A 55740-nucleotide genomic window follows, 5' to 3' on the forward strand; every position below is an offset into this window, starting at 1 on the left:
CCGTTATGTGGTCGAACAGAGCTTCGGGACGCTGCACCGTAAATTCCGCTACGCCCGGGCAGCCTATTTCGGTCTGCTTAAAGTGAGTGCGCAAAGCCATCTGAAGGCGATGTGTTTGAACCTGTTGAAAGCGGCTAACAGGCTAAGTGTGCCTGCTACCGCCTAAAAGGCGGTCCGGATGCCTGATAATCAGGTATCCAAGGGGGATTAAGGGGGGTATTTGAGTAGAATCAGTGGATATTTGAAACAAAAACAGCCGAAAATCTTTAATTAGATTTTGGCTGTCGGGGAAAAAGGAATTTTGCAAAGGTCTCGGCCTGTCCGATTTTAAAACTTCACGTTCACGCCGCCGGTAAAGCTGCGGCCCATTTGCGGCGTATCAGAGAGGAAGCTGCTATGGGCGTAAACGGATTGGTTGAGCAGATTGTCGGCTTTGACATACCAATTCCACTCGCCATAGCGCGTATTGCGGCGGTAGTTTGCGCCGAGGTTGAGCATATGGTGTCCGGGCGTGCGTGTTTCGTAGCGGGCGAGTTTGTTTTGGGCGAACACGCGGTAGTAGTCCAAATTGGCATCGATACGGTCGGTCAGCGAGGCTTTCAGGTGGAAGCCGAGGCGCGCAGCCGGAACGCGAGGCGCGTTTTGGTCGTCCTGTGCGATGAAAGGACGGTTACCGTAAGCATCTTCCCTGCCGGGTAGGGAAGGCAGGTTTTTCAGACGGCCTCGTACATAGTCGCCGGAAACGCCGATGCGGTAGCGCGGTGTCGGTTTGAAGTAGATTTCGCCTTCCGCGCCGTAGAAGTCGGCGCCGGATTGGTTGTAGCGCACGAGCTTCATTTCGCTGTCGTCTTCGATGGATTTGGGGCCACGTCCGTCGTTTAAGGTTTGGGCGTAAATGTAGTTGCCGAAACGGTTGCGGTAGAGTGCCAGATTGTATTGCCAGCGGTCACCTTCGTAGCCCAGCGCGAGTTCGATATTGTTGGAACGCTCTTTGTTGAGGTGTTTGTTGCCGACTTCAAAGGTGTTGGTGGCAACGTGTTTGCCGTGTGCGTACAGTTCTTGCGTTGACGGCAGGCGTTCCTGATGGGAGGCGGTCAGGCTGAGTTTGTGGTGTGGCGTGAAATACCAGTTGCCCGAAAATGCGAACGAGCGGGCGGTTTGGCGGTGCGCACCGAGGTCGGGCAGGGGTTGGTTGTAGTAGTTTTCCCGATCAATCAATGCTTTGTCGTACCGGATAGAGGCTTTTTGTTTTTCCACGCGTACGCCGCCTTCAAGCGTGAAGTTGTCCCAGTTTGCCTGTTCTACACCGAAAAAGCTGTAATGGCGCACATTGTTGTCAATCAACATCGGTTGTTGGACGGTTTCGGGAATGGCGGAAAGCGCGCTGGATTTTTGTCCCAAATATTGCACGCCCCAGCTGCCTTTCAGACGGCCTATGGGCAGGTGGCGCAATTCGATGCGGGCGTTTTGCGTTTTGTTTTTGAAGAAGTTTTCCACTGAATCGCCCGCTTTTTCGTCGTGGCGGTAGTCGTTGCGGTTCAGATGCACGCGCAGGGCTTCGAAACCGGGGAGCGGCTGCTTCCATTCGGCGCGGATTTCGTAGCGTTTGTTGCGCAGGTCTATCCACGGTCTGCCGTTGTGGACATGGGTGTGTGCATTATCATCGTCGTGGAAACCGCAGCTCAAACCCGGATTGTCGTAATCGACGTCTTCTTCGGTCAAGAGGTGCGGATAAAGCTGCAAATAGCGTTTGTTAATCAAACTTTTCTGCCAGATGATGTCGGCGTGGCAGTCGTCGTAGAGATGGCTGTGGGCAGGCAGGCCGTAGCGGTCGCGACGGTCGCTGTACGCCACGCCGAGGAAACCTTTATCCCCAACCCAAGACAGGCCGATGCTGCCTGTTTTTGAATCGGCATGGCTGTCGGGCAGTCGTTTCAGACGGCCTTCTTCTTTTTGATAGCGCGGTACGGCGTAATCGCCTGATTTGCGGTACAAGCCTTCAGTATGCAGCACGAAGTTGTTGCCCAAGCCGATATTGATGCCTGCGGATGTCAGTTTTTCCAAATTGCCGCTGCTCAAACGTAATCCGGCTTCGCCCGATACGCCGTTTTCAGGCATTTTTTCGGGGATTTTTCCATCGGCAACATCGACCAAACCGGCTACATTGCCCGAGCTGTACAAGAGTGTAACCGGACCGCGCAGGATTTCGACTTGTTGCGACAAGGCGCTGTCCACCATCAAGGCATGGTCGGGCGAGAAGTCCGCCATGTCGCCGGTTTCGCCGTGATGGTTCAATACTTTAATCCGTCTGCCTGTTTGACCGCGAATAACGGGAGCGGATGCGCCGCCGCCGTATTGCGAGGCATGAATGCCCGGTACGCCGTCTAAAGCATCACCCAAGTTGACGGCTTTTTGGCGCAAGGTATCGCCGGAGATGATTTTGTCGGAGGCGGTCGAAGTGTGCAACAGACCCGAAGTGGCGCGCGGACGGCTTTTACCGACGACGGTAACCTCTTCCAAGTCAACCGACTGCTCGGTTTCATGCGCTTGGGAGAGGATGGGGGTGCTGATTAAAAGAATAGATAAAACAATGGGTTTGAGTGTGGTTTGTGTCATTTTAGTTTCTCATCATATTTCGAAAGACTGTTATTATGTTATTATATAGCATTTTATTGTTTATATGATAAGATTTTTGAGAAAAAAAGGCCGAGACCTTTGCAAAATTCCTTTTTCTCCGACAGCCGAAATCTAAATAAAGATTTTCGGCTGTTTTTGTTTCAAATATCCACTGATTCTACCCAAATACCCCCCCTTAATCCCCCTTGGATACCTGATTATCAGGCATCCAAGGGGGATTAAGGGGGGGTATTTGGGTAGAATTAGGAGTGATTGGGGGCAGAAACAGCCGAAAACCTGTGTTTGGGTTTCTGCTGTCAGCGAAAAGGTGAAGAGAGGTATTTTGCAAAGGTCTCAGGCTGCTTTTAACTGTTTACAGAACGCGGTTTGGGTTGCCAAAACCAACATAAGCAAGGTGTTATGCCGTATTGCCGGGTTCCGACCCAGCCTACAACCAAAGGCTGCCTTTGGTTCAGGCGGCGGATAAAGAACCGGACTGCCGGAGCAACCTCCGGCAGTCCGTTAACGGGTTTATTCGCTTTCAGCGGGCGGCTGTTTTTTGCTGCGGCTGCGTTTGGGTTTGGCCGGTTTGTCTTCGTCGGCGTCGTTTTCAGGCTGCTTGGTTTCGACTTGAACCAGAGTTTCAGCAGTTTCAGGCTGCTTTTCTGCCGCTTGGGCGCTTTCCGTTTGGGCGGTGCTTTCAGGCTGCTTGTCCGCGGCGGCGGGCAGCTGGGGCTGTTGGTCTTTCGCGGCGGCGGAGGTTTCGCTTTCAGGCTGCGTGGCGGCGGGGGCGGTGAGCGGCAGGCGGGCAAGGATGGTTTCGCTGGCGCGCACTTTGTCGCCGATGGCGACGTTGGCCACGGCATCAACCGGCAGATAGACATCGACGCGCGAGCCGAAGCGGATAAAGCCGTAGCGCTCGCCGCGCACCATGCTTTCGCCGGCGTTCACATAGCAGAGCACGCGGCGGGCGACGAGTCCGGCCACCTGCACGAAGGTGATGTCGCGGCCGCTGCGGGTGGTGAGCAGCACGGCGTTGCGCTCGTTTTCGGTGCTGGCTTTATCGAGCGCGGCGTTCAGGAATTTGCCGGCATTGTATTCGACGCGGCTGATGATGCCGTCCACCGGCGCGCGCTGGGAGTGGACGTTAAACACGTTCATAAACACGCTGATTTTCAGCGCTTCGGTTTGGCGGTAGGGGTCGGTGGCTTTTTCTACCACCACGATGCGGCCGTCGGCGGGGCAGAGCACGGCATCGGCATCGGCGGGAATGTCGCGCGCGGGGTCGCGGAAAAACTGGACGGAAAACAGGGTGAACAGCCAAAACGGCAGCGACCACCAGCCGCAGCAGCAGCTGAAGATGATGCTCAGCGCCAGGCCGGCGGCGATAAACGGCCAGCCTTCGGTGGCGATAATGGGGTGCGGGTAAAAGCGGTTCATCGGTTTTCCTTTCGGGAATAAAAATCGTGCGCGGATTATAGTGAAACTGCCTGCAAATTGCCATGCCGGCGGCTTTCAGGCTGCCTGAAAGCGCAGGCAGCCTGAAAGTTTGCCCGCACGCTTAAACCGGTGCCCTGTGCCGAACGGCGGATAAGGCGGCAGATAAAAGGTTTCAGGCTGCCTTGATTGGTGCCAAAGGCAGCCTGAAAGCCGGACGGGCGGCGAAAAACAGGCAAAAGCACCTGCCCGCCGCTGTAAAAACAGCCCGCCGTTTCCGGCGGGCTGGCGGCTACGGGCAGCAGACGCTTAGTAGCCTTCTTTTTTGGTTTGGGCATCGACTGCGGCAACCGCGGCCATATTGATGATGCGGCGCACTGTGGACTGCGGGGTAACGATGTGGACGGGACGCTTCATGCCCATCAGGATCGGGCCGACGGTTACGCCGTTGGTGGCATTAACGCGCAGCAGGTTGTAGCTGATGTTGGCGGCTTCGACATTGGGCATCACCAGCAGATTGGCGGCGCCTTCGAGCGTGCTTTCGGGGAAGATGTGGCGGCGCAGCTCGGGATCGAGCGCCAAATCGGCCTGCATTTCGCCGTCGATTTCCAAATCAGGCGCTTCGCGGCGGACGATTTCCAGCGCATGGCGCATTTTGACGGCGTCTTCGTTCACCACCGAGCCGAAGTTGGAATTGGAGACCAGCGCCACTTTGGGCTGGATGCCGAAGCGTTTGATTTCTTCGGCGGCCATCAGCGTGCCGCGGGCGATTTTTTCGGCGTCGGGGTTGTGGTTGACATAGGTGTCGGCAATGAAGAAGGTGCCTTTGTTCGACAGCAGCGCGTTCATGGCGAAGGCGTTGCGCTCGCTGTTGTCGTAGCCGATCACGTCTTCAAGCACTTTGAAATGGTCGCGGAAGCGGCCGACGGTGCCGCACACCAAGCCGTCGGCATGGCCCAGATGCACCATGGCGGCGGCAATCAGGGTGGGGTTGGCCATCAGGCGGCGGCGCGCCATTTCGGCAGTTACGCCGCGGCGCTGGGTAAGGCTGTAATAGAGTTTCCAGCTCTCTTCGTAGTGCGGGTTTTCTTCCAGATCCACCAGCTCGAAATCTTTGCCCGGCTGGATGGTCAGCCCCTGCGCCTGAATGCGCTCGAGGATGACTTCTTTGCGGCCGACCAGCACCGGCTGCACGAGTTTGTGCGTGACCAGATGCTGCGCGGCGTGCAGCACGCGCTCTTCTTCGCCTTCGGCAAAGGCGATGCGTTTGACGTCTTTTTTCGCCTGCACGAACACCGGCCGCATAATCAGGCTGGTTTTGTAAATCTGCTGGTTCAGTTTTTCGACATAGGCTTCCATGTCGGCAATCGGGCGGGTGGCGACGCCGGAATCCATCGCGGCTTTGGCCACGGCCGGGGCAACGCAGGCGATCAGGCGCGGATCGAAAGGCTTGGGAATCAGGTATTCGGGGCCGAATTTGAGTTCTTCGGAACCGTAGGCGCCGGCCACCACGTCGTTGGCTTCGGCCAGCGCCAGATCGGCGATGGCGTGCACGCAGGCGAGCTTCATTTCTTCGTTAATCGTGGTGGCGCCCACATCCAATGCGCCGCGGAAGATAAAGGGGAAGCACAATACGTTATTGACCTGGTTGGGGAAGTCGGAGCGGCCGGTGCCGATAATCACGTCGGGGCGGGCGGCTTTGGCTTCCGGCGGCCAGATTTCAGGCTGCGGGTTGGCCATGGCGAACACAATCGGTTTTTCCGCCATGGTTTTGAGCATTTCGGGCTTGAGCACGTTGGGGCCGGACACGCCCAGGAAGATGTCTTTGCCGGCCACGGCGTCGCCGAGTACGCGCTGGCCGTTGTCGGCGATGGCGTAGCGCACTTTGCTCTCGTCCATGCGCTCGCGGTCTTCGCGGGTTTGGTAGATCACGCCTTTGGAGTCGCACACGGTGATGTTGTCGCGTTTCATGCCCAGCGCCACCAGCAGATCGAGAATGGCGATGGCGGCGGCGCCGGCGCCGGAGCACACCAGTTTGACGTCGGCGATGTCTTTATTCACCACGCGCAGGCCGTTGAGCACCGCGGCGGCGGTGATGATGGCGGTGCCGTGCTGGTCGTCGTGGAAAACCGGAATATTGCAGCGCTCGCGCAGTTTTTTCTCGATATAGAAGCACTCGGGCGCTTTGATGTCTTCAAGATTGATGCCGCCGAAAGTGGGTTCCAGCGACGCGATGATGTCGACCAGCTTGTCGGGGTCGGTTTCGTTGATTTCGATGTCAAATACATCAATATTGGCGAACTTTTTAAACAGCACGCCCTTGCCTTCCATCACCGGCTTGCCGGCCAGCGCGCCGATATTGCCCAAGCCCAAAACGGCGGTGCCGTTGGAAATCACCGCCACCAGATTGCCGCGGGCGGTGTATTTGTAGGAAGCCAGCGGGTCGGCGTGGATTTCCATGCACGGCGCGGCCACGCCGGGCGAGTAGGCCAGCGACAAATCATACTGGGTGGCCAAAGGCTTGGTGGGGGCGACTTGGATTTTGCCGGGATTGGGGTATTCGTGAAAATGCAGGGCGGCTTCTTTTAAATGTTCGTCCATGATTCGGTCTTTCTTTGCAGTCGTTTGTCTGGATAAATTGTTCTGATACAGCGCTTGCGCTGTCGCGGCGAGATTGTATAGCAAAAGCCGCCGTCTGTCCGCCGCTGCCGCTTTCAGGCTGCCGGCAAAAGGCAGGCAGCCTGAAAGCGAAAACGGGGCAGAAGGCAGCCTGAAAAAGCGGCGGTGCCTATTTCCACAAGGCGCGTTTGAGCATAATCATGCGGTCTTTCCAATCAAGCACCGGCCGCTGGCGGAAGACGTCGTAATGGGTTTTGTCGAGCTTCTGCACGATAAACTGGCCGCCGAGCACAATCATTTTCAACTCGATGCCGATGCGGCCTTTAAGCGTTTTGGCCAGCGGCGCGCCCGCGCGCAGCATTTTGAACGCGCGCTCGCACTGGTAGGCCATCAGCCGCTGGAAATTGAAAGTATTGCGGCCGGCGGCGATGTCGGCTTCTGTAACACCAAAGCGCGCCATATCGTCCTGCGGTAGGTACACCCGCCCCTTTTGCCAGTCCAGCGCCACGTCCTGCCAAAAATTGATCAGCTGCAGCGCGGTGCAGATGCCGTCGCTCTGCGCCAGGCTGCGGGCATCGTTTTCGCCGTAAAGGTGCAGCATGATACGGCCGACGGGGTTGGCCGAGCGGCGGGCGTAGTCCACCAGCTCGCCGAAATTTTGGTAACGGGTTTGGCGCACGTCTTGGCAAAAAGCGTCGAGCAGGTCGTAAAACGGCTGCAAAGGCAGCCTGAAAGGGACAATCGCTTCGCGCTGCAGGCGCTGCACCAGCTCGGTTTGCGGCGCCTGGCCGTTGCCGATGCGGTCGAGTTCGGCTTTCAGGCTGCCCAGCTGTTCCAGGCGCTCGGCATCGGTGGCATCGCCTTCATCGGCGATATCGTCGGCAGTGCGGGCAAAGGCGTAAACCGCTTTCACCGGCCGGCGCAGGCGGCGCGGCAGTAACAGCGAGGCGACGGGGAAGTTTTCGTAATGGTCGGTGCTTGCGCTCATATTTGCATTTGGTCGGCCGGCGGGGCTTTCAGGCTGCCTGAAACGGCAGGCAGCCTGAAAACATCCCCTGCCTGAAAGATGTTGTGTGTTGCCTGAAAACGGAAAAACCCGATAAGCGGCTTATCGGGTCGGGGCTTTGCTTAATCGGCAAACTGTTTTTTCATGCGCTCGCGCCGCTCCTGCGCTTCTACCGATAAGGTGGCGGTGGGGCGCGCCAGCAGGCGCTTAAGGCCGATGGGCTCGCCGGTATCTTGGCAGAAGCCGTATTCGCCTTCGTCAATGGCACGGATGGAAGCCTGGATTTTTACCAGCAGCTTGCGTTCGCGGTCGCGGGTACGCAATTCCAGCGCGTATTCTTCTTCTTGCGAGGCACGGTCAGCCGGATCGGGTGCGGCTTCGTGATCCTGCAGATGGTCGGTGGTAACCGACGCTTTGGCGATCAGTTCGTCCTGCATCTTAACCAGCGTTTCGCGGAAAAAAGCAAGCTGGTCTTCGTTCATATAATCGCTTTCCGGGCCGTTCCAATTCAGGATGTCTTGTTCGGTAAGTTTTGCCATATCAAATCCTTAGCAGTGTGTTTGCAGAGCCGGGCATTTCTTGCAGACTGCCTGCGGCCGCCCGGGCGGGCGTTTTGAAAGCGCGCGATAATAATCACAATTTGCGCTGCGGGCAAGATTGGGCATTTTGTCAATCGGCATTTTGGCGACAAGCGCCGTGCCGATAGAAAGGTTTTCAGGCTGCCTTGCCCGCAGCAGGCAGCCTGAAAAAAACATCCGCCCTGCCCTTCCGAAACCGTGATGCCCTCCATTTGCCGCGCCGATGGCGGCAGCGGCGGCAGGCAGCCTGAAAACATTAAAGCCGCCGGCAGCCTGCCTTTGCCGCCAAACGCCGCCGCCGCGCGCTGCCAATCCTGCACACCGCGCCCGTTTCAGGCAGCCTGAAAACGGCGTCTGCTGCCGTGTAAACCGACATTTGCACCGTTTTACAAAGCAGGTTCTTTACTATATATTCCGTCCCATTTTCTACGGCAGGCCGATGCCTGCCCGCTTCCCCGCCGCCGGCGGGCATCATTACCAAAACGGTTAAGGAGATACACCATGAGCACAGCAGCAGAACGCGTCCAACACGAAGGTTTGCGCGGCAAGATTATGTCGGCCGCCCAAGCCGCAGAATTTATCGCCGACGGCATGACCGTCGGCATCAGCGGTTTTACCGGCGCCGGCTATCCGAAAGCGGTTCCCACCGCCATCACCGAAAAAGCACAAGCCGCGCATGCCGCCGGCAAACCCTACAAAATCCGTATGATTACCGGCGCTTCCACCGCCGACGAGTGCGACGGCGTGCTTGCCCGCGCCAATGCCATCTCTTTCCGCAGCCCCTTCCAGTCCGACCCCACCATGCGCAACCAGATTAACGCGGGCGACGCGGCCTATATGGATGTGCACCTGTCGCATATCGAACCGCAGGTGCGCGCCGGTTTCTTCGGCGATATGGACGTTGCCGTTGTTGAAGTGGCAGGCATCACCGCCGACGGCAAACTGATTCCCTCGCTGGCGGTCGGCACCAACGTAACTTGGCTGCAATACGCGAAAAAAATCATTCTGGAAGTAAACGCGCAGCAAAACGCCAAACTCGAAGGCATGGCCGACATTTACGACAGCATCGGCCTGCCGCCCAACCGCCAGCCGCTGATGCTCACCGAAGCCGGCCAGCGTATCGGTTCGCCCTATCTGGCTTGCGACTTGGACAAAATCGTCGGCATCGTGCTGACCGACGCGTCCGACCGCAACAGCAAATTCGCCGAGCCGGACGAAATGTCCAAGAGCATCGCCGCGAAAATCATCGACTTCTTCTCGCACGAAGTGAAAATGGGCCGTCTGCCGAAAAACCTGCTGCCGCTGCAGTCGGGCGTCGGCAACGTTGCCAACGCCGTACTGGCCGGCCTGCAGGACAGCCCGTTTAACGATTTGGTCGGCTACACCGAAGTGCTGCAGGACGGCATGCTCGACCTGATTCTGAGCGGCAAAATGCTCTCCGCATCCGCCACCGCCCTGTCGTTCAGCCCCGACGCGCTGCAACGCTTCAACGACAACATCGACGCGCTGCGCAGCAAAATCATCCTGCGCCCGCAGGAAGTCACCAACAACCCCGAGCTGATCCGCCGCCTCGGCATCATCGGCATGAACGCGATGATCGAAGCCGACATCTACGGCAACGTCAATTCCACCCACATCATGGGCACCAAAATGATGAACGGCATCGGCGGTTCCGGCGACTTCGCCCGCAATTCCTTCCTGTCCTTCTTCGTGTCGCCGTCGGTGGCCAAAGGCGGGGCGATTTCCTGCATCGTGCCGATGGTTTCCCACCACGACCACACCGAGCACGATGTGATGGTGCTGGTAACCGAACAGGGTCTGGCCGACTTGCGCGGCAAATCCCCGCGCGAGCGTGCCCGCCTGATCATTGAAAACTGCGCCCACCCCGACTACCGCGACCAGCTGCGCGATTACTTCGATCGCGCCGAGAAATCCGGCGGCGGCCTGCATACTCCGCACCTGCTGACTGAAGCGCTGTCGTGGCACCAGCGTTTCGTCGAAACCGGCGACATGCGCGTGAAATAAGCACCCCGCCCGTCCGCCCGCAGCCTTTGCCGCTGCGGGCGGGTTTCTGTTTTCAGGCTGCCTTTTGTCGGGCAGCCTGAAAGCGGTTTGAACGGCCGCACTATCTGCTCCGGCATCAAAAGCAGCCTGAAAGTCCAAAGCATCGCCGTAGGGTTCGCACCGCACACCAACCCAAGGCAGCCTGAAAACGGTTTCAGGCTGCCTTGTAACTCGCGTCGTGATCCCGTTTAAAGGCAGCCTGAAAGTCCAAAGCATCGCCGTAGGGTGCGCCCTGCGCACCAACCCAAAGCAGCCTGAAAACCGTTTCAGGCTGCTTGGCAGCCGTACCGCACCACAATTAAGCTGCCGACGGCGGCGCTTTGGGCTATAGTTGCGGCCGTTTTGGTTCGGTGCCCGCGTTTTTCCCACTCTAACCCGACAGCAGCCCGCTATCCGCCGCGCCCGCCTAAACGGCAGCACGACTGCGGCGGCGTTTTCAGGCTGCCTGAACCACCGTTTTTTCTGTTTTCTGATTGATTGGCAGGTTTTTATGTCCCAACCCACACACTGGTCATCCAAAATCGGCTTTATTCTCTCGGCCGCCGGCTCTGCCATCGGCCTGGGCGCCATCTGGAAATTCCCCTATACCGCCGGCACCAACGGCGGGGCGGTGTTTTTCCTGCTGTTTTTGCTGTTTACCGTTTTGGTCGGCCTGCCGGTGCTCTTGGCCGAGTTTTATATCGGCCGCAAAAGCGGGCGCAACGCCGTTGATGCCTTTAAAGAACTGTCGCCGCAGCGGCGGCAGTGGGCGGCGGTCGGCTATATGGGCGTGGCCGGCTGCTTTGTGCTGCTGTCGTTTTACAGCGTGGTCGGCGGCTGGGTGCTGGCCTATGTGGTGCACGCCTTCAGCGGCGCCATCCACGCCGGCACCGATTTTGACAAGCTGTTTGTCGATACCATCGCCAGCCCGGCCACCGCCATCGGCTATCAGGCGCTGTTTATGCTGATGACGATACTGGTGGTGCAAAACGGCATTTCTACCGGCATCGAAAAAGCCAGCCGCTATCTGATGCCGGCGCTGTTTGTGATGTTTCTGGTGCTGGCGGTGCGCTCGCTGCTGCTGCCCGGCTCGATGGCCGGCGTCTCTTTCCTGCTGAAACCGGACATCTCCGCCGTTACCCCCAGCACCATGCTCACCGCGCTGGGGCAGGCCTTTTTCGCCCTCAGCCTCGGCGTGTCGACGATGATTACCTACGCCGCCTACCTGAGCCGCAAGCAGGATATGCTGCGCTCGGCCAACAGCGTGATGTGGCTGAACATGCTGGTTTCGCTGTTGGCCGGCCTGGTGATTTTCCCCGCCGTTTTCGCCCTCGGCTTCAAACCCAATCAGGGGCCGGGGCTGATTTTCGTGGTGCTGCCCGCCGTATTCCAGAAAATCCCTTTCGGCACCGCGCTGTTTGCCGTGTTTATGGTGCTGGTGACTTTCGCCACCCTCACCTCGGCTTTCTCCATGCTGGAAACCGTGATTGCCGCCACCATCCACAACAACGAACCGCGCCGCCGCCGCGCCACTTGGATCACCGGCCTGGCCATTTTGCTGATCGGCATTCCCTCCGCGCTGTCCTTCGGCCTGCTGGGCGATTTCAAACTGCTCGACCGCACCGTGTTTGACTGGTGGGATTATCTGATTACTTCGTGGATCATGCCCATCGGCGCCCTGCTCACCGCCGTTTTCACCGCCTGGGTGCAGCCGCGCGAGCAGGTTCTGGCGCATATGCGCGAAGGCGCCACCGTGCCCGATGCACTGATCCGCCTGTGGTATTGGGCGCTGCGCTACATCGCCCCGCTGGCGATTCTGCTGGTATTCGCCCACACCCTCGGCCTGCTCGACAAGCTCGGGCTGAAATAAAACCCGTGCCAGCTTCGCCGCCTGCACCGATTATCCGCTCTAATTTTTTTACATAACTTAATGTTAGGAAAGTTTGACAGGCATCAAAGAAGTCGGCATAATCCGCGCCGTTCAGCCGTGAGAGCGGTTGGATATTTCTCCTCTATTTCTCCTTTGTAGACTTGGCGCACACCCTTTCCGGTGTGCGCATTTTTTTGCCCAAACCGGCCGCACCCTTGTGCTCGCGGTTGTCATCCGTTTTCAGGCAGCCGGAAACGCGCCATGCTTTCAGGCTGCCTTACTCGTCAAAAATCCAATATAAAGCCACTCAACCAACAGAAAACAAAGCAAAAGCAGCCTTAAACTGCAGAAAGGGTTTTAGCTTCGCAACTCCGCTTCGCTACGCAGGCTGCTTTTTGGCAAAAAGAAAACGACCGTTAACAACGGTCGTTTTCAAATTGGTGCCGGCGGCAGGAATCGAACTCGCGACCCCCTGATTACAAGTCAGGTGCTCTACCAACTGAGCTACACCGGCGGGAAAGCGCGGATTATGCACGGGCTGGCGGCAGATGGCAAGCCGTTGGGCGGGGATTTGCCGAAAAACAATGATTTTCCTGCAACAATTGTTTTCAGGCTGCCTGACAGCGTACAGGCAGCCTGAAAACGGCAGCAGATTACGCGCCAAGCTGCTTACGGCATCAGCATGCCGCCGTTTACGTGCAGGGTCTGGCCGGTAATGTAGCGCGCTTGCTCGGAAGCCAAAAACAGCACGGCGGCGGCGATGTCGTCTGCCTCGCCGAAGCGGCCCAGCGATGTCTGGTCGGCAAAGGTTTTGCGGGTTTCTTCGCTCAGGGCGCGGGTCATATCGGTATCGATAAAGCCGGGGGCGACGCAGTTAACTGTGATGCCGCGACTGCCGACTTCACGCGCCAGCGATTTGGAAAAACCGATCAGGCCGGCTTTGGCGGCGGCATAGTTACTCTGACCGGCATTGCCCATCGCGCCGACCACGGAAGTGATGCTGATGATGCGACCGCTGCGCTGTTTCATCATGCCGCGCAACACGGCTTTGCTGGCGCGGAACACGGATTTCAGGTTGGTCTGCATAATGTCGTCCCACTCTTCTTCTTTCATGCGCATCAGCAGGTTGTCGCGGGTGATGCCGGCGTTGTTGACCAGAATGTCGAGTTTGCCGAACTCCTGCTCGATGCCGGCAATCAGCTCTTCCACGCTGTTTTCGGCGTTGATGTCGAGCACGCGGCCGTGGCCGTCCCACTGGGCGAGACGCTCACCGATGGCGGCAGCGCCTTTTTCGGAAGTGGCGGTGCCGATAACGGTGGCGCCGGCTTGGGCGAGCGTGTCGGCAATCGCGGCGCCGATGCCGCGCGATGCGCCGGTAACCAGCGCGATGCGTTGGGAGAGATCTTGGTTCAGCATAAACAGTCCTTATCGGTTAGTGGTGGTTGACGGCGCCGCAGTGCGCGACGAAAAAGGGCAAAGACAAATGGCCGCCAGTATGCAGCAATCCGTGCGCGGCGCCAATAGCAAAGGCAGCCTGAAAATCCGGCTGCCTGCGGTTTGAATGGAGTTTTGGCAAAACGGCAAACCGCCCTGCCCGCTTTTCAGGCTGCCTGAAAGCCGTTTGCCGCCCCGGAATCTATTGCGCTTCGCCGCTGCTCAAACGACGCGCGCTTTCATTGACCGCGCGCAACACGGCAACGGGATCGGCGGCCTGGGTAACCGGCCGCCCCATTACCAAATAGCTCGAACCGGCGGCCAGCGCCTGCTCGGGTGTCATAATCCGCCGCTGGTCGTCTTGGTTGGCGGCGGTGTCCAAGCGGATGCCGGGCGTAACCAGCAGAAAATCCTGCCCCAGCTTCTGCCGCAGCAGGGCGGCCTCTTGGGCGGAACACACCACGCCGTCCATGCCGGAGCTTTGCGCCAGCGATGCCCATTTTTCCACCAGCTGCGGCGCACTCAGATCAAAACCGAGCTCGCGCAGGTCTTCTTCAGTCATGCTGGTCAGCACGGTTACGCCGAGCAGCTGCGGGCGCCGGCTGAAATTGGCCACAGCATTTGCGGCGGCTTCCATCATCCGCCGTCCGCCGCCGGCGTGCATGTCCACCAGCCACACGCCCATCTGCGCCGCCACTTTGCACGCTTGGGCAACGGTATTGGGAATATCGTGGTATTTCAAATCGAGAAAAACGTCAAAGCCCTGATTGACCAGTTTTTCAACCAGGGCGCGGCCGGTGGCGGTAAACAGCTCTTTGCCCACCTTCAGGCGGCATAGCGCAGGATCGAGACGGCGGACAAAAGCCTGCGTATCCTGCTCGCCGGCGAAGTCCAAAGCGACAATCACGGGTTTGGGATCGGTTTTCAGCGGGTAATCGGTCATCAAAGGGTTCATTTTCGGGCTTTCAGGCTGCATTTATCGACGCGCGTATTTTAATGCCTTTATCGCGCGGTCGCGCGGCATTCGGGCAAAAAAAAACGTTTCGGCGGATAGAAATCAACGCCCGAAACGCTTAAAGCAAGGAGATAAGAAGAAAACAAGAAGCAATTGAATACATGAGCACTGGCTCACGCACTCGAAAACTTGAAGCGGATGTTACACAACTTAACCGCCAAAAGCAAACGTTTTTTGTCGATTTCTGACATTTTTCGCCAGCATTGAATTTACTATTTGTTTTTAAACATTATTTAATTTACTACCAATTTAAATCGGGCTATTAAATCCGTGTTTTCAGCCAAATAAATCGTGCCGTTTTTTTCTTTTTACACGAATTAACGATAAAGACCATAATCCACACAATCGCCTCGTTTCAGGCAGCCTGAAAGCATAAAACCTTACCAAAATAAAAAATCCCCTGCCAAAACAAGGGATTTTTAACATAATCGGTTTTTGCTGGAATTACTCTTCCGGTTGCTCGCCGTCGGTTTCGTCCAACTGGCCTTCGGTAATCTGCACCTGAATGCCGGCGGCTTCGCGGATTTTGGCTTCGATTTCGGCGGCAACGGCAGGGTTTTCTTTCAGCCAGACGCGGGTATTGTCTTTGCCCTGACCGATTTTTTCGCCGTTGTAGCTGTACCAGGCGCCCGATTTGTTGATGATTTTCAGATTAGTACCCAGCTCGATCAGCTCGCCTTCCCAGCTGATGCCTTCGCCGTAGAGAATGTCGAATTCGGCATGGCGGAAGGGCGGCGCGACTTTGTTTTTAATCACTTTGACTTTGGTTTCTTTGCCGATGGGGCTGTCGTCGCCTTTTTTAATCTGCGTGCTGCCGCGGATATCCAAGCGGACGGAAGCATAGAATTTCAAGGCATTACCGCCGGCGGTAGTCTCGGGGCTGCCGAACATGACGCCGATTTTCATGCGGATTTGGTTGATGAAAATCACCAGCGTATTGGTTTTTTTGATGTGACCGGTGAGCTTGCGCAGCGCCTGGCTCATCAGACGCGCCTGCAGGCCGACGTGGCTGTCGCCCATATCGCCTTCGATTTCGGCTTTAGGCACCAGCGCTGCCACCGAGTCGATAACCACCATATCGACGCCGCCGCTGCGCACCAGCGTATCGCAGATTTCCAGCGCCTGTTCGCCGGTATCGGGCTGCGACAGGTAAAGTTGTTCGACGTTCACACCCAAAGCGCGGGCATAAACCGGATCAAAAGCATGCTCGGCGTCGATAAAGGCGCAGATGCCGCCGTCTTTTTGGCATTGGGCGATGGTTTCCAAACACAGGGTGGTTTTACCGGAAGACTCGGGGCCAAAAATTTCGACAATACGGCCACGCGGCAGACCGCCGACGCCCAGCGCCAAGTCCAGCCCCAGCGAACCGGTGGAAATCACCTGCAGGTTTTCCTGCTGGTTGCTGCCGTCCATTTTAATGATGGCGCCTTTGCCGAAATTCTTTTCAATCTGCTCCAAAGCCGCCTGCAGGGCTTCGCTTCTGGTAAGGGGTTTCTTTTCTGCCATAATGTTCTTTCGGTTGCGGGAATGCTTGTCCCTGTTGAAATGCGGCGGCGATTATCGCACAAGATTCAGGCAGCCTGAAAGTGGGTTTTCAGGCTGCCTGAAGCAGAGTCGGGCGCGATCACAAGGCTTTTTGTCCGGCGCGGACGATGCTGCCCATAGCAAAAAACTATAATCCGCCGCTTTGCTTGAATTCTACATTGAGGCGCTTTATATTAGTCGTCGGCTTCAGCCGCAGCATCGGACTCGTCGCCACCCAGCAGCCACAGCAGGCCGCCGACGACAATCAGACCGATCTTAATGCCCCAGGCCACGCCGTCGCCCCAAGAGTAGATCCAAGCCAAAACTTTCGGCACCATATTCACAAAATCCAGCACGATTGCCAGAATGCCCAAAATTGCCAGTGTGCTGCCAAAACTTTTCCTCGGATAAACTCCTTAATTTTTGAAACGGGTTGAAATAAAAACGACCTGCCGCCGTCTGAATCTCCAGGCTGCAGGGAGGGCGCGATTATAGCCAAGGGCGCAAATGCCGCGCAACGGCAGCCTGAAGCCGTATCCGCTGCCTTTAAAAGCAGCCTGAAAACTTTTTACCACCTTTATAGAAGGAACCCAAAATGAGCAATCAAGTCATCCACACCACCGACGCCGCTTTTGATGCCGACGTTCTCCAGTCTCCCCTGCCCGTGCTGCTCGACTTCTGGGCGCCATGGTGCGGCCCCTGCCGCATGGTCGGCCCGCTGCTTGACCAACTGGCCGCCGAGATGGAAGGCAAAGTGAAAATCGTCAAAATCAATATCGACGAAAACCAGGAAACCCCCGCCCGTTTCGGCGTGCGCGGCATCCCCACGCTGATGATGTTTAAAGACGGCAAAAACGTTTCCACCAAAGTCGGCGCCATGGCTAAAGCCCAGCTCGAAGCCTTTATCAACGCCGCCCTGTAAACCTGCCCTCCCCCTTTCAGGCTGCCTGCCGTTTGATTTGACACAGGCAGCCTGAAAATCCTTCCACGCCCCTTCTTGACAGCGCAGGCGCCGCTAACTAGAATCCGCGCCCGTCTCGTTTCACCGCGCGCCCGTTGCGGCGCAAGTCAAACTCTCTTTATATCCGTCCTTTCCAATCCCCGATTATCCGATTTCCCACTCCCAGCCGCAGCCGAAATTTTTCAGGCTGCCTGCAACCATTGCCCATCATCAAACCATGCACGTTTCCGAACTACAAACCCAACATATCAGCAAACTTTTAGAACTGGCCGAACAAAACGGCATCGAAAACGGCAACCGCCTGCGCAAACAGGATTTGGTGTTTGCCATCGTCCGCCAGATGATGCAGGAAGGCACCGACTTTTCCTGCTCCGGCACGCTGGAAATCCTGCCCGACGGCTACGGCTTTCTGCGCAGCTCGGTTACTTCCTATCTGGCCTGCCCCGACGATATCTACGTTTCGCCCAACCAAATCCGCCGCTTCAACCTGCACACCGGCGACACCATCGAAGGCACGGTGCGCGTGCCGAAAAACGACGAGCGCTATTTCGCGCTGGTGCGGCTGGACAGCATCAACGGCGACCACCCCGAAGCCTGCCGCCACAAGGTGATGTTTGAAAACCTCACGCCCTTGTTCCCCAACCGCCAGCTCAAGCTGGAGCGCGACACCAAGTCCGAAGAAAACATCACCGGCCGCATTATCGATTTGATTTCCCCCGTCGGCCTCGGCCAGCGCGCGCTGCTGGTCGCCCCGCCCAAATCGGGCAAAACCGTAATGCTGCAAAACATTGCCCACGCGATTACCGCCAATTATCCCGATGTCGAACTGATTGTGCTGCTGATTGACGAGCGGCCGGAAGAAGTAACCGAAATGACCCGCTCGGTGCGCGGCGAAGTGGTCGCCTCCACGTTTGACGAGCCGGCGCAGCGACATGTGCAGGTGGCCGAAATGGTGATCGAAAAAGCCAAGCGCATGGTCGAGCACAAAAAAGACGTGGTGATCCTACTCGACTCGATTACCCGCCTCGCCCGCGCCTACAATACCGTTGTTCCCACCTCCGGCAAGATTCTCACCGGCGGCGTCGATGCCCACGCGCTGCACCGGCCGAAACGCTTTTTCGGCGCTGCGCGCAACGTGGAAGAAGGCGGCTCGCTCACCATTATCGCCACCGCGCTGATCGATACCGGCAGCCGCATGGACGACGTGATTTTTGAAGAGTTTAAAGGCACCGGCAATATGGAACTGCATCTCGACCGCCGTCTGGCGGAAAAACGCGTGTTCCCCGCCATCAACATCAACCGCTCCGGCACCCGCCGCGAAGAGCTGCTGGTTTCCAAAGAACAGCTGCAGCGGATGTGGCTGCTGCGCAAAGTGCTGCACCCGATGGACGATTTGGAAGCCGCGGAATTCCTGTTGGACAAAGTAAAGATGACCAAAAACAACGACGACTTTTTCGAGTCAATGCGCGGCAAATAATCCGTCCATCACGCCAAACCCCGTTTCAGGCTGCCTGAAACGGGGTTTGGTTTAGGCAGCCTGAAAACCTTTCAGGCTGCTTCCATCGCCGGAACATACCCCGCGTGCCATGCACCCGTTGCGGCTTCAGGCTGCCCACCCCTAATACCGCCCATCCAAACCAAAGCAGCCTGAAAGGTTTTCAGGCTGCTTTTCCCGCTCCGACATTCTTTAAATAAGGATAAGGAAACGCCGCGCCGTTTGCCAAACGATGCCGCCCCATATTTTTCAGGCTGCCTTCCTGAAAATGGGAAAGGCAGCCTGAAAACCCGAAAAGCGCCTATGCAGGCGCACCCTTCAAAAATTATTCGGGGCGGTACAAAGCTGCATTGCTGCCGCCTTGTCCGCCCCGTTTTTATTAGGACTTTTGGTAGTGTGTTTTGGTGGTGGTTTGTGTTAGTCCTTTTGCGCCCCGCTTTGCAGGTAGTTTTGCAGGCCGATGCTCTCGATCTGCTCCTGCTGGGTAGTCAGCCAGTCGATACGTTCTTCGTTTTCGTCTTTCTGTTTTTCCAGAAGCTGGCGGCTGACATAGTCCTGCTGCTCTTCGCACACGGCAATCGCTTCTACCAATGCGGCGTGTTTTTCGCGCTCTTTGGCCAAATCGCAGCTGATGATTTCTTCGGTATTTTCACCGATCAGCAGCTTGCCCAGCTCTTGCAGATTGGGCAGGCCTTCCAGCAGCAGGATGCGTTCGATGATTTCGTCGGCGGCTTTCATTTCTACGATGGACTGCTTGTAGAAATTTTTGCCCAAATCTTCGAAACCCCAGTTTTTCAGGATGCGTGCGTGCAGAAAATACTGGTTGATGGTTACCAGCAGCAGGCCGAGGTTTTTATTCAGCTGACGGATAACGTCGCGGTTGCCTTTCATAAAGGTCTCCTTCTCTTGGCCGTGCAGCTTACAGCTGGCTTTGCAGGTAGTTTTGCTCGCCGACCAGTTTGATCAGGCGCAACTGCTGTTCGAGCCAGTGGGCGTGGTCTTCTTCGGTGTCTTTGAGCTGGTCGATCAGCATCTGGCGGGTAACGTAATCCTGCTTTTCTTCGCACAGTTTGATGCCTTTTTTCAGGTTGGCCTGAACTTCGTATTCGGTGTTCAAGTCAAGCTGCAGCATCTCGGGCACGGTTTTGCCGACATTAACGGCAGCGGGAACCATCTGCGGGGTGCCGCCCAGCATCAGGATGCGGCGGATGAAGTTTTCCGCGTGCAGGGTTTCGTCTTCCATTTCATGGCCGATGCGGTCGAACAGTTTGGTGTAACCCCATTCGGCATACATGCGGGAGTGGATGAAATATTGGTCGCGGGCAGCCAGTTCGCCGGCCAGCAAAAAGTTCATATAGTCGATGACTGCTTTATCGCCTTGCATAATTTTTCCTTTACTTAAAGTGTGTTGTGAAAACGGGGCGGATTATAGCGATGGCGAAAAAAAAGCGCAAAATTCACATTAAAATACAAACAATTATCAAAGATAAGCATCTCCGCAAGCACAAATAGGATGCGTTTTTCTTTGGCAGATTCCATAAAAAAATCAAATCAGTGCTTTGATAGTGATTGCTGCTTGTTGTTAAACGGACTTTTTGCGCGCAATTTTATTTACATTATTTTACGCAATTTGCGGCAAAATCTGCCTTTCAGGCTGCCTGAAAGCCCGTTGGCAGGCAGCCTGAAAGGCTTGCGCGCAAGTGCGGTTGTGCAACAGATGGCAAAGTAAGCTACAATCGCGCCCGTTTTGCCGCCGCCGTGCGCGGCTGCAAACGCCAAGCGTTTTGCACCACTACTTCAAGTAAAAGGTTACACCATGCTTACAGGCAGCCTTGTCGCCCTGATTACGCCCATGCACGAAGACGGCAGCGTCGATTTCGACCGCCTGCGCGCCTTAATAGACTGGCATATCGCCAACGGCACCGACGCCATTGTCGCCGTCGGCACCACCGGCGAATCGGCCACGCTTTCGGTGGACGAACATCTGGCCGTGGTCGAAGCCACCGTCAAACACGCCGCCAGCCGCATTCCGGTAATCGCCGGCACCGGCGCCAACAACACCCGCGAAGCCATTGCGCTGTCGCAGGAAGCCGAACGCATCGGCGCCGATTACACCCTGTCGGTCGTTCCCTATTACAACCGCCCGTCGCAGGAAGGCATCTACCGCCACTTCCGCACCATCGCTGAAGCCAGCGCGATTCCGATGATTGTTTACAACGTTCCCGGCCGCACCGTGGTCGATATGAACAACGACACCATCCTGCGCCTGGCCGAAATTCCCAATATCGTCGGCGTCAAAGAAGCCAGCGGCAATGTCGAGCGCGCGCTCGAGCTCTTTAAAACCGTCCCGCAGGATTTCGCCGTATATTCCGGCGACGACGGCACCGCCCTGCCCTTTTTACTGTGCGGCGGCCACGGCGTGATTACCGTTGCCGCCAACGTCGCGCCCAAAGATTTCTCGCAGATGTGCCGCAGCGCCATCAACGGCGACATTGCCGCCGCCCGCGCGCTGAACGACAAACTGATGCCGCTTTACGGCGCGATGTTCTGCGAGCCCAGCCCCGCCGCCCCGAAATGGGCGCTGGAAAAAATGGGCATCTGCGCCGCCCACATCCGCCTACCGATGCTGCCGCTCACCCCCGCCGGTCAGCAAAAAGTTCAGGCTGCCTTAAGCGCGGCTGGTTTGATTTGAGCAGTTTCACACCCAACGGAAGGTTCTTATGAACTACACGAAAATCACCGCATTGGCGCTGGCCGTACTGGCCTTGGGCGCCTGTTCGTCGAAAAAGGCGAACGACAAACTCGATTACCAAAGCACCAACAAAAAAATCGTCAGCCTTGAGATTCCGCCCGATCTGAACGATCCACGCAACGGCGATCTCTACTCGCTGCCCGCCGGCGTACGCGCCAATCCCGATGCCCTGTCCGAAGCAGCACCCTCCGGCAGCCGCGTGCTGACCAAAGTGGAAAACGCCCGCATCGAACGGCGCGGCAACCAGCGCTGGCTGGCCGTCAAAGGCAAAACTGCCGCCCAAATCTGGCCGCTGCTGCGCGCCTTCTGGCAGGAAAGCGGTTTCACCATCTATTCCGAAGAGCCCAAAGCCGGCCTGATGGAAACCGACTGGGCGGAAAACCGCGCCAAGCTGCCGAACCAGGGCCTGCGCAAGCTGTTCGACAAAATCGGCCTGGGCAACAGCTACACCACCAGCGAGCGCGACAAATTCCTGATCCGCATCGAACACAACGAAAACGGCGGCCTGGACATTTTCTTCACCCACAAAGGCTTGGAAGAAGTCTATACCGACCGCAAAAAAGAGCAGACCGTATGGCAGCCGCGCGCCAGCGATCCCAATCTTGAAGCCGCGCTGCTCGCCCGCTTCATGCAGTATCTGGGCGTGGACGAAGCCACCGTTGCCCAGCAGCTGAGCGCGCAGAAACAAACCCAGCAGGGCAGCCAGTTCGCCAAGCGCGAAGGCAACACCGTGCTGGTGTACGGCAGCGCCGAGCGCAATGTGAACCGCATCGCTTCCGCGCTCGACCGCGTCGGTCTGACCGTGCAGCAGTTTGTCAGCGAGCGCGGCATGTTCGTCGTCCGCCCCGCGCCGGCAGAAAGCCAAACCGTCCAAGCCAAACCCGGCCTGCTCAGCCGCGTGTTCGGTTTCGGCAAAAACAAACAGCAGGAAAAACCGGCAGAACAGGCGCCGCAGATGTTTGTGGCATTGGAAGACGCGGGCAACGGCCAGCGCATCCACCTGCTCGACCAATTCGGCAAGCCCTACACCGGCCCCGAAGCGGAAAAATGGTTGAACGACCTGTACCGCGAACTCTACTAAAACACTTTTCAGGCTGCCTGCCCGTTCAGGCAGCCTGAAAAACACCGGCGCCGCCTTTCATATATATGCCATGGAAGGCGGCGCTGCCGTTTGCCCGCATCGTCTGCCGCCAGACCAAAGCAGCCTGCGTAGCGAAGCGGAGTTGCGAAGCTAAAACCGCCAACCCGCCATTTGGCGCGGAAAACACGCCGTCTGCGCCGCCCATCTGCCGCAAAGCATAGGATTTCTGCCGTTTCTTTGCTATATTCGCCGCTTTCAGGCTGCCTGCAGACGGCGGCCGTACGCACACACAAACACGAAAGGAACAATCTATGCGTTGGCAAGGCCGGGAAGGCAGCAGCAATATCGAAGACCGTCGCGGTTCGTCCGGCGGCGGTGGCGGCAGGGGATTCGGCGGACTGGCCGGCATCATCGTGGTGCTGGTGGGCGCCTATTTCGGCGTCGATCTAAGCGGGCTGGTCGCCAACGACAGCGGCCTTTCGCTCGGCTCGCAACAGCAACAGGCCGCGCCGCTGCAAGAAAGCGCCCAAGAAAAACAGCTGGTGCAGTTCAGCTCGGTGGTGCTGCGCGACACCGAAAAAGTGTGGGAAGCCTATTTCCGCAAAATCGGCCGCCAATACCAGGCGCCCAAACTCACGCTCTACCGCAACCGCATCGCCACCGCCTGCGGCACCGGCCAATCCAGCGCCGGCCCGTTTTACTGTCCGGGCGACCAAAAACTCTATATCGACCTTTCCTTCTACAACACCATGACCAACGAGCTGGGCGCCAGCGGCGATGCGGCTTTTGCCTATGTGCTGGCGCATGAAGTCGGCCACCACGTGCAAACCCTGCTCGGCACCATCCAAAAGGTTCACCGCGCCCAGCAAAACATGGATCAGAAGCAGGCCAACCAGCTTTCCGTGCGGCTCGAACTGCAGGCCGACTGCTATGCCGGCGTGTGGGCGCACTATGCCGAGAAAGACGGCCTGTTTGAAAGCGGCGACATCGAAGAAGCCTTCAACGCCGCCCACGCTGTCGGCGACGACCACCTGCAGGAGCGCGCGCAAGGCTACACCGTGCCGCACACCTACACCCACGGCACATCCGCCCAGCGCAAACAATGGCTGCAGCGCGGCCTGCAAACCGGCGATATCGAGCAGTGCAACACTTTCTCCAGCATGTAAAACCGTTGTCCCTACCTTTTCAGGCTGCCTGAAAACCCAAAGGCAGCCTGAAAAGCCAAGCATCCATTCAAAAACGGCATACCAAGCCGCCATCACCATAATAAGCAGCCGCAACCGGCAACCGGACGCTTTCAGGCTGCCCCACACAAACCCCGCCATTGCATTTTCCACCATCAGGCCGCCGCCACACGCAGGCAGCCTGAAAAACCGAAAGGCGGGTTTCCAATGAAAATTCTGTTTTTACTGCCCCTTAGCTGTGCCGCCGCCGTTTGCAGCGCTGCGCCCGATTTGCTGCTGGCACAGGAATTCAAAGGGCAAGACGTAAACGGCTGGGCAATGAGCGAAAAACTCGACGGCGTGCGCGCCTATTGGGACGGCAAACGCCTGATCAGCCGCCAGGGCAATGCCTTCCAGCCGCCGCCCGGTTATACCGCCCATTTCCCGCCCTACCCGCTGGACGGCGAACTCTACAGCGGCCGCGGTCAATTCGAGCAGATTTCTGCCGCCGTGCGCACGCAAAACGGCGATTGGAAAAACATCCGACTGCACGTTTTCGACGTTCCCAAAGCGCAAGGCAATCTCTACCAGCGGCTGGCTGTGCTTTCAGGCTGGTTGAAACAGCACCCCCAAGCACCGATTAACGTAATCGCGCAAACACCGATACGCAATCAGGCGCAGGTGCAGGCGTTTTTGAAAGAAATCGAAGCCAAAGGCGGCGAAGGCGTAATGCTGCGCAACCCAAATACGCCTTACCACGGCGGGCGCAGCAGCAATCTGTTGAAACTGAAAAGCCAATACGACGCAGAATGCACCGTTACTCGCCATCACGAAGGCAAAGGCAAATACGCGGGCAAACTCGGCGCCGTCAGCTGCAAAAACCAGCACGGCGAATTTCGCATCGGCAGCGGTTTCAAAGATGCCGACCGCGACAACCCGCCACCCGTCGGCAGCGTTATCACCTACCGCTACCGCGGTTTTACCCAGAAAGGCACGCCGCGCTTTGCCACGTTTTTACGGGTCAGAAAGGATTAAAGCGACATGGGAAACGGGAAAGCCCGCCGTCTGCCGCTTTAAGCGGCCTTCAAGCAAACTGCCGCAAACAAAACCGGCTCGCAAAAACAACGTTTTTTAACCCAAATGCACGCAAACAAATAATAAATAAAGAAAAAGAATAAAGCCCCGTTTGCTTTTCCAAACTTTAAACAATTTTCACGCGACAAATACAACATTCACACACTTATATGCCATACTGAAGTCGTTTTCCCGCAACCGAAATGGAGCATGATATGAAAACTATGTCTAAAACCCTTTTGATGGTAAGCCTGTTTGCCGCACTCGGCGGCTGTGCCGGCGGTATGACCCAACAGCAACGCAATACCGCAGTCGGCGCCGCACTCGGCGGCGTGGCCGGCAATGTGATCGGCGGCGACACCGGTTCCACACTTGGCGGTGCCGCACTCGGCGGCGTTATCGGCAGCCAAGTCCGCACCCGCCGCTAAACGGTTTCAGGCTGCCTGAATGGCAGGCAGCCTGAAAAAATTCTTACTTGGGGGGAGCGCTGTGATCCGGCATCATCGGGTTGCAGCGCTTTTTTTGTTTGCGCTCTGGGTGCCGACATGCGGCTGGCGAAGCGGTGCTTGGGTGAGAAATATCCGAATGGAAGGGAAAGCACAGCAGATTTGTTGGCGCCTTGTGAGCATTTTAATCACCAGCGGATATTCTCACACCCAAGGAACCGCCATTCCGCAATATCGTCCATACAGGGCAAAGCAGCCTGAAAACAAAAAAAACCGGATTCGCAATGAATCCGGTTTTTTGAAAACGTCCGATTAACGTTTGGAGAACTGTTTGGCACGGCGTGCTTTGCGCAGACCGGGCTTTTTACGTTCCACTTCACGGGCATCGCGGGTAACGAAGCCGGCTTGGGACAGCGCAGGTTTCAACGCGGCATCGTAATCGATCAGCGCACGGGTAATGCCGTGGCGGATGGCGCCGGACTGGCCGGTTTCGCCGCCGCCGATAACGTTCACTTTGATATCGAACGCTTCAACGTTTTCGGTCAGAACCAAAGGTTGGCGAACCACCATGCGGCTGGTTTCACGGGAGAAAAATTCGTCTACCGGACGGCCATTAACGATAATCTGACCGCTGCCTTTTTGCAGGAACACGCGGGCAACTGAACTTTTGCGTCGGCCGGTGCCGTAGTAGTATTTTCCGTTCATATTGTCGTGTCCTTAAATTTCCAAAACTTTGGGTTGTTGGGCGGCATGCTGGTGCTCGGCACCGGCATAGACTTTCAGTTTTTTGATCATTGCGTAACCCAGCGGGCCTTTGGGCAGCATGCCTTTTACGGCTTTTTCCAAAGCGCGACCGGGAAACTGGTTTTGCATTTCGCGGAAAGTGCGCTCGTAGATGCCGCCGGGGAAGCCGGTGTGGCGGTAGTAAACTTTGTCGGTTTCCTTGTTGCCGGTTACGCGCATTTTTTCGGCGTTTACGACGATGATGTAGTCGCCGGTATCAACGTGGGGAGTGTATTCGGGTTTGTGTTTGCCGCGCAGACGGCTGGCAATTTCGGCAGCCAGGCGGCCGAGCACTTTGTCAGTAGCGTCAACGACAAACCATTCGCGTTGCACTTCGTGCGGTTTCGCTGAAAAGGTTTTCATGGGGATTAGTCCAAATCTATTTATAGAAACCGCGGATTGTAGGTGTTTGCAGGCGTCCTGTCAATGCGCCCGGGCAGCCTGAAAGCGTTTTTCGGCACTGTGCAGACACAAAAAACCGGCCGTCCTCAAATACGGATAGCCGGTTGTGGGGAACCCCGCGAATGCCGCTCGGGCTGAGTCCGCTTGAACCTTGTCAACAAGGTGGCTGCCTCGGGTAACTTCGGGTACATTCCGATAGGAACGCGCGCACCTGCTACGACTCCCGGCAACCTAAGCAAACTTTATTGGTTCAAAGGAATATATGCCTTTGCAAACACCGCAGGGAAACTGGTTTCAGGCTGCTTTGCTTTCGGAAAGCGCCTGATCGCAAAAGTCTTCAAGGGTTTTTATTCTACGCTCGAACTCGCGTTCTGACAATTGCTGCTGGCGTCCGTTTTCATCGGCACGTTTGAGCAGGTCGTGGGTCAGGTTGAGTGCGGCCATGATCACGATTTTCTCGGTTTCCATATTGCGGCCGCTGCTTTGGATGGCGTGGATTTTCTGGTTCAGCAGTTCGACAGCTTCCAAGAGCGTGCCGCGTTCGCTTTCCGGGGTGCCGATGGTGAACTGGCGGTTCAGGATATCGACGCTGATTTGTTCGATGCTCATGCGGTTTCCTCACTGGCGGGATCGTTTTCAGGCTGCGGCAGACGCGACAGCAGGCGGCGGATTTCCTGCGCGCTTTGCAGCAGCAGGCTGCGGTATTGCTGGTTTTGGCTGTTCAGTTTGAGAATCTGCTCTTGGAACTGGCTTTTTTCGTTCAGCCACGATTCTTTCAAATCGGCGATTTCTTCAAGCTGTGCCTGCTTCAGACTTTCCAAACTGTTTTCGTGCTGCTTGCCCAGCAGTGCATATTCTTCACTGAAACGCTTGGCTTCTTCGGCCATGCGGCGGTCAAACTCCTGCTGGCGCTCGGAAAGCTGGCGGGCAAAGTGGCTTTCTTTTTCGTTCAGGCTGCTTTGGCCGCTTTGAATTTCCTGCTTGAGCGCTTCGATTTCGCTGTTGCTTTGCGACAAATCGCTGCGGGCAATTTTCAGCAGATCCTGCTGCTCGGCCAGCTGCTGCTCGAGTTTGGCGCTTTTGTCCTGCTCCGACAGCAGCTCTTGGCGCACGTTTTGCGCTTCCCGCCCTTGGGCGTTGCTCTCTTCGCGGTACTGCTCCAGCAGCCGCTCTTTGCCTTCCAGCTCGGTTTCGGCTTCGGTCAGCCGCTCTTTCCACTCGCGTTCTTTGTTTTGCACGGTGGTTTGCAGAAAGGCGATTTGGTCGCGCAGATTCAGGCGTTCTTTTTCCAGCAGTTGGATCTGCTGCTCCTGATACTGGATTTTGCTGCTGAGTTCTTCCTGGCTTTTTTCGGCGTGCACCAACAGGCTGACGCGGGCGCTTTCGGCTTCTTTGCTGCGCTCGGCTTCTTCCAGCAAGCGGCTCTGGCGGACGTATTCTTCACGCGAAAGCGCCAGCTCTTCATTCAAACGGCGGTTTTCGCCGTTCAGATGCCGCAGCCGTTGTACCAGTTCGTGCAGTTTGTCTTCTAGTTTTGTCAGGGACGGATTCATATCGTTCTCGCCGCAGGTTGGGGGAAAAGGGTTTTCAGGCTGCCTGAAAAGGGAAATACGGTTTTATTCGCTTGTTGGTTCGCGCTGCATCAGGCGGCTGACGGCATCGCTTACCGACAATTCGTTGCGCACCAGCTGGTAGAGCATGGCGGTAATCGGCATTTCGATCTGATGGCGGTAGGCGGCGTTGTGGACTTCTTCGATGGTCGGCACACCCTCGGCAACGTGGCCGATCTCCTTGAGCACCTGGTGCAGGCTTTTGCCTTCGGCCAGGCCGAGACCGACTTTGCGGTTGCGCGAAAGTGCGCCGGTGCAGGTCAGAATCAAGTCGCCCATGCCGGCCAGCCCCATCATGGTTTTTTGCTGCGCGCCCATGGCAACGGCCAGGCGGGTGATTTCCGCCAGCCCGCGGGTAACCAGCGCGGCACGGGCGTTCAGGCCGCAGTCCAAACCGTCGCACAGGCCGGTGGCGATGGCCATCACGTTTTTCACCGCGCCGCCCACCGCCACGCCGATTACGTCGTCGTTGGCATACAGGCGCATCACATTGGTGTTCAGTTCGGCGGCCAGCGTTTTGACCCACTCGAAGTTTTCCGAAGCCAGACACACGGCGCAGGGCAATTGTTTGGCCAATTCCTGCGCGAAACTGGGGCCGGAAAGCACGCCGATTTTGTCGTTATCGGGCAACACTTCTTTGACGACTTCAAAGGTCAGCCGACCGCTGTCCAATTCAAAACCCTTGCAGGCGGTGAGTATCGGCAGGCGGCCGCCGCCGTGCTGCTTGAGCAGCTCGATGCTGCCGCGCAGGCCGACGACGGGGGTAACCGCCAGCACCAGTTCGCTACCCTCCAGCGCTTCGCCGATATCGGCGTGCACGCTCAGGTTTTCAGGCAGCCTGAAACCGGGCAGATAGCGCTGGTTTTCGCGGATTTTCTGCATGGCGCGGGCGTGTTCGGCATTGTGCGACCACATGGCGACACGGTGGCCGTGCAAGGCAAAATGGATGGCCAATGCGCTGCCCCATGCGCCGGTGCCCAATACGGTTATGTTCATGCTGTTCTCGCGGGATGCGGATTATGGAAATAACGGCGGCGGATTTTAGCACAACTGCCCGTTTTCAGGCTGCCTGCAGGCGGTGGGCGGCGTCGATGGCGAAATAAGTCAGAATGCCGTCCGCCCCTGCGCGTTTAAAGGCGAGCAGGCTTTCCAGAACCACTTTGTCGGCGTCCAGCCAGCCGTTTTGCACGGCAGCCTGAATCATCGCGTATTCGCCGGAGACCTGATAGGCGTAGGTCGGCACGCCGAAGGTGTCTTTCACGCGCCGCACCACGTCCAGATACGGCAGGCCGGGTTTGACCATCACCATGTCCGCGCCTTCCTGAATGTCGAGCGCCACTTCGTGCAGCGCCTCGTCGCTGTTGGCCGGATCCATCTGGTAGCTTTCCTTGCCCGACTTGCCCAGGTTGCCGCTGCTGCCCACCGCGTCGCGGAACGGCCCGTAAAAGGCCGATGCGTATTTGGCCGAATAGGCCATGATGCGGGTGTGGATGTGGCCGGCTTCTTCCAGCGCTTCGCGGATGGCGCCGATGCGCCCGTCCATCATGTCCGACGGCGCCACCACTTGCGCGCCGGCTTCGGCGTGGCTTAGAGCCTGTTTGATCAGCACTTCCACCGTTTCGTCGTTCAGCACATAGCCGCTATCGTCGGTCAGGCCGTCCTGGCCGCTCAGGGTGTAGGGATCGAGTGCCACGTCGGTCATCACACCCAATTCGGGCAACTCGCGGCGCAGCGCGCGCACCGCCGTCTGCACCAGACCGTCGGGATTGTAGGCTTCGGCCGCGTCGGCGGTTTTGTTTTGGGTAACCACCGGAAACAGCGCCAGCATCGGGATGCCCAGTTTCAGCGCTTCTTCGGCGGTTTTCAGCAGTTTGTCCAGACTCTGCCGCTTCACGCCCGGCATCGACGGCACTTCCTGCTCGCGCCCTTCGCCTTCCAGCACAAACACCGGATAAATCAGATCGGCGGCCGTCAGCACGTTTTCGCGCATCAGACGGCGGGAAAAATCGTCGCGGCGCATACGGCGCAGGCGGCTGGCGGGCACTTGGCGAAAAGGGAACTCCATAACACTCTCCTCAAATGGCGGTTAAAGCGGCAAACCCGCCCCAGGCAGCCTGAAACGGGAATTTTCATATAGAATAACACATCGACTGCCGCTGCCGGCAGCCTTATTTTGTCCGACGCAATCACAAGGAAACCCCATGTCTTTCGCCTTTTTCTTCCCCGGCCAGGGCTCGCAGAGCCTGAACATGATGGCTGGATTCGACAACGTCCCCGCCGTCAGAGCCGCATTCGACGAAGCCTCCGCCGCCCTCTGCCAAGACCTGTGGGCGATGATGAACGGCAGCGACGCCGAACTCATCGGCCAAACCGTCAACACCCAGCCTCTGATGCTGGCCGCCGGCATCGCCACCTGGCGCGCCTACCTTGAAGCCGGCGGCAAAGCGCCCGCCGCCGTGGCCGGACACAGCCTGGGCGAATACAGCGCGCTGGTGGTCGCAGGCAGCCTGAAATTTGCCGACGCCGTCAAACTGGTGCGCCTGCGCGCCGAGCTGATGCAGTCCGCCGTGCCGCAGGGCGAAGGCGCGATGGCCGCCGTGCTGGGTTTGGACGACGACACCGTGCGCCGCATCTGCGCCGAATCCGCACAGGGCGGCGTGGTCGAAGCCGTAAACTTCAACTCGCCCGGCCAGGTGGTGATTGCCGGCGAAACCGCCGCCGTCGGCCGCGCGATGGAAGCGGCCAAAGCCGCCGGCGCCAAACGCGCCCTGCCGCTGCCGGTGTCCGTGCCCTCGCATTGCAGCCTGATGAAACCGGCCGCCGACAAACTCGCCCAAGCCCTGCAGTCGGTCGAAGTGCGGCAGCCTGAAATCCACGTGATCAACAATGTGGACGTTGCCGCCTACACCGATCCCGCGCAAATCAAAGACGCGCTTGTGCGCCAGCTCTACCGCCCCGTGCGCTGGACGGAAACTGTGGAAACGCTGGTGCGCGAAGGCATCACCGAATCGGCCGAATGCGGCCCGGGCAAGGTGCTGGCCGGCTTGGCCAAACGCATCGACAAAGCCGCCGTCTGCACCGCGCTGGTTTCCGAAGACGCAGTGAAAGCGTTTATTGAAGCGCATTAAGTCCGAAACGCAAAAGCAGCCTGAAAACCGGTTTTTCGGTTTTCAGGCTGCTTTTTTGCTGGGCGGGCATTGGGCTTGTGTTGCCCTGTTACCGCTATCCGCGCCGGCGCTTGGCTGCGTGAAGCAGCGCAAACGGCAACCTATCCTGCCGTCAATAGTTTTCAGGCTGCCTGAAACCCAAGGCAGCCTGAAAAACAAAACAAAACAGTTCAACACCCTACCCTGCGGCAATGGACGATGCTGTGGCCGACTCCGATGCCGTCGTCGATTTTCTCGATGGTCAGACCGGCGTTTTCGGCGCAGCGCAGCATGTCTGCGGAGTGGTAGATTTTGCTGTTGCCGTTGGCCATCGCGGTGAAATAAACGCTGGTTTGGGTCAGGGTGTAGGCGGCGGTTTCGTACTGCTGGCGGTCCCAAAAGGGTTCCATGATGTAGAGCGTGCCTTCGGGCGTGAGCGCTTCGCGGGCGCGGCGGAGGATGGCGGTAACTTCGTCTTCGGAGAAGCAGTCGAGAAACTGGCTCATCCACACCGCGTCAAAGCCCTGCGGGAAAACGGTGTTGTCGTCGAGCAGATTGGCGGGATGGCCGTGGATGCGTTCGGCGCCGGGCTTGCCGGCCACGGCTTCGCGCATCAGGGCGAGCTGCTGCGGCAGATCCATAATGGTGATTTCGACTTCGGGATGGTGCGCCACGCAGCGCAGCGCCCAGCGGCCGGTGTTGCCGCCCACGTCGAGCAGGCGTTTGATCGGGCGGGAAAACACCACTTTCAGCGCTTCGTCGAAAGCGTTGTCGGAATAATAGTGGTCAAAGGCCAGCCAGCTGCGGCGGGCTTCGGGTTCGAGTTGCGAGAGGCCTTCGTAGATGGTCGGCCATTCGCCCAGCGCTTTCAGACCGGCGGAGCGGCCTTCGAGCAGGGCGGCTTCCAAGTCGAACATGCCCTGATAGCAAATCTCGTGGACGAAATCCATATTCACCCGTGCCATTTTGTCGCGCAGCAGGAAATAACCGGCTTTGCTGATGTAAAAGCGGCCGTCGCGCAAAAGCACGGTGCCGATGGAAAGCGAGGCTTCGAGCAGCACTTGGGCGGCGTAGCGGGTGAGTCCGGCGGCTTGGGCGGTTTCGTTAAGCGTCATGCCGTTTTCGCTGTTGTTCAGGTGCTCGAGTATGCCGAATTTCACCATCAGCCGCGATACTTGGAACACTATAGGGCCGAAGGCGATTTCCTGCGCCAGCCTTTGGGCGGCGCCGGCAGAAAGCTGCTCGCGGGCATAGCGTTTTTCCAGATGGGCGGATATTTTCATGGGGTCTCCTGATTGCGGCAGGCCGGCGAAAGCAGCCTGGAAACGGGTGGTAAACGGGAAAAGGCAGCCTGAAAGGCCGGCGGACGAGTAAAACGGGGCGGCTAGTAGCAGCCCAAAGTCTGCGCCACCGCATCGAAACTGCGATCAAGCGCCTGGCAGGCGGCGGCATCGGTGTGGTCGTAAGCGGCATCGGCGCGGGCTTCGCGGTTCATTTCCAGCAGCGCTTCGGCATCGGCGCCCTGTGCGGCAAAACATTTTTCCACGCGGCGGTAATGCGCTTCGCAGGCCGGCGGCAGCGGCGGTTCGGCGCCGTCGGAAGCAGCCTGAACGCCAGACGCGCTTTCAGGCTGCCCTTCGGCGGGCGGCGCGAAACCGGCATCGACATCGGCTTCGGCGTGTTTGTCCAAAGTCAGGATGTCTTCGTGCTGCGCGCTGTTGAGAATCTCGTCGGCGGCGGTGGACGATGCAGCGGAAGCTGCCGCTGCCGAAGCAGCGTTCTGCTTGGCGGCTTTTTCCTTGCCGCCGCAGGCGGCCAGCAGCAGAGTGCAGAGCACGAGCGGCGCAAACGTTTTCATCTTTCAGGCTGCCTTGCGGGTTTAAAACAGCGCGCGCACAGCGGCTTCAATGTCGTCGGCGCGCATAAAGCTCTCGCCGATTAGGAAAGTCTCAACGCCGTGGCCGCGCATAAAGTCCACATCTTCCTTGCTGCGGATGCCGCTTTCGGTTACGACAATATGGCCGGAAAGCGCCGGCAGCAGGCGCAGCGTCTGCTCGAGGCTCACTTCAAAAGTGCGCAGGTTGCGGTTGTTCACCCCGCGCAGCGGCGTGTTCAGCCGACGGCATTTTTCCAGCTCGGCTTCTTCGTGCAATTCCAGCAGCACCGCCATGCCCGCTTCGTGCGCGGCGTCTTCCAAACGGCGCAGGGTGTCTTCGTCCAGCGCCGCGGCAATCAGCAGCACCGCGTCCGCCCCCCAGGCACGCGCCTGGTAAATCTGGTACTCGTCGATCATAAAATCCTTGCGCAGCACCGGCAGCGACACCGCGGCGCGCGCATCGCGCAGATAGTCGGGCGAACCCTGGAAATAAGGCTCGTCGGTCAGCACCGACAAACAGGCCGCGCCGGCGGCTTCATAATCGCGGGCATGGTCGGCGGGGCGGAAGTCCGGCCGGATCAGCCCTTTAGACGGGCTGGCCTTTTTGATTTCGGCAATGACGGCAGGCAGCTTGGCGGCGTGTTTGGCACGGATAGCGGCGACAAAATCGCGCGGCGCATCGGCATCGGCGGCGCGGGCTTTGATTTCGTTCAAAGGCAGCGCGGCGCGGGCGGCGGCCACTTCCTGGGCTTTGGTGGCAAGGATTTTCTGCAGAATGTCGGACATAAAAACACCCAAAACGGCAACGCGGCTTTCAGGCTGCCTGAAAACCGCAAACGGAAACGGGAAGCAAAACGGGCGGCATTGTACCAAGCCGCGGCGTGCGGCGGCAGGGGGCGCGCTTAAAATCGCCGGCGGCAGCGCATCCGGCGCAACATTCCGGCGCGGCCGGCGCGGAATTTTCAGGCTGCTTTCGGTGACGGCTGACGGCATCGGCAGACGGCCGGTTGGGACTTAAGCAAAATTTCAGGCTGCCGCGCCCATCACCGCCAATCCGCCAATATCCCGCAGGCAATTCCCAAACAAAAGCAGCCTGAAAACTTTTCAGGCTGCTTTTTTACCGTCAAACAGCGTTTTACTGGATGCTGTAGCCGCGCAGGTATTCGATGCGCTCTTTGGTCATGCGGGTGTCGCACTGCATGCCCAGATACTGGCTTTCGGCGGTACTACCGCCTTTGGCGGCGGCTTTGGCGCAGTTGCGGTTTTTCTTGCTTTCCCATTCGCGCTGTTCGTCCACCAGGCTCTGCTGCACGGCGGGGTCGATGTTTTTCCATGCCGATTTGAGCGACTGGCCGGCGGATGCGTGGGCGCGGCGGGCTTGGTCGATTTCGCCCTGGCTGATGCGGCTTTCCGGCTCTTCGGGGCTGAGCGCTTCGGCTTCTTTGGCGGACGGGGTTTCGGCTTTGGCCGGCGGTGGGGCGGGTTTGTCTTCCGGTTTTTCCGCGGCCTGCTCTTGTTTTTTCTCCAGCACGTCGGCAATCGGATCCGGATTTTCCAGCGGTTTTACCGGCTTGGCTTCGGGTTCGGACGCGGTTTCGGGCTCGGCGTTGGCCAGACGGCGCAGCGCGTCTTCGCGTTTGACCGTTTTGCCGTCGATTTTGAGCAGGTCTTTCACGCCGGCGGGCAACAGCACGGTGGCAAGCAGGTGGGCGCCGTCGTTCAGGCTGCTGTCGTTATAGGTAAACGCGGCCTGCTGGCTGCCGTCCACCGACACGCTGTAGCGGATGGGGAAAGACAGCGCCAAGCCCTGGAAGCTGGCGGTGCCGCCTTGGATGCGGCGGTTGATGATGGCGGCGGGGTCGTCGCTTTGCAGCAGCGGCGCGTTGGTTTGCGCCAAGCGGAAAGTGGCTTCGGGAATAGCGATGCTCACTTGGGCGGTACAGCCGGTGGCGCTGGTGTCGGGGCGGGGGTCGTTTACCGTCACCACCAGGCCGGAAACGGCGGCATCGAGTTTTTCGCCGGAAACAAATTCACGCGCGTCGTTGCGCACGAAGTTTTCGCCTTCGCCTTTGATGGTTTTGATCAGGCCGGACTGCACGTCTTCGGCCAGCGCGGGATGGGTGCAGTTGAGCTTGGCGGTTTCGTCAACGGGGGCTTTTTCCGAGCAGCCGGCGGCAAACAGCGCGGCGGCCAAAGCAAGCAGGGTGTATTTTTTCATGGTTGCAATTCCTGAAGTGATCCGGCGGGCATCATAACAAAAAGCGACGCCCTTTGATAAGCGCGGCATCGCTTGGGCGGCGGTTTTCAGGCAGCCTGAAAAACGTTTTTTGCCGTTTCAGGCTGCTTTTTGCGCACCCGAATCAGGCGAATTCGGCATAAACGGGGGCGTGGTCGCTGGGGCGCTCTTGGGCGCGGGCGTCCTGATCCACCGCCACTTGGCGCAGTTTTTCTTTCAGCGCCGCGCTCACGAGAATATGGTCGATGCGCAGCCCCTGGTTGCGCTGGAACATCGCGCCGCGGTAGTCCCACCAGGTGTAATGGGCGCCTTCGGGGTGGATGTGGCGCAGGCCGTCGCTTAATCCCAATTCGAGCAGCGCGGCGAACCATTGGCGCTCTTCGCTGCTGCACAGAATTTTTTCGCGCCATTTTTCCGGCGCGTACACGTCTTGGTCGGCAGGGGCGATGTTGAAGTCGCCCAGCAGCACCAATTCGGGATAGCGCGCCAGCTCTGCGCGCACAAACTCGGTGAGCGCGGCAAACCAGCGGCGTTTGTAGGCGAATTTTTCGCTGTCGAGCGCTTCGCCGTTGACGCAGTAAACGTTGATCACGCGCACGCCGGCGGCGGTGGCGGCAATCACGCGCCGCTGCGGGTCGTCGGGCAGCGCTGGCAGGCCGACGGCAACATCTTCGAGCGGATGGCGGCTGATCAGGGCAACGCCGTTATAGGTTTTCTGGCCGCTCCATTCGGTGTGCCAGCCGCTCATGCGGAACACGGCGGCGGGGTATTTGTCCTGGTCGAGCTTAAGCTCCTGCAGGGCGAGAATGTCGGGCTGGTGCGCGGCCAGCCAGTCGCTGACCTGCGGCAGGCGCACATTGAGGGAATTGACGTTCCAAGTGGCGATTTTCATGTTTTTCGACTCTTGTTGCGGACGATGCGCGCGGCGCTTTTCGCTTTCAGGCTGCCTGAAGGCGTTTGGGCGGCGGGCGGCGGATAAAGGGCGTCGAGCACGCGGCGGGCGGGTTCGGAAGTCAGCCGGTAGAGCAGCACGCTGTGGTAGCGGACAAAATCCACCATGCCGAAGCGGCGCATCCGGCTCAGATGTTTAGATACCGTGCCGACGCTCAGACCGGTGAGCGCGGTCATTTCGTCGAGACTGCGCTCGCTCTCGCGCAGCAGGCGCGAAAGCTGCAGGCGCTCGGGATGGGAGAGGATTTTCAGCAGACCGGCGGCGTGTTCGCTGTCGTCCTGCGGTGCGGCGGCCGGCGGAAACGGCCGGGATTCGGCGGCGGGTGCGTTCATGCTTGTGCTCCGTTGTAAACGTTTATGGTTATAAATTCGCCTGCGCCCAATGTGCTGCAGGCAGCCTGAAACGTCCAAACGGAGTTTTCAGGCTGCCTGCGGCAAAGGGGGAAAGCAAGTTTAGCGGGCGGCAGTGGCAGCCTGCTGGTTGGGGGTAATCAGGATTTCGACGCGGCGGTTTTGCGCACGGCCTTCGTCGGTGTTGTTGCTGGCGATCGGCTGGCGCGAGCCTTGGCCGGATACGCTCATGCGGTTGGCGGCAACGCCCTGGCGGTTCAGGTAGTCGGCAACCGACTGGGCGCGGTTGCGCGAGAGCGGGTTGTTGATGGCGTCGTTGCCGGTGCTGTCGGTGTGGCCGATGATGGAAATGTTGGTATCGACATAAGTGGCCAGCGTTTTGGCGGCTTCAGACAGCGAAGACTGGGCGCGCGGCGACAGCGCGTAGCTGCCGGTGGCGAAGGTTACGTTTTCGGGCATGGTCAGCTTGATCTGGTTGCCCTTGCGTTCCACTTCCACGCCGGTGTTGGCCAGCTGCTCGCGCAGTTTTTTCTCTTGGTAGTCCATATAACCGCCGACGCCGGCACCGATGGCACCGCAGGCTAGCGCGGAGTTGCGCGCGCCTTTGCTGCCGTGGCTGATGGCGCCGATGATGCCGCAGGTTACCGCGCCGCCCAGGCCGTACATGGCGGTTTTGCTCATGTGCTGCTGGCCGGTACTCGGATCGGTAATGCAGCCGCTCAGGCCGAGTGCGGCGATGGTAGCGGCGACGGTCATGCTTTTGAATACACGCATTTGGATTTCCTTTACTGAAACGGTTGTTCAAAGGCAGCCCGACAAGGCAGCCTGAAAGCGCGGAATATAGCCCAAACGCCGTGCAAAGGCGGCGGGCTTAACGCTAAATTACCTTTTGGGCGGTGTTTTTTACTTTTCAGGCAGCCTTGTTTTCAGGCTGCTTCGGCGTCAGCAGGCTCAATAGGGCGAAGCCGCCAACCGTCATCGCCAGCATCATGCCGGCCATCACATAGGGCGTGCCGTTGTGCAGCTTGCTGGCGGCAAAGCCGGCGCAGGCGGCTATCAGCGACTGGAAAGCCGACAGCAGCGAGCTGGCGCCGCCGCCGATTTCGGGTTTGAAATAACCCATAAACAGCGCCTGGGTGTTGGCGGTAACAAAACCCTGGGTGCCCACCGACACCATCACAAACAGCACCAGCAGCGCCAGCGGCGGATGACCGCCGGACAAAAGTATCGCCAGCAGCATGCCGCCGTTGGCCGCCAACTGCAGGGCAATGCCGAAATTCAGAATGTTGCGCGGATGGCTGCCGCGCTTGAGCCGCCAGGCGGTGATGCGGTTAAAGCACATCATGGTGAAAATATTGCAGGCAAACACCAGCGCATACTGGGTGGAACTCAAGCCGTAAAATTCCATATACACCGCCGGCGATTCGCTGAGAAACACCAGCATCGAAGCAAACGAGGCAGCCTGAAAAAACATTACCCCCATCGCCGGCGCGCAACCAACGATATGGCGGTAGCGCCCGCCTACTTCGCGCAGATGCGCCGCTTTGAGTTTTTCAGGCTGCTTGTGCTGCGGCAAAAAAGCATACAGCGCCGCGGCAACGGCAGAACCGTAAACAAACAAAAACGCGAATACCGAACGCCAGCCGCCGATTTTGTTCAGCAGCGCGCCCAGCTGCGGTGCCAGCATCGGCGCGGCCATCATAATGATGCCGATCAGCGCGAACATTTGTGCCGCCTGGTTGCCACGGTAGTTGTCGCGCACCACCGCGCCCACCACCACCGAAGCCATACCCGCCCCTAAAGCCTGCACCAGCCGCAACAGCAAAAGCTGGTCGGCAGTCTGCACAAACACCAGCGCCAGACTGCTGACCACATAAACCAACAGCCCCTTCAGGGCGATATTGCGCCGGCCTTTAATGTCCGACAGCGAGCCGCCGGAAAGCTGGCCGATGGCCACACCGAGCATAAACGCGCTGAGGCTGCGTTCGATATCGTGGGTCTGCGCGCCCAGCGCCCTGGCAATATCGAGCGTGGAGGGCAGATAGGCATCGACCGAAAACGGCATCACCGCCACCAGCGAAGCCAGCAGCACGGCCATCTGCCGGTCGTTCAGTTGGTATTTGGGAGTAAACATAGGCTTGTTTCAATAAGGTTTCGACGGACAGCGCGGCGACAAACCGTTTTCAGGCTGCCTTAGCGCGCCCGCCAGAATACGTGCGGACAAACAGTCGGATGCAGGTTCGGGCAAACGAACCCACGCCGACGGCACCGCGAAAAAGCATTCAGGCAGCCCCAAGGCTGCCTGAAAAATGTGGTCGGAATGAGAGGATTCGAACCTCCGCCCCCTTCGTCCCGAACGAAGTGCGCTACCAGACTGCGCTACATTCCGAAAGGCGCGCATTATATGCCCAAAGCGCGGCGGCGGACAAGGATTTTGTACGGCACCACCGTTTTTCCGAGCACCAACCGTAAATATTGGCAACAAACACCCAATGCCGCCGACAAAAAAGCAGCCTGAAAACCGCCAGTCCGGCTTTCAGGCTGCTTTTGATGTTTTCCGGTTTTTTTCTTTTCAGGCTGCCTGAAAAACAAAACCGGAAAGGGCGAACCTTTCCGGTTTTTTAAAACATTCCTAGCGGCAGCTGCCCCCAGGATTAGTCCAGATGGCGGTCGGCATCAACCAAAGAGCGGCGAGCCAGAGCCAGGTTGGATTTGGAGCGATCCAGTACGGAGTACAGGAACAGGCCTTCGTGTTTGGACAGCGGACGCAGCAGGTGGTACTGTTTGCCCAGAGTGATCAGGATGTCTTCGATGCTGTCTTTCAGACCGAGCATGCCCATGGTTTTCATTTTGGCACGCATCACTTCGGTGTTGCCCGCAGCAGCGATTTCCAAATCGATGGCAGCAGAACCGCCGCCGGCCAGCAGCATGCCGCTGCCGTAGTCCACAACGGCGGCAGCCAAAGCACCGTCAACGTTCAACATTTCGGCTACTGTTTTATCGTAATTCATTCTTAAGCTCCTTAAATAACAAAATTTGCGTGCGCAAATGCTGCCACGCGATGTTACCGGGTCGCACGGGCAAATGACTGTTTGCAGGTTTGTCTTAGCCGCCCGATAGTGCCGATAATTATATGACCCCAAAAATCTTTAGTAAAGTTATCGATAATCTCCGCCCGTATTTTTTACACAAGCAGCACCTGTTCCGCCGCTTCCCCGCCCCGATACCCGCCTGCGCCGCTTTGCAGCAAAAATCCGTCTAACTATTTTATATACAACAAGATAAACAAAAAAAACCGGCCAGCAGCCGGCCGGCGAACGCATAATGCCCGTTTCAGGCTGCCATGCGGAATATGTTAAAATCCGCCGCCAACAAGCCTTGCGCTGTGGCCATTTTAACAACAGCCGCCACAAAATTTACCTTTCCCACTCTCTCCTATATATCCAAAACCGCCATGACCCAAGACAAAATCCTTATTCTCGACTTCGGTTCGCAAGTTACCCAGCTTATCGCCCGCCGCGTGCGCGAAGCCCATGTTTACTGTGAGCTGCATCCCTACGATATGCCGCTCGACGCCATCAAAGCCTTTAATCCCAAAGGCATCATTCTCTCCGGCGGCCCCAATTCGGTTTACAACTCCGACTATCAGGCCGACACCGGCATTTTCGATTTGGGTATCCCCGTGCTCGGCATCTGCTACGGTATGCAGTTTATGGCCTACCACTTGGGCGGCGATGTCGAGCCGGGCAACCAGCGCGAATTCGGTTACGCCCAAGTGAAAACCATCGACAGCGAACTGACACGCGGCATTTCAGACGGCCAACCCAACACGCTCGACGTATGGATGAGCCACGGCGACAAAGTCTCCAAATTGCCCGAAGGCTTCAGCATCATCGGCGACACCCCCTCCTGCCCCATCGCCATGATGGAACACGCCGCCAAGCAGTTTTACGGCATCCAGTTCCACCCCGAAGTTACCCACACCAAACAAGGCCGCGCCCTCATCAACCGCTTTGTTTTGGACATTTGCGAAGCCAAACCAAGCTGGACGATGCCCAACTACATCGACGAAGCCGTGGCCAAAATCCGCGAGCAGGTTGGCAGCGACGAAGTGATTTTAGGCTTGTCCGGCGGCCTCGATTCCTCCGTGGCCGCCGCGCTGATTCACCGCGCCATCGGCGAGCAGCTTACCTGCGTGTTTGTCGATCACGGCCTGTTGCGCCAAAACGAAGGCAAAATGGTGATGGACATGTTTGCCCGCAACTTGGGCGTGCGCGTGATTCATGTCGATGCGGGAAAACAGTTTCTCGACAAACTCGCCGGCGTTACCGACCCCGAGCGCAAACGCAAAATTATCGGCGCGGAATTTATCGAAGTGTTTGATGCCGAAGAGAAAAAACTTACCAACGCCAAATGGCTGGCGCAAGGCACAATTTACCCCGACGTCATCGAAAGCGCGGGCGCGAAAACCAACAAAGCCCACGCCATCAAGTCGCACCATAACGTCGGCGGCCTGCCCGAAAACATGAAACTCAAGCTGCTCGAACCCTTGCGCGACCTGTTTAAAGACGAAGTGCGCGAACTGGGCGTCGCCCTCGGCCTGCCGCGCGAAATGGTGTACCGCCACCCCTTCCCCGGCCCCGGCCTCGGCGTGCGCATCCTCGGCGAAGTGAAAAAAGAATACGCCGACCTCCTGCGCCAGGCCGACGACATCTTCATCCAAGAGCTGCGCAACACCACCGACGACAACGGCACTTCATGGTACGACCTCACCAGCCAGGCCTTTGCCGTGTTCCTGCCCGTGAAATCCGTCGGCGTAATGGGCGACGGCCGCACCTACGATTACGTCGTCGCCCTGCGCGCCGTGATTACCAGCGACTTCATGACCGCCCACTGGGCCGAGCTGCCCTACTCCCTGCTCGGCCGCGTATCCAACCGCATCATCAACGAAGTCAAAGGCATCAACCGCGTGGTGTACGACGTAAGCGGCAAACCGCCCGCCACGATTGAGTGGGAATAACCCGCGCCCGCAAGTATCAAAAAGCAGCCTGAAAACCCCGATAACCGTTTTTCAGGCTGCTTTTTGCTGTTCTGCCGCTTTCACGCAGAAATCTTGTTCACCCATCTTTCAGGCTGCATCAACACCAGCCCAAGGCCGTTTGAAAGCCAGATTCCGCTTTCAGGCTGCTTATTCCGCCAACACCTCGCCCAAAAAATCCGCCACCGCGCGGATTTTTGCCGAGCGGCGCAAGTCTTCGTGCAGCACCAAATAAATATCGGCGGCGAATTCCTCTTTTACCGCCGCGTCATGCAGCCCGACCTGCACGAAGCCGTCTTCAGGGTGGACGTAAAAATCGGGCAAGAGACCGATGCCGGTTTCGGCGGCAATGCCGGCTTTGATGAGGTCGAAATCGTTACAGGCGAGGATGACTTTGCGCCCGGCGAGTTGTTCTGCCTGCCACAAGCCATGCGCACCGGCGATGTTCAGGCAGAGAAAGGCCTGCTCGGCGCGCGGGCGGTTCTTCAGGTAAGCGGCGCGGGCGTAGAAGCGGTAACAGATGGAGCGCAGACGGCGGACGACCAGGTCGTTTTGCGTCGGGCGGACGATGCGCAGCGCGATGTCCGCCTGGCGCGCGTGCAGATTGCTGATTTGCGCGTCGCTTTGCAGAACGAGGCGGATGTTGGCGTGGTGGCGGGTGAAGGCGTCAAAGTGCGGCATCAGCAGGCCTTTGGCGACCAGCGGCGGCGCAGAGATGACGACTTCGGCCATTTCCTCGCGCTGCTCGCGCGCGGTACGCAGCAGGGTGTTCATGCCGAGGGCGATGTCCTGCGCCTGCGCGTAGATGCGCGCGCCATCTTCGCTTAACAGGTAACGGCGACCAATGCGGTCAAACAGACGCAAGCCAAGCGTTGCTTCCAGCCGCGCGATGCGACGCGAAACGGTGCTGTGCTGCACGCCCAGCGCTTCGGCAGCAGCGGTCAGGGTTTGTTTTTCTACGAGTACGGCAAAGTGGTGCAAGTCGTCCCAGTCGGTCATGGCCATACTTTCGTTGGTTGGGCAGCCTGAAAACCATTTATGGATTTTCAGGCTGCCTGATTGTGCGTTAATTGTCGAACGCGGATATTTTTTCGTATTTTACCCGCTTGGCGCACGGATTAAACTGTCGTTTTACCCATATCCGAAAGAAAAGCTATGACAAAACTGCCAAAGAAATACGCAGGCGTGCTGTTTTCCTTCTACGCCTCGGCGATTATGATGCTGATTGTCAGCGGCGTGCTGGTCGCGCTGAACACCGGTCTGGACGCGGGCTATGCGCTGCGCCTCGCCAAAGCCTATCTGATTACCTGGCCGGTTGCCTTCGCCAGCCTGCTGGCGGTGCGGCCGCTGGTGGTGCGGCTGGTAGCGGCGAGTGTGGATGGCTGAAGCAGCCTGAAAACAGCCGATACGCTTTTCAGGCTGCCTTTTTCAATTTCCAAAACGCCAAACCATTCAGGATGCGGGCTGCACTAAAACCTTACATTCCCGCTTTCAGGCTGCCTTACATTGAAAGGCAGCCTGAAAGTGCGTTTACAAACTTCTACGAAGTAAAGCCTACTCACCCGCACCCGCCGCATTTCCCGCAATTAGACGACGGCGCACAGCCATCCGCCTTTTTCGCTTTCGGTTTGAACAGGTATTTTTTCAGCAGGTAAAACACCGAGCCTGCAATAATCAGCCCGACAATAATATATTGAGCCATCAGAAAATCCTTGAAGTGATTTGGTAAACGACAAAGGCGGCAAGATACGCCAGCGCGAACAGATAGCCGGTAATCAGCAGCGTGGTTTTGAGCGATTTGGTTTCGCGTTTGATCACGGCGAGGGTGGCGGCGCACATCGGGGCGTAGATGTACCACGCGAGGAAGGCGAAGGCGGTGGGCAGCCCCCAGCGGTTGTGCATGATGGGGATGAGCGCGTTGGCGATTTCGTCTTCCGAGCCGCCGACGGCGTACACGGTACCCAGTGCGGCGACGACCACTTCGCGGGCGGCGATGCCGGGAATCATGGCGATGCACATTTCCCAAGTGAAACCCAGCGGGGCGAACAGGGGCTGGATAAAGTGTCCGATGGTGCCGGCCAGGCTGTAATCAATCGCTGCACCGGTCGCGCCTTCGGGGGCGGCAGGCCAGCTTACCAGCGCCCACAAAATCACGGATACGGCGAAAATAATCGTGCCGGCGCGTTTCAAAAACGCTTTTACGCGGTCCCACAGGCTGGTGAGTATGTGTTTGAAATTGGGGGTGCGGAAGGTGGGCAGTTCCATCAGCAGGGGGAACTGCTGCACGCTGCCCTGCCGCCGCGCCAGTAGTTTCATAATATAGGCGACCAGCGCGGCGGAGGCGATGCCCAGCACATACAGGGCAAACAGGGTCAGCCCTTGCAGGTTGAAGACGCCGCCGACGGTGCGGTCGGGAATAATCGCGGCGATAATCAGCGCATACACGGGCAGGCGGGCGGAGCAGGTGAGCATTGGCGCGATGGCGATGGTTACCAGCCGCTCGCGCGGGTCGTGGATGGTGCGGGCGGACATCACGGCGGGCACGGCGCAGGCAAAGCTGGACAACAGCGGGATAAACGAACGCCCCGACAGCCCGCTTTTTGCCATCATGTTGTCCAGCAAAAACGACGCGCGCGGCAGATAGCCCGAGTCTTCCAACAGCAGGATAAAGGCAAACAGAATGGTAATCTGCGGCAGAAACACCAGCACACTGCCCACGCCCGCAATAATGCCGTTCACAATCAAATTGTTGAGCACGCCCTCGGGCATATTCGCGCCCACCCATTCGCCCAGCGAGCCGAACGCGCCTTCAATCAGCTCCATTACGGGCGCCGCCCAAGTGTAAACGGCTTGGAACACCATAAACAAAATGGCAAACAGAATCACCATGCCCCACACGGGGTGCAGCGCGATTTCGTCCAGTTTTTTGTGCCACGCGGGCAGCGTCATTTCGGTGCGGACGACTTGTTTCAGAATATTTTCTACTTCGTGGTACAGCGCGTTGCTGTCCAGCTCTTCCAGCTTGCGCTCCGCACCTGCGGGATTGGCGGGGAAAGTGCGCTTGCGCGGCAGCTTTTTCACCGCTTCGCGCACGGCATGGATGCCCGATGCGCTCACCGCCACGGTTTCCAAAACCGGCACGCCCAGCAGCTCGCTCAGCTTTTCTGCATCAATCGCCAAGCCGCGATTGCGGGCGACATCGCTCATATTCAGCGACACCACCATCGGCAGGTTCAGCGTTTTCAGTTCCAAAATCATCCGCAGCGTCATGCGCAGATTGGTCGCATCCGCCACCGCGATAATCGCATCGGGCGGAATGCCCAGCTTGCCCACCGCCATATCGCGGGCGACCGCTTCGTCGGGGCTGGTGGTGCGCAGGCTGTATGTGCCCGGCAAATCAATGATGTGCACCGCAGGGTCGTCCAACAGCGTGCCCTCGCGCCTGTCCACCGTAACCCCCGGATAATTGGCGACTTTGGCATGCGCGCCCGTCAGCCCATTGAACAGCACGGTTTTGCCGCAGTTGGGCGCGCCGACCAGCGCAAAATAGCTGAGTTCCATCAATATTTCTCCTTATGTTTTGAGTGTTTTTTACCGTTTCAGGCAGCCTGAAAATCGGTTTTGCCGCAGCGTTTCGCTTATTCAGGCAGCCTGAAAACACCGTTGGCAGGTTTTCTTTTGGCAGACCTCGTTTTCAGGCTGCCTGAACCACATGGCACATCACCTTCTGCGCCTCGTCCTTGCGCAGCGAAAACTGCGACTGGTTGCCCAGCCGCACGGCAAACGGCCCCCTGCCCAAAATACCGACCGCAATCACCTGCACCGGCATGCCGTCCGAAAAGCCCAAATCCGCCAAACGCCGCGCAACCAGCGGATCCAGCTCGCCGAAAACGGGGTTGGGCACGATTTCGGCGATGTGGGCGGTGGCGCCTTTTTTGAGTTGCGATAAGGGAACGGCTGACATATTTTTCCTCTCATTTCATTTTCGTCAGATTGAAAAAAGCCGCGCGGGCGGAAAACCCATACGGCGAAACGTGCTTCAACTTGATGCGGATTGCTTGAAATTCCGTTTTATTAAAAATCATTATTAATTTTTGTTAATTATATTATTGCATTTGCAAATCATAAACCTGTCGGATTTGACGGAAATCAACTCTTGTGAAATTGGCTGTTTGGCAGTTTCAGGCAGCCTGAAACGGCGGCAAAGCTGTTTTTGTTTTCAGGCTGCTGCTAAAATGCTGTTTTTTTTGGAAAACAAAATGACCGTTGTTGCCATTGATATCGACCCGCAAAAAACCTTTACGCCCGTGTGCGCCGGCGAGTTGCCCGTGCCGTTCGGCGATGAAATCGTGGCGGAATTGAACGCCCAAGCCGCGCTGGCGGACTACCGCGCCGTCAGCAAAGACGCGCACAGCCCCGCCGCGCAATGGCTGTGCGCCAGCCATGCCGAAATTCTGCGCCCCACGGGGCTGCCCGACGCGCCCGAAAGCTGGGTGGCGCACGCGATGATTGGCAGCCGTGGGTTTGAGCTGCTGGACGGACTGCCCGATGTGCGCGGTTACGATTTTTGCGTGTGGAAAGGCATCGAACCCGATATGCACCCCTACGGCGCGTGTTACCACGACCACGCAGGGCGGCTGAGTACGGGGCTGATCGAGTGGCTGCGCGATGTGCGGGCGCAGGTGCTGGTGGTGGGCGGGCTGGCGACTGATTTCTGCGTGAAAGAGTCAGTGCTGCAACTAGCAAAGGCGGGCGGCTGGCGGGTGCTGGTCAACCGTGCCGCGTGCAGGGGCATCGCTGCGGACAGCATCGCCCGCGCGTGGGCCGAAATGGCGGCGGCGGGCACAATCCTGCTGGACGATGCGGCGGCGGTAAAAGACTATTTGGCGGCATTGGAGGCAGCCTGAAAAGCGGTTCTGCCGGTTTTCAGGCTGCCTTTACCCTACCCTGCCCGCTTTCAGGCTGCTTTCCCCACATTCCGCGCCGCGGGTTACAATCCGTCTGCCCGTCCAATCCGCAAGCGAAAACACCATGAGCGCATCGTCCCCCGCCCCCAAAACCCGCACCGTTATCAGCTTTCTCGGTACCGTGCTCGACAATGCGCGCGGTGCGGGGCGCTGGCAGAAGTGGCGGCCGAACATCGCCCTGCACCAGCAAACCGCGCAGCGTTTCGACCGGCTCGAGCTCTTTTACAGCGAAAAATTCCGCAATCTGGCCGAACTTGTCCGCAGCGATTTGGCGCAGGCCGCACCGCATCTTGCCGTTAATCTCGTGCCGCTGGAGTTGGCCAACCCCTGGGACTTCGGCGAAGTCTATACCAAGCTGCACGATTGGGCGGCCGCCTACCCTTTCGACACCGAAGCCGAAGACTATTTCACCCACATCACCACCGGCACCCACGTCGCCCAAATCTGCCTGTTTCTGCTGGTGGAAAGCCGCCGCATTCCCAGCTTTCTCCTGCAAACCGCCCCGCCCAAACGCCAGCGGCACAGCATGGAGCAGGGCGACTTCGGCACCATCGAAATCATCGACCTCGATCTCGCCCGCTACGACGCCATCGCCCGCCGCCTTGCCGCCGAAAGCGACGACGCCGTGCGCTATCTCAAAAGCGGCATCGCCACCCGCAACGCCGCCTTCAACCGCATGATCGCCGAAATCGAACAAGTCGCCCTCAATTCCCCCGCCCCCATCCTGCTTTCCGGCCCCACCGGCGCCGGCAAATCCATGCTCGCCCGCCGCATCTACGAGCTGAAAAAAGCCCGCCGCCAGCTTTCAGGCAGCTTTGTCGATGTCAACTGCGCCACCCTGCGCGGCGACGGCGCCGCTTCCGCCCTCTTTGGCCACAAAAAAGGCGCCTTCACCGGCGCCGCCGAAAAACGCGAAGGCTATCTCAAAACCGCCGACCGCGGCCTGCTCTTTCTCGACGAAATCGGCGAACTCGGCCTCGACGAACAAGCCATGCTGCTCAAAGCCATCGAAGAAAAACGCTTTTATCCCGTCGGCAGCGACCGCGAAAGCGAAAGCAGCTTCCAACTCATCGCCGGCACCAACCGCGACCTGCGCCGCGAAGCCGCCGCCGGCCGCTTCCGCGAAGACCTGCTCGCCCGCATCAACATCTGGCACTACCGCCTGCCCGCGCTCGCCGAGCGCCGCGAAGACATCGAACCCAATATCGACCACCAGCTTGCCGTCGTCTCGCAAGAACTCGGCCGCGCCACCCGCTTCAACAAAGAAGCCCGCGCCGCCTACCTTGCCTACGCCCTCTCCGAGCACGCCCCTTGGCGCGGCAACTTCCGCGACCTCGCCGCCAGCATCATGCGCCTGGCCACTCTCGCCGGCCACGGCCGCATCCAAAACGGACACGTCGCCGCCGAAATCGCCCGCCTGCAATGGCAGTGGCAGGACGGCTCGAGCGACAGCGTTTTCAGGCTGCCTGAAAACCCGTCCGATCTCGCTTTCAGGCTGCCTGCGGACAATAAAGGGCAGCCTGAAACCCCCGCCGCATGCATCCGCCGCATTCTCGAAGCCAAAGGCCGCAGCTGGGACGACATCGACCGCTTCGACCAACTCCAACTGGCCGCCGTCGCCGCCGAATGCCGCCGCCACAAAACCCTTGCAGCCGCCGGCCGCGCCCTCTACCAAGCCTCCCGCCGCAAACGCAGCACCCCCAACGACAGCGACCGCCTGCGCAAATACCTGCGCCGCTTCGGTTTGGAATGGGCGGATGTGGCGGAGTGAACGTACTGCAGCAGATCGAACCGGCAAAAAGGCAGCCTGAAAACCGTTTGGAATGGTTTTCAGGCTGCTTTTTTGTTGCTGATGCCGCAAGCGCCGCCCCGCTTTGGCGTGTACTTGTCCGCCGTCTTTCAGGCTGCCTTTCAAACCAGCCCAAGCAAAGCAGCCTGAAAACTTTTCAGGCTGCCTGGCGCGGCTATAATCCGTCTTTTCCCTACCCCTTTCCTGCCGCGCCATGTTCCATCTTTACCAATCCGACCATCTGGAAGACCTTGCCGCGCTGCTGGCGGCGGTGCGCCGTCAAAATCCGCTGCCCGATCCCTTTGCCGCCGAAGAAGTGGTAGTGCCCAGCCACGGGATGCGCCGTTTTCTCAGCCATTATCTTGCCCGCGAAACCGGCATTGCCGCCAATATGCGCTTTGTGCTGCCGGCGCAGCTGATGTGGCGTTGGCTGCGCGAGCAGGTCGGCGCGGTGCCGGAAAACGATCCGTTTGCGCCGGAAGTTATGCGCTGGCGGCTGCTGGCCTTGTTTGACCGGCCGCAGTTTGCGGCGGATGAGCGCTTTCAGGCTGCCCGCGGGGCGCTGGGCGCTTATCTGCAGCGGGGCGAGAGCGCGCGTTATGCGCTGGCCGGACAGCTGGCCGATGTGTTCGACCAGTATCTGGTTTACCGTGCCGACTGGCTGGAGACTTGGAAGCAGGGCAAAACGCTGCCTGATCTGCCCGAGAGCCAGTTGTGGCAGGCCGAATTGTGGCGCAGTCTCGACAGCGGCGCAGCCGAAGGGCGCCACCGCGCGGCTTTGTGGCACCGGCTGGCGGCGGCACTGGCGGCGGAAAAACCGCCGCACGCGCTGCCGCCGCGGCTCTTGGTGTTCGGCATTTCGTCGCTGGCGCCGGTGTATCTGCAGCTGCTGCAGCTGGCGGCGCGCCATTGCGAAGTGCATTTGTTTGCGCTCAATCCCAGCCGGCTGTATTGGGGCAAAACGGTGTCGGCGGGCGAATTGCTGTCGCGGCCGGATGCCGATTTGTCGGAGCAGGGTCATCCGCTGCTGGCGGCGCTGGGCAAGCAGGGGCGCGATTTTTTCGACGCGCTGGCCGAAGCCGATATCGGCGCCGACATCGACTCCTACGCCGAAGCGCCCGAGTCGCCCGGCCTGCTGCACACTTTGCAGTTTCACATCCAAAGCCAGATTCTGCCGCAGGACGGCCGCGCGGACTGGTTAGACAAAAACGGGCTGGCGGGCAAAGACACAAACGCCGTTATCGCGCATCTGCGCGCGGATGCCGGCATCGAAATCCACAGCGCCCACAGCCCGCTGCGCGAGTTGCAGATTCTGAAAGACCGCCTGCTGGCGCTGCTGGCGGAACATCCCGACTGGCAGCCTTACGATATCGCCGTGCTCACGCCGCATATTGAGCCTTATCTGCCCTTTATCGAAGCGGTGTTCGGCGGCAGCGCCGACGGCTGGCCGCTGCCTTATTCGGTGTCCGACGTGCGCCTGTCGCGCCGCCAGCCGCTGCTGTATGCGCTCGAATCCGCGCTGGCGCTGCTGGAGAGCCGTTTTGAAGCGGAAAAACTGCTGCCGCTGCTGGAAAGCAGCATCGTGCTCGAGCGCTTCGGTTTGAGCCGCGAAGATTTGCCGCTGCTGCACGACACGGTGGCCGGTCTCAATATCCGCTGGGGCAGCGACAGCGAAATGCGCGCCCGCTACGGCGACGCGGGCAGCCTGTTTACCTGGCAGCAGGGCATCGAGCGGCTGGCGCTGGGCTGGCTGATGCCCGATGGCGCCGGCCTGTGGCAGGGCGTCAGCCCGTGGCCGGGCAATGACGCCCATCTCGAAATGCTCGGCCGTTTCGCCGCGCTGCTGCGCCTGCTGGCCGACACCCGCCGTGAATGGGAAACGCCCGCCGCCGTGCCCGAATGGTGCCGGCGCGTGCGCAGCCTGTGCGCCGGCCTGTTCACCCCGGCCGACGACGATTTGGCCGCCGCCCAGCAGCTCGAGCAGGCGCTCGCCCAATGGCAGGAGCAAACCGAAGAAGCCGGTTTTTCAGGCTGCCTGTCGCTGCAAACCGCCGTGCTGCACCTTTCCCGCTTTCTCGGCGGCCAGAGCGAAGCCGGCTTTCTGCGCGGCGGCATCACTTTTTGCAGTATGGTGCCGATGCGCTCGCTGCCCTTTAAAGTCCTGTGCCTGCTCGGCCTGAACGACGGCGAATTTCCGCGCAACACCAAAGCCGCCGAGTTCGACCTAATCGCCCGCCGCCCGCGCGCCGGCGACCGCACCCGCCGCGACGACGACCGCTATTTGTTTCTCGAAGCCCTGCTCAGCGCCCGCGAAATGCTGTATCTGTCCTACGTCGGCCGCGACATCCGCAGCGACGAAGAACGCGCGCCGTCCACCCTGCTCAACGGCCTGACCGACTGCATCGCCGCCCTGGCCGGCATCGGCAGCACCGAGCTGGCGCAAAAATGGATCATCAGCCATCCGCTGCAGCCCTTCTCGCGCCGCTATTTCGGCGAACGCCCCCCCGTGGCCGGCACCCGCCGGGACTACGCCGACGCCCTAAACCACCCGCAGCCGCCGCCTGCCCCCTTTATCGGCAGCCTGAAAGACACCGCAGGCGAAAGCAGCCTGAAAGACGGCGAAGCGCTGCAGCAGCACCGTTTTTTGCGCTTCTGGCGCAATCCCCCGCGCGCCTGGCTGCAGCAGCAGCTCAACTGGCAGCAGCCCCATATCGGCGGCGACTGGGAGTCTGCCGAGCCTTTTGCCGCCGACCACCGCACCCTGTCCGCCGCCTATATCGACGCCCGCCGCCGGCAGCAGGATTTTGCCGACACCGCCGCCGAACTGAGCGCCCGCAGCCAGCTGCCCGCCGGCGCCATCGGCAATTTGGTGGGGCAGGACTACGCCGCCCAGGCCAAAATGCTCGACAGCTCGCTGGTTTCCGCCCGCCGCCTGCCCCCGCAAAGCGGGCGCATCGACACCGATGCCGGCAGCCTGAACTACCATCTGGGCAGCCTGTATCCGCAGGGGCAGATATTCACGCTGGCCGACTTCCCCCACGCCCGCGCCAAACTCTCCGCCACCGACCAAATCGAACTGCTGCTGCGCCACCTGATTTACAGCGCCGCCACCCCCAACGCCGGCAGCACCGTTTTTCTCACGCTGCCGCAGCCGCTGGCGCTGCCGCCGCTGGCGCAGGACGATGCCCGCGCCAACCTTGCCGGCTGGATTGCCGCCTACCGGCAGGGGCAGCACGCACCGCTGCCCTTCCTGCCCCGTCTCAATCTCGCCGCCGCCCGCAGCCTACTGAAAAAAAACGACTGGGACGCCGCCCGCGCCGAGGCCGCCGCCGTTTATCACAAAGGCTATCAGGGCTTTGCCCAAGCCGACTACCCCGAAAGCCGCCTGCTCTACGGCCGCGACGGCGACGAGCCGCCCTACCGCAGCGACGCCTTCCGACACCTGACCGAAAACCTGCTGCTGCCGCTTTCAGGCTGCCTGCAGGCGCTGGACGAAGGATAACCGGCAAAACAGCCGATTCATCAGCCCAAAGCAGCCTGAAAGTTTCAGGCTGCCGCCAATCAGCAAGGAGTGAAAAATGGTGAAATTTATTTCCGATACCAGAGATGCGCGCGAAACGCCCGTTATCGTTGCGCTTGTGCTGGCCGCGCTGTTTTTTGGCTGCGCCATGACGGTGCTGGTGTATTCCGTTCCGTTTTTTATTTTTAACGCCAGCCCCTGGCCCGGGCGTAATTTGGGGATGTTCTGGGGATGGTTCGGCTGGATGCCGGCAATGGGCGTGGCGCCTTTGTCGGCGATCTATGTCATTGTTTACTGCCTGTCCGGCGCCGGCAAAAGGAAACCGGCGCTGTGGGCTTTTGTATGCGCCACGGTGCATGTGATGCTGGTGCTGGCGCTGCTGCTGTGGCTGGTGTGCCGGGCCTTGATCTGATCGGCGGCGCGCGCTAGGTTTCACCCGCCTGCGGCATTGAGCCGCCCATGCAAAAGCAGCCTGAAAAACGGGAAAACCGGTTTTCAGGCTGCTTTTTTGGTCTTGGCGGCATCAGCCTTTGCGCTGCCGAAAAATCCAATCCAACACCGGCGCGATGCCGTAAGCGTATTTCCAGGTTGACGTATGCCCCGATGCGCCGCCCGCACCCGCTTCGGCGGCGGTTTTGAACACCGTGCCTTTGGCAAAGGCAACGAAATTCACATTGGCGTTTTGCGCGGCGATTTTATCGAAGGCAGCCTGAAAATCGGCGGCCGGCCATTGCGCGTTCCAATCGTCGGCGCGGGCGACTTTGGCACCGAAGGCGGCGAGTTTTTCGGTGATGGCAATTTCGCCCGGATAGGCTTTGGCATCGTCCTGCGACACGGTAATCCACCATTTCACGTTTTTCATCTGCGGCGTGAGCAGCGCGGGATTCCATTGGCAGGCGACAAGATAGGACGCGGCGAAAAAGTCGGGATATTTGATGTTCATGGCGATGGACATCATGCCGCCGCCCGACTGGCCGGTGGTGTACAGGCGATTGCCGTCAATCGGCAGCTTGGTTTGCAAGTGATTGATTAGGTTGATGGTAGCATCCAGATAGGGCGACGCGGTGCTGGTGTCGTCAACAATGATTTCGTCAAACTCGGGCGCAATGACAAAACACGGGTGGGCAGCCTGAAATTCGGGCGACGCCCACGCAGTCGCGCCGTTGCCCTGATACAGCGGCGCTTTGACGAGCGTGCCGGTTACGCCCGCATCGTGCATAAACAGCACCAGCGGATAGCGTTTGCCCGCTTGGATGTTTTTCGGCGCGAACAGGTTGTAATGTACGGTTTTTCCGGTGGCAGCGTCGGCGTATTGGTGCTGGGTGAAATCGTCAAGCACTTGGTTGATGACGGCGCTGGTCTGAACGGTTTGACCGCCGACGTTTACTTCGGCAGCGGCGGCTTTGAGCGTGGGCGCGCTGTCGTTTTTGTCGCCCGCTTTGCCCGGGCCGTTTTTGGCGGGGTCGGCGTTGGCAGGCTTGTTGGCGGGGCGGCCTTTTTTCACGGTCAGCAGTGCGCCTTCGTCATACGGATTGAGCTGGATAATCACAAAACGCCCGCGCTCGGCAGGCGCATCGTCGGCGGTTTGGGCAAGGTAAACCCGCTCCACCGTGCGCCCCGCCACGCCGTATTGCGCTTTATCAGGCGCGGCGGCAAGCTCGCGGCGGTATTTCACGGCCACGGCAGTTAAGCGCATGCCGTCGCCGAAAATTTGGGTGATGGCGATGGCAGACTCGGGCGCGTTGCCGTCGCTGCCAAGCGCGGCGCAGCCGCCGACGGTGAGCAATACGGCGGTGCCGGCGGCGGATAGGATAAATTCGCGGCGGGTGGGCATATCGGGCTCCTAGGGTTGGAAAAACGAAAAGACGCGGTCTAACACGCTTTGCCCGCCGATTCAATGGCGGCGCAGATAAAAAGCAGCCTGAAAGCCGGATAAGGGTTTTTAGCTTCGCTACGCAGGCCGCCTGTTTCACGGCAAAGGCAGCCTGAAAGCCCTTGCCCGTCCCTTTCAGGCTGCCTTGCCGCCCGCCTGCCGCAGGCGTACCATCCGCGCTTTTTTCCACTTTGAAAGATGCCGCCATGACCACCGAAACTGCCGATTCCGCCGCCGAACGCCGCCGCGGCCTGCGCTATGCGCTGGGCTGCTATGCGGTGTGGGGGCTGTTTCCGCTTTACTGGTATCCGCTCGAAGGTACGATGCCCGCCATGCAGCTGATGGCGCAGCGCGTGGCCTGGTCGGCGCTGTTTGCGCTGGCGGTGCTGCTTGGGCGGCGGCAGGGCTGCGAAGTGCTGGCGGTGCTGCGCCGTCCGCGCCTGCTGGCGGTGTTTGCCGCATCGTCGCTGCTAATCGGCGCGAACTGGCTGGTGTATCTGTGGGCGATTACCAACCGCCATGTGCTCGATGCCAGCCTGGGCTACTTTATCAACCCGCTGTGCAATGTGTTTCTCGGTTTTGTCGTGCTTAAAGAGCGGCTGAACCGCACGCAGTGGCTGGCGATTTTGCTCGCGCTGGCGGGCATTCTGTGGCTGGCGGTGCCGGCGGGGCAGGTGCCGTGGGTGTCGCTGCTGCTGGCCGCCAGTTTCAGCTGCTACGCGCTGATCCGCAAACTCGCCCCCATCGGCGCGCTGCCCGGGCTGGCTTTGGAAACCTTTTTGCTACTGCCCTTTGCCATTGCCTATCTGTGGTGGTGCGGCGCAAACGGCACGCTGGTCGGCTTTGGCAGCCTGAACGCGCTGCAAAGCGCCGTGCTGCTCGGCTCGGGCGCGGCGACCACGCTGCCGCTGTTGATGTTCGCCGCCGGTGCCAAGCGCATCCCGCTGTCGCTGCTGGGCATCCTGCAATATTTCTCGCCCACCATCCAGCTGCTGCTGGGGCTGGCGCTGTTCGGCGAAACGCTCGACGGCGGTCGTCTGGCGGGCTACGCATGGGTATGGCTGGGCGTGGCGGTGTTTCTCTTCGGCGCGTGGCGCACGGCACGCAAGGCAGCCTGAAAAGGCAAACGAAAAGCCTTCCCGTTTCCTGCCGCTGCCGTTTGGGCTACACTGCGCGCCTTTACCCCGCATACGAAAGGATACGCCATGACCCGCATCGCCCTCATCATCGGCAGCCTCAGTCGCCTCTCGCTCAACCGCAGCGTGGCCGGACACATTGCCGCGCAGGCTCCGGCCGGCGTGGAAGTCGAAGAAGTCGCCATATATGCCGTCATTCCCGTTCAGTCGGGAATGACGCCGTTTAGACAAAACCCGGGTATTTGCAAAGGTTTCAAACCGGCAAACGCAAAACAAGCAGCCTGAAAGTGGGTTTTCCGTTTTCAGGCTGCTTTTTTGCGGCGTTAAGGCTGTTGCGCCAGCAGTTGGCGGATATCCTGCGGCGCCAGCACGCGGCGGATATTTTCAGGCTGCCCTGCGGCCTACATGGCGGCGGCAATCGTGGCGCGGGCGGCATCAAGTACCGCCTGATAGTCGATTTTGCGCTGCGCTTCTTGGCTGCCGGCGTCTTTGAGCGTGGTGCCTAGGCAGGAAAACAGCACGTCGCCGCGCAGTTTGTCCGCCCAGGTGTCGGGGCGGGAGAAGTCGATCAGGTGCACGCACAGTTTGTCGTGGGCAAAATCGGGGGCGCGGCGGACGAAAATATGCACTTCGTCGAAACGCTCGTCGTTCAAAAGCTGCGCCAGCAAGACTCTGCCGGTGGCGCCGGTGGCGCCGATAATGTCTGCTTTCATGTTTTGCCGTTGCGGTGGATTTCAGGCTGCCTGAAAGTTGGCAGCGGGAAACGGTAAATAGGAAAAGCCGCCTGCGGCTGCAGGCGGCTGCAATATCGGAAGTGCCGTAATTATTTGGCTTCTTCTTTAGCTTCTTCAGCTGCTTCTTTAGCGTCCTGTTTGGCTTCTTCGGCAGCTTCCTTAGCTTCTTCAGCAGCTTCTTTGGCTTCTTCGGCTTTGTCTTCGGCAGTGTCGG

55 protein-coding genes, 2 tRNA genes and 1 other RNA gene (1 of these 58 only partly in view) are annotated in these 55740 nt (G+C 58.9%); 22 read left to right on the forward strand and 36 right to left on the reverse strand.

The window, feature by feature from the left end; all coding sequences use genetic code 11:
• The coding region (locus MB824_RS09560) for a transposase (RefSeq protein ID WP_238748360.1) at positions 1-166 on the forward strand (166 nt) is incomplete at its 5' end.
• A gap of 161 nt (positions 167-327) precedes the next feature.
• On the opposite strand, the gene znuD is transcribed toward MB824_RS09560, so the two are convergent.
• The 5 genes from znuD to dksA all read right to left on the reverse strand — a co-directional run bounded on the left by znuD (position 328) and on the right by dksA (position 8217).
• Positions 328-2616, reverse strand: a complete 2289-nt coding sequence (gene znuD, locus MB824_RS09565; protein WP_238748279.1) for a TonB-dependent zinc receptor ZnuD — start codon at positions 2614-2616, stop codon at positions 328-330.
• A gap of 531 nt (positions 2617-3147) precedes the next feature.
• Complete coding sequence (locus tag MB824_RS09570) at positions 3148-4056, reverse strand: phosphatidylserine decarboxylase (RefSeq protein ID WP_238748280.1); 909 nt, start codon at positions 4054-4056, stop codon at positions 3148-3150.
• A gap of 306 nt (positions 4057-4362) precedes the next feature.
• On the reverse strand, positions 4363-6654 hold the full coding sequence (locus MB824_RS09575) for an NADP-dependent malic enzyme (RefSeq protein WP_238748281.1): 2292 nt from the start codon (positions 6652-6654) through the stop codon (positions 4363-4365).
• A gap of 187 nt (positions 6655-6841) precedes the next feature.
• Positions 6842-7660, reverse strand: a complete 819-nt coding sequence (gene hpnC / locus MB824_RS09580; RefSeq protein WP_238748282.1) for a squalene synthase HpnC — start codon at positions 7658-7660, stop codon at positions 6842-6844.
• Between the two features lie 140 nt (positions 7661-7800).
• Complete coding sequence (gene dksA, locus MB824_RS09585; protein ID WP_238748283.1) at positions 7801-8217, reverse strand: RNA polymerase-binding protein DksA; 417 nt, start codon at positions 8215-8217, stop codon at positions 7801-7803.
• Between the two features lie 240 nt (positions 8218-8457).
• On the opposite strand from dksA, the gene MB824_RS09590 reads away from it, so the two are divergent.
• The 4 genes from MB824_RS09590 to MB824_RS09605 all read left to right on the forward strand — a co-directional run bounded on the left by MB824_RS09590 (position 8458) and on the right by MB824_RS09605 (position 12169).
• Complete coding sequence (locus MB824_RS09590) at positions 8458-8601, forward strand: hypothetical protein (protein WP_238748284.1); 144 nt, start codon at positions 8458-8460, stop codon at positions 8599-8601.
• 156 nt (positions 8602-8757) lie between these two features.
• Positions 8758-10281: an acetyl-CoA hydrolase/transferase family protein gene (locus MB824_RS09595; protein ID WP_238748285.1), complete on the forward strand. Its 1524-nt coding sequence runs from the start codon at positions 8758-8760 to the stop codon at positions 10279-10281.
• Positions 10282-10368: 87 nt separating this feature from the next.
• Positions 10369-10512, forward strand: a complete 144-nt coding sequence (locus tag MB824_RS09600; RefSeq protein ID WP_238748286.1) for a hypothetical protein — start codon at positions 10369-10371, stop codon at positions 10510-10512.
• 298 nt (positions 10513-10810) lie between these two features.
• Positions 10811-12169, forward strand: coding sequence for a sodium-dependent transporter (locus tag MB824_RS09605; RefSeq protein WP_238748287.1), 1359 nt, complete (start codon positions 10811-10813; stop codon positions 12167-12169).
• Positions 12170-12607: 438 nt separating this feature from the next.
• Here MB824_RS09605 and MB824_RS09610 read toward each other — a convergent pair.
• From MB824_RS09610 to MB824_RS09630, 5 genes are all read right to left on the reverse strand, one after another.
• Positions 12608-12683 (reverse strand) — tRNA-Thr (locus MB824_RS09610).
• A 155-nt stretch (positions 12684-12838) separates the two neighbouring features.
• Complete coding sequence (fabG, locus tag MB824_RS09615) at positions 12839-13585, reverse strand: 3-oxoacyl-ACP reductase FabG (RefSeq protein WP_238748288.1); 747 nt, start codon at positions 13583-13585, stop codon at positions 12839-12841.
• A gap of 220 nt (positions 13586-13805) precedes the next feature.
• Complete coding sequence (pyrF, locus tag MB824_RS09620; RefSeq protein WP_238748289.1) at positions 13806-14558, reverse strand: orotidine-5'-phosphate decarboxylase; 753 nt, start codon at positions 14556-14558, stop codon at positions 13806-13808.
• A gap of 504 nt (positions 14559-15062) precedes the next feature.
• Positions 15063-16124 (reverse strand): recombinase RecA, encoded by a 1062-nt coding sequence (gene recA, locus MB824_RS09625; protein WP_238748290.1) that lies wholly within the window; start codon positions 16122-16124, stop codon positions 15063-15065.
• A gap of 212 nt (positions 16125-16336) precedes the next feature.
• The gene (locus MB824_RS09630; protein ID WP_238748291.1) at positions 16337-16516 is read right to left on the reverse strand and encodes a hypothetical protein; all 180 of its coding nucleotides are present in this window, start codon (positions 16514-16516) and stop codon (positions 16337-16339) included.
• Between the two features lie 221 nt (positions 16517-16737).
• Here MB824_RS09630 and trxA point away from each other — a divergent pair, with 221 nt between their 5' ends.
• Together trxA and rho are read left to right on the forward strand one after the other, a co-directional pair.
• Positions 16738-17064 carry a thioredoxin gene (trxA, locus tag MB824_RS09635; protein ID WP_238748292.1) on the forward strand — a complete coding sequence of 109 codons (327 nt, stop codon included), beginning with the start codon at positions 16738-16740 and terminating at the stop codon, positions 17062-17064.
• Positions 17065-17320: 256 nt separating this feature from the next.
• Positions 17321-18580, forward strand: a complete 1260-nt coding sequence (rho, locus tag MB824_RS09640) for a transcription termination factor Rho (protein WP_238748294.1) — start codon at positions 17321-17323, stop codon at positions 18578-18580.
• A 435-nt stretch (positions 18581-19015) separates the two neighbouring features.
• On the opposite strand, the gene bfr (MB824_RS09645) is transcribed toward rho, so the two are convergent.
• Both bfr (MB824_RS09645) and bfr (MB824_RS09650) read right to left on the reverse strand, forming a co-directional pair.
• Entirely contained in the window at positions 19016-19489 is a 474-nt protein-coding gene (bfr, locus tag MB824_RS09645) for a bacterioferritin (RefSeq protein WP_238748296.1), read from the reverse strand.
• 28 nt (positions 19490-19517) lie between these two features.
• On the reverse strand, positions 19518-19982 hold the full coding sequence (gene bfr / locus MB824_RS09650; RefSeq protein ID WP_238748298.1) for a bacterioferritin: 465 nt from the start codon (positions 19980-19982) through the stop codon (positions 19518-19520).
• Positions 19983-20414: 432 nt separating this feature from the next.
• Between bfr (MB824_RS09650) and dapA the strand changes: the two genes are divergently transcribed.
• The 6 genes from dapA to MB824_RS09680 all read left to right on the forward strand — a co-directional run bounded on the left by dapA (position 20415) and on the right by MB824_RS09680 (position 25430).
• The gene (gene dapA / locus MB824_RS09655; protein ID WP_238748299.1) at positions 20415-21290 is read left to right on the forward strand and encodes a 4-hydroxy-tetrahydrodipicolinate synthase; all 876 of its coding nucleotides are present in this window, start codon (positions 20415-20417) and stop codon (positions 21288-21290) included.
• Positions 21291-21318: 28 nt separating this feature from the next.
• Entirely contained in the window at positions 21319-22431 is a 1113-nt protein-coding gene (gene bamC / locus MB824_RS09660; protein ID WP_238748300.1) for an outer membrane protein assembly factor BamC, read from the forward strand.
• Positions 22432-22742: 311 nt separating this feature from the next.
• Positions 22743-23597 carry a KPN_02809 family neutral zinc metallopeptidase gene (gene ypfJ, locus MB824_RS09665; RefSeq protein WP_238748301.1) on the forward strand — a complete coding sequence of 285 codons (855 nt, stop codon included), beginning with the start codon at positions 22743-22745 and terminating at the stop codon, positions 23595-23597.
• 225 nt (positions 23598-23822) lie between these two features.
• Complete coding sequence (locus MB824_RS09670) at positions 23823-24629, forward strand: DNA ligase (protein WP_238748302.1); 807 nt, start codon at positions 23823-23825, stop codon at positions 24627-24629.
• A 263-nt stretch (positions 24630-24892) separates the two neighbouring features.
• Complete coding sequence (locus tag MB824_RS09675; RefSeq protein WP_407659232.1) at positions 24893-25096, forward strand: glycine zipper 2TM domain-containing protein; 204 nt, start codon at positions 24893-24895, stop codon at positions 25094-25096.
• Between the two features lie 19 nt (positions 25097-25115).
• Positions 25116-25430 carry a hypothetical protein gene (locus tag MB824_RS09680; protein WP_238748304.1) on the forward strand — a complete coding sequence of 105 codons (315 nt, stop codon included), beginning with the start codon at positions 25116-25118 and terminating at the stop codon, positions 25428-25430.
• Here MB824_RS09680 and rpsI read toward each other — a convergent pair.
• The 7 genes from rpsI to hemB all read right to left on the reverse strand — a co-directional run bounded on the left by rpsI (position 25427) and on the right by hemB (position 29974).
• Positions 25427-25819, reverse strand: a complete 393-nt coding sequence (rpsI, locus tag MB824_RS09685; protein WP_238748305.1) for a 30S ribosomal protein S9 — start codon at positions 25817-25819, stop codon at positions 25427-25429. The two genes, MB824_RS09680 and rpsI, sit on opposite strands and share 4 nt — an antisense overlap.
• Before the next feature lie 12 nt (positions 25820-25831).
• Complete coding sequence (gene rplM / locus MB824_RS09690; RefSeq protein ID WP_238748307.1) at positions 25832-26260, reverse strand: 50S ribosomal protein L13; 429 nt, start codon at positions 26258-26260, stop codon at positions 25832-25834.
• A gap of 148 nt (positions 26261-26408) precedes the next feature.
• A non-coding RNA gene (gene ssrS / locus MB824_RS09695) (6S RNA) lies at positions 26409-26588 on the reverse strand.
• Between the two features lie 5 nt (positions 26589-26593).
• Complete coding sequence (locus MB824_RS09700; RefSeq protein WP_238748309.1) at positions 26594-26908, reverse strand: cell division protein ZapA; 315 nt, start codon at positions 26906-26908, stop codon at positions 26594-26596.
• A complete protein-coding gene (locus MB824_RS09705) occupies positions 26905-27852 on the reverse strand; it encodes a coiled-coil domain-containing protein (RefSeq protein ID WP_238748311.1) in 948 nt (315 codons plus the stop codon). Before MB824_RS09705 ends, MB824_RS09700 begins: the two co-directional genes overlap by 4 nt.
• A gap of 63 nt (positions 27853-27915) precedes the next feature.
• Positions 27916-28905: an NAD(P)H-dependent glycerol-3-phosphate dehydrogenase gene (locus MB824_RS09710; RefSeq protein ID WP_238748312.1), complete on the reverse strand. Its 990-nt coding sequence runs from the start codon at positions 28903-28905 to the stop codon at positions 27916-27918.
• Positions 28906-28969: 64 nt separating this feature from the next.
• Positions 28970-29974 (reverse strand): porphobilinogen synthase, encoded by a 1005-nt coding sequence (gene hemB / locus MB824_RS09715; protein WP_238748313.1) that lies wholly within the window; start codon positions 29972-29974, stop codon positions 28970-28972.
• Positions 29975-30110: 136 nt separating this feature from the next.
• On the opposite strand from hemB, the gene fabD reads away from it, so the two are divergent.
• On the forward strand, positions 30111-31037 hold the full coding sequence (gene fabD, locus MB824_RS09720) for an ACP S-malonyltransferase (protein ID WP_238748314.1): 927 nt from the start codon (positions 30111-30113) through the stop codon (positions 31035-31037).
• Between the two features lie 209 nt (positions 31038-31246).
• Here the strand turns inward: fabD and MB824_RS09725 are convergent, their stop codons facing one another.
• From MB824_RS09725 to MB824_RS09770, 10 genes are all read right to left on the reverse strand, one after another.
• Entirely contained in the window at positions 31247-32338 is a 1092-nt protein-coding gene (locus MB824_RS09725) for a class I SAM-dependent methyltransferase (protein WP_238748315.1), read from the reverse strand.
• A gap of 101 nt (positions 32339-32439) precedes the next feature.
• A complete protein-coding gene (locus tag MB824_RS09730) occupies positions 32440-32913 on the reverse strand; it encodes a hypothetical protein (RefSeq protein ID WP_238748316.1) in 474 nt (157 codons plus the stop codon).
• A gap of 21 nt (positions 32914-32934) precedes the next feature.
• Positions 32935-33717, reverse strand: coding sequence for an indole-3-glycerol phosphate synthase TrpC (gene trpC / locus MB824_RS09735; protein ID WP_238748362.1), 783 nt, complete (start codon positions 33715-33717; stop codon positions 32935-32937).
• 349 nt (positions 33718-34066) lie between these two features.
• Entirely contained in the window at positions 34067-35149 is a 1083-nt protein-coding gene (locus MB824_RS09740) for a lysozyme inhibitor LprI family protein (RefSeq protein ID WP_238748317.1), read from the reverse strand.
• A 142-nt stretch (positions 35150-35291) separates the two neighbouring features.
• Entirely contained in the window at positions 35292-36059 is a 768-nt protein-coding gene (gene xth / locus MB824_RS09745) for an exodeoxyribonuclease III (protein ID WP_238748319.1), read from the reverse strand.
• On the reverse strand, positions 36056-36451 hold the full coding sequence (locus tag MB824_RS09750; RefSeq protein ID WP_238748322.1) for an ArsR/SmtB family transcription factor: 396 nt from the start codon (positions 36449-36451) through the stop codon (positions 36056-36058). The genes xth and MB824_RS09750 overlap by 4 nt, the downstream gene beginning before the upstream one ends.
• Positions 36452-36571: 120 nt before the next feature.
• Positions 36572-37243, reverse strand: coding sequence for an OmpA family protein (locus tag MB824_RS09755; protein ID WP_238748323.1), 672 nt, complete (start codon positions 37241-37243; stop codon positions 36572-36574).
• A gap of 136 nt (positions 37244-37379) precedes the next feature.
• Complete coding sequence (locus MB824_RS09760; protein WP_238748324.1) at positions 37380-38603, reverse strand: multidrug effflux MFS transporter; 1224 nt, start codon at positions 38601-38603, stop codon at positions 37380-37382.
• 178 nt (positions 38604-38781) lie between these two features.
• Positions 38782-38858: transfer RNA gene (locus tag MB824_RS09765), tRNA-Pro, on the reverse strand.
• A 265-nt stretch (positions 38859-39123) separates the two neighbouring features.
• Positions 39124-39480: a hypothetical protein gene (locus MB824_RS09770; protein WP_238748325.1), complete on the reverse strand. Its 357-nt coding sequence runs from the start codon at positions 39478-39480 to the stop codon at positions 39124-39126.
• Between the two features lie 443 nt (positions 39481-39923).
• Here MB824_RS09770 and guaA point away from each other — a divergent pair, with 443 nt between their 5' ends.
• Positions 39924-41489 carry a glutamine-hydrolyzing GMP synthase gene (guaA, locus tag MB824_RS09775; protein ID WP_238748326.1) on the forward strand — a complete coding sequence of 522 codons (1566 nt, stop codon included), beginning with the start codon at positions 39924-39926 and terminating at the stop codon, positions 41487-41489.
• 168 nt (positions 41490-41657) lie between these two features.
• On the opposite strand, the gene MB824_RS09780 is transcribed toward guaA, so the two are convergent.
• Positions 41658-42506 (reverse strand): LysR family transcriptional regulator, encoded by an 849-nt coding sequence (locus tag MB824_RS09780; protein WP_238748327.1) that lies wholly within the window; start codon positions 42504-42506, stop codon positions 41658-41660.
• 156 nt (positions 42507-42662) lie between these two features.
• Here MB824_RS09780 and MB824_RS09785 point away from each other — a divergent pair, with 156 nt between their 5' ends.
• Positions 42663-42893, forward strand: coding sequence for a DUF2798 domain-containing protein (locus MB824_RS09785; protein ID WP_238748328.1), 231 nt, complete (start codon positions 42663-42665; stop codon positions 42891-42893).
• A 172-nt stretch (positions 42894-43065) separates the two neighbouring features.
• Here MB824_RS09785 and MB824_RS09790 read toward each other — a convergent pair whose 3' ends face one another.
• The 3 genes from MB824_RS09790 to MB824_RS09800 form a co-directional block, all read right to left on the reverse strand.
• Positions 43066-43209 carry a FeoB-associated Cys-rich membrane protein gene (locus MB824_RS09790; RefSeq protein WP_238748329.1) on the reverse strand — a complete coding sequence of 48 codons (144 nt, stop codon included), beginning with the start codon at positions 43207-43209 and terminating at the stop codon, positions 43066-43068.
• Positions 43209-45068 carry a ferrous iron transporter B gene (gene feoB / locus MB824_RS09795; RefSeq protein ID WP_238748331.1) on the reverse strand — a complete coding sequence of 620 codons (1860 nt, stop codon included), beginning with the start codon at positions 45066-45068 and terminating at the stop codon, positions 43209-43211. Before feoB ends, MB824_RS09790 begins: the two co-directional genes overlap by 1 nt.
• 133 nt (positions 45069-45201) lie before the next feature.
• Entirely contained in the window at positions 45202-45471 is a 270-nt protein-coding gene (locus MB824_RS09800; RefSeq protein WP_238748332.1) for a FeoA family protein, read from the reverse strand.
• Between the two features lie 295 nt (positions 45472-45766).
• On the opposite strand from MB824_RS09800, the gene MB824_RS09805 reads away from it, so the two are divergent.
• From MB824_RS09805 to MB824_RS09820, 4 genes are all read left to right on the forward strand, one after another.
• Positions 45767-46414 (forward strand): isochorismatase family protein, encoded by a 648-nt coding sequence (locus tag MB824_RS09805; RefSeq protein WP_238748333.1) that lies wholly within the window; start codon positions 45767-45769, stop codon positions 46412-46414.
• A 124-nt stretch (positions 46415-46538) separates the two neighbouring features.
• The gene (gene rtcR / locus MB824_RS09810; RefSeq protein ID WP_238748334.1) at positions 46539-48245 is read left to right on the forward strand and encodes an RNA repair transcriptional activator RtcR; all 1707 of its coding nucleotides are present in this window, start codon (positions 46539-46541) and stop codon (positions 48243-48245) included.
• Positions 48246-48477: 232 nt separating this feature from the next.
• Positions 48478-51765, forward strand: coding sequence for an exodeoxyribonuclease V subunit gamma (gene recC / locus MB824_RS09815; RefSeq protein WP_238748335.1), 3288 nt, complete (start codon positions 48478-48480; stop codon positions 51763-51765).
• Positions 51766-51841: 76 nt separating this feature from the next.
• Positions 51842-52195: a hypothetical protein gene (locus MB824_RS09820; protein WP_238748336.1), complete on the forward strand. Its 354-nt coding sequence runs from the start codon at positions 51842-51844 to the stop codon at positions 52193-52195.
• Positions 52196-52306: 111 nt separating this feature from the next.
• On the opposite strand, the gene MB824_RS09825 is transcribed toward MB824_RS09820, so the two are convergent.
• Entirely contained in the window at positions 52307-53617 is a 1311-nt protein-coding gene (locus MB824_RS09825) for a Tat pathway signal protein (RefSeq protein WP_238748337.1), read from the reverse strand.
• A 245-nt stretch (positions 53618-53862) separates the two neighbouring features.
• On the opposite strand from MB824_RS09825, the gene rarD reads away from it, so the two are divergent.
• Both rarD and MB824_RS09835 read left to right on the forward strand, forming a co-directional pair.
• Complete coding sequence (gene rarD / locus MB824_RS09830) at positions 53863-54774, forward strand: EamA family transporter RarD (protein WP_238748338.1); 912 nt, start codon at positions 53863-53865, stop codon at positions 54772-54774.
• Between the two features lie 87 nt (positions 54775-54861).
• The gene (locus MB824_RS09835) at positions 54862-55077 is read left to right on the forward strand and encodes an NAD(P)H-dependent oxidoreductase (RefSeq protein ID WP_238748340.1); all 216 of its coding nucleotides are present in this window, start codon (positions 54862-54864) and stop codon (positions 55075-55077) included.
• 116 nt (positions 55078-55193) lie between these two features.
• Here MB824_RS09835 and MB824_RS09840 read toward each other — a convergent pair whose 3' ends face one another.
• Positions 55194-55505: an NAD(P)H-binding protein gene (locus tag MB824_RS09840; RefSeq protein ID WP_238748341.1), complete on the reverse strand. Its 312-nt coding sequence runs from the start codon at positions 55503-55505 to the stop codon at positions 55194-55196.
• Positions 55506-55615: 110 nt separating this feature from the next.
• Positions 55616-55740 carry the final stretch of a DUF5339 family protein gene (locus MB824_RS09845; RefSeq protein WP_238748342.1) on the reverse strand. It continues 376 nt past the right edge of the window, so the window shows 125 of its 501 coding nt (coding positions 377-501); its start codon lies off the right edge, out of view; it ends in the stop codon at positions 55616-55618.

This window comes from Kingella pumchi, from assembly GCF_022288825.1.
In the GTDB taxonomy this organism is placed as follows: Bacteria; Pseudomonadota; Gammaproteobacteria; order Burkholderiales; family Neisseriaceae; genus Kingella_D; species Kingella_D pumchi.

Coding starts and splice junctions, on each gene's coding strand:
- znuD (WP_238748279.1), bottom strand. CDS start 2,616: ATGACACAAACCACACTCAAACCCATTGTTTTATCTATTCTTTTAATC.
- MB824_RS09570 (WP_238748280.1), bottom strand. CDS start 4,056: ATGAACCGCTTTTACCCGCACCCCATTATCGCCACCGAAGGCTGGCCG.
- MB824_RS09575 (WP_238748281.1), bottom strand. CDS start 6,654: ATGGACGAACATTTAAAAGAAGCCGCCCTGCATTTTCACGAATACCCC.
- hpnC (WP_238748282.1), bottom strand. CDS start 7,660: ATGAGCGCAAGCACCGACCATTACGAAAACTTCCCCGTCGCCTCGCTG.
- dksA (WP_238748283.1), bottom strand. CDS start 8,217: ATGGCAAAACTTACCGAACAAGACATCCTGAATTGGAACGGCCCGGAA.
- MB824_RS09590 (WP_238748284.1), top strand. CDS start 8,458: ATGCCCTCCATTTGCCGCGCCGATGGCGGCAGCGGCGGCAGGCAGCCT.
- MB824_RS09595 (WP_238748285.1), top strand. CDS start 8,758: ATGAGCACAGCAGCAGAACGCGTCCAACACGAAGGTTTGCGCGGCAAG.
- MB824_RS09605 (WP_238748287.1), top strand. CDS start 10,811: ATGTCCCAACCCACACACTGGTCATCCAAAATCGGCTTTATTCTCTCG.
- fabG (WP_238748288.1), bottom strand. CDS start 13,585: ATGCTGAACCAAGATCTCTCCCAACGCATCGCGCTGGTTACCGGCGCA.
- pyrF (WP_238748289.1), bottom strand. CDS start 14,558: ATGAACCCTTTGATGACCGATTACCCGCTGAAAACCGATCCCAAACCC.
- recA (WP_238748290.1), bottom strand. CDS start 16,124: ATGGCAGAAAAGAAACCCCTTACCAGAAGCGAAGCCCTGCAGGCGGCT.
- trxA (WP_238748292.1), top strand. CDS start 16,738: ATGAGCAATCAAGTCATCCACACCACCGACGCCGCTTTTGATGCCGAC.
- rho (WP_238748294.1), top strand. CDS start 17,321: ATGCACGTTTCCGAACTACAAACCCAACATATCAGCAAACTTTTAGAA.
- bfr (WP_238748296.1), bottom strand. CDS start 19,489: ATGAAAGGCAACCGCGACGTTATCCGTCAGCTGAATAAAAACCTCGGC.
- bfr (WP_238748298.1), bottom strand. CDS start 19,982: ATGCAAGGCGATAAAGCAGTCATCGACTATATGAACTTTTTGCTGGCC.
- dapA (WP_238748299.1), top strand. CDS start 20,415: ATGCTTACAGGCAGCCTTGTCGCCCTGATTACGCCCATGCACGAAGAC.
- bamC (WP_238748300.1), top strand. CDS start 21,319: ATGAACTACACGAAAATCACCGCATTGGCGCTGGCCGTACTGGCCTTG.
- ypfJ (WP_238748301.1), top strand. CDS start 22,743: ATGCGTTGGCAAGGCCGGGAAGGCAGCAGCAATATCGAAGACCGTCGC.
- MB824_RS09670 (WP_238748302.1), top strand. CDS start 23,823: ATGAAAATTCTGTTTTTACTGCCCCTTAGCTGTGCCGCCGCCGTTTGC.
- MB824_RS09675 (WP_407659232.1), top strand. CDS start 24,893: ATGTCTAAAACCCTTTTGATGGTAAGCCTGTTTGCCGCACTCGGCGGC.
- MB824_RS09680 (WP_238748304.1), top strand. CDS start 25,116: ATGGCAGGCAGCCTGAAAAAATTCTTACTTGGGGGGAGCGCTGTGATC.
- rpsI (WP_238748305.1), bottom strand. CDS start 25,819: ATGAACGGAAAATACTACTACGGCACCGGCCGACGCAAAAGTTCAGTT.
- rplM (WP_238748307.1), bottom strand. CDS start 26,260: ATGAAAACCTTTTCAGCGAAACCGCACGAAGTGCAACGCGAATGGTTT.
- MB824_RS09700 (WP_238748309.1), bottom strand. CDS start 26,908: ATGAGCATCGAACAAATCAGCGTCGATATCCTGAACCGCCAGTTCACC.
- MB824_RS09705 (WP_238748311.1), bottom strand. CDS start 27,852: ATGAATCCGTCCCTGACAAAACTAGAAGACAAACTGCACGAACTGGTA.
- MB824_RS09710 (WP_238748312.1), bottom strand. CDS start 28,905: ATGAACATAACCGTATTGGGCACCGGCGCATGGGGCAGCGCATTGGCC.
- hemB (WP_238748313.1), bottom strand. CDS start 29,974: ATGGAGTTCCCTTTTCGCCAAGTGCCCGCCAGCCGCCTGCGCCGTATG.
- fabD (WP_238748314.1), top strand. CDS start 30,111: ATGTCTTTCGCCTTTTTCTTCCCCGGCCAGGGCTCGCAGAGCCTGAAC.
- MB824_RS09725 (WP_238748315.1), bottom strand. CDS start 32,338: ATGAAAATATCCGCCCATCTGGAAAAACGCTATGCCCGCGAGCAGCTT.
- MB824_RS09730 (WP_238748316.1), bottom strand. CDS start 32,913: ATGAAAACGTTTGCGCCGCTCGTGCTCTGCACTCTGCTGCTGGCCGCC.
- trpC (WP_238748362.1), bottom strand. CDS start 33,717: ATGTCCGACATTCTGCAGAAAATCCTTGCCACCAAAGCCCAGGAAGTG.
- MB824_RS09740 (WP_238748317.1), bottom strand. CDS start 35,149: ATGAAAAAATACACCCTGCTTGCTTTGGCCGCCGCGCTGTTTGCCGCC.
- xth (WP_238748319.1), bottom strand. CDS start 36,059: ATGAAAATCGCCACTTGGAACGTCAATTCCCTCAATGTGCGCCTGCCG.
- MB824_RS09750 (WP_238748322.1), bottom strand. CDS start 36,451: ATGAACGCACCCGCCGCCGAATCCCGGCCGTTTCCGCCGGCCGCCGCA.
- MB824_RS09755 (WP_238748323.1), bottom strand. CDS start 37,243: ATGCGTGTATTCAAAAGCATGACCGTCGCCGCTACCATCGCCGCACTC.
- MB824_RS09760 (WP_238748324.1), bottom strand. CDS start 38,603: ATGTTTACTCCCAAATACCAACTGAACGACCGGCAGATGGCCGTGCTG.
- MB824_RS09770 (WP_238748325.1), bottom strand. CDS start 39,480: ATGAATTACGATAAAACAGTAGCCGAAATGTTGAACGTTGACGGTGCT.
- guaA (WP_238748326.1), top strand. CDS start 39,924: ATGACCCAAGACAAAATCCTTATTCTCGACTTCGGTTCGCAAGTTACC.
- MB824_RS09780 (WP_238748327.1), bottom strand. CDS start 42,506: ATGACCGACTGGGACGACTTGCACCACTTTGCCGTACTCGTAGAAAAA.
- MB824_RS09785 (WP_238748328.1), top strand. CDS start 42,663: ATGACAAAACTGCCAAAGAAATACGCAGGCGTGCTGTTTTCCTTCTAC.
- MB824_RS09790 (WP_238748329.1), bottom strand. CDS start 43,209: ATGGCTCAATATATTATTGTCGGGCTGATTATTGCAGGCTCGGTGTTT.
- feoB (WP_238748331.1), bottom strand. CDS start 45,068: ATGGAACTCAGCTATTTTGCGCTGGTCGGCGCGCCCAACTGCGGCAAA.
- MB824_RS09800 (WP_238748332.1), bottom strand. CDS start 45,471: ATGTCAGCCGTTCCCTTATCGCAACTCAAAAAAGGCGCCACCGCCCAC.
- MB824_RS09805 (WP_238748333.1), top strand. CDS start 45,767: ATGACCGTTGTTGCCATTGATATCGACCCGCAAAAAACCTTTACGCCC.
- rtcR (WP_238748334.1), top strand. CDS start 46,539: ATGAGCGCATCGTCCCCCGCCCCCAAAACCCGCACCGTTATCAGCTTT.
- recC (WP_238748335.1), top strand. CDS start 48,478: ATGTTCCATCTTTACCAATCCGACCATCTGGAAGACCTTGCCGCGCTG.
- MB824_RS09820 (WP_238748336.1), top strand. CDS start 51,842: ATGGTGAAATTTATTTCCGATACCAGAGATGCGCGCGAAACGCCCGTT.
- MB824_RS09825 (WP_238748337.1), bottom strand. CDS start 53,617: ATGCCCACCCGCCGCGAATTTATCCTATCCGCCGCCGGCACCGCCGTA.
- rarD (WP_238748338.1), top strand. CDS start 53,863: ATGACCACCGAAACTGCCGATTCCGCCGCCGAACGCCGCCGCGGCCTG.
- MB824_RS09835 (WP_238748340.1), top strand. CDS start 54,862: ATGACCCGCATCGCCCTCATCATCGGCAGCCTCAGTCGCCTCTCGCTC.
- MB824_RS09840 (WP_238748341.1), bottom strand. CDS start 55,505: ATGAAAGCAGACATTATCGGCGCCACCGGCGCCACCGGCAGAGTCTTG.